The sequence below is a fragment of the Devosia sp. CAU 1758 genome, assembly GCF_054482695.1.
Genome location: NZ_JBTLRJ010000004.1, coordinates 109,132 through 163,802 on the forward strand (window position 1 = coordinate 109,132; position 54,671 = coordinate 163,802).

Consider the following 54,671-nt stretch of genomic DNA (forward strand, 5'->3'; position numbering starts at 1 on the left):
GGGCCACGTCCATTCCGGTTATCGCCTCGGGCGGGCTGGCCTCGATGGACGATATCGAGCGCATGACCCAGCCCGACTACCAGGTGCTCGAAGGCGCTATTTCCGGCCGGGCGCTCTATGACGGGCGCATTGATTCACGTGAAGCACTGGCGCGGTTGAGGGCGGCATGAGCGTAAGTACGCCAGCCCGATTTCCAGCGCGTCTCTATGGCTGGCTGCTGGCCGTGATTCTGTTCTTCACCCTTGCGCCGGTGCTCTCGGTGATAGCGTCGATCGCCATTGCCGAAGCCAATAATTGCACGCTCAACGAGGCGACGACCCACATCTGCATGGTGCTGGGCATGGATCTGGGTGGGCTATTGGCTTTCATGTTCATCATGGGCTGGTTCGCGTTGGCGACCTTGCCGCTGGGTGGCGGGGCGCTGATCGTCTGGCTCGTCATCCTTATCATTCATCGCATCGCCTGGGCACGGATGCAGAAGGCAGCGACATCATGAGTTTGAAAACCCGCATCGCCCCCTGTCTCGACGTCGCCGGCCCGCGCTGCCCGCAGCGCAGCGAGGACGCGCAAAGAATGAAAGGACGCCGCCGGTGAGCCTCAAGACCCGCATCATTCCCTGTCTCGACGTTGCCGGCGGCCGCGTCGTGAAGGGCGTCAATTTCGTCGATCTGATCGATGCAGGAGATCCGGTCGAAGCGGCCATGGCCTATGATGCCGCGGGCGCGGACGAATTGACCTTTCTCGACATCACGGCAAGCCACGAGGGCCGCGACACGATCTTTGACGTGGTGGCGCGCACGGCCGAGCACTGCTTCATGCCGGTGACAGTCGGCGGTGGAGTGCGCAGCATCGAGGATATCCGCAAGCTCCTGCTGGCCGGAGCCGACAAGGTGGCCATCAATTCCGCTGCGGTGAACGATCCGGATTTCATCGCCCGCGCCGCCGACAAGTTCGGCAATCAGTGTATCGTCGTGTCGGTCGATGCCAAGCAGCGGCTTGATGCCTGCGTGGGCGGTGACAATCGTAGCGAATGGGAAATCTACACCCATGGCGGGCGCAAACCGACCGGAATCGATGCCGTGGAATTTGCCGCGCGCATGGTTGAATTGGGCGCCGGCGAATTGCTGGTGACCTCGATGGACCGGGACGGCACCAAGTCCGGCTTCGACCTGACATTGACCCGCACCATCGCCGATTCGGTTGAAGTGCCGGTCATCGCCTCAGGCGGCGTGGGCAATCTGCAGCATCTGGTCGATGGCGTCACCGATGGCCATGCCAGCGCCGTGCTGGCGGCCTCCATCTTCCACTTCGGTACATTTACGATCCCCGAGGCCAAGCGCTACATGGTCGAGCACGGCATCGCCATGCGGATGGCGTGAGCCAAAGGTTGCGGGTGACGGGGTGCGCCCTTTCGTGGTTAAAGGCCACAAAACTGTCATCCCGGCGCCGGCCGGGATCCATCCTGAGATCTCAAGTTGGGCCCCGGCCTTCGCCGGGGTGACGTTCAGTGGGTGGAGAACTATCCAACATGACCCTTGAAGAACTCGAAGCGCGCATTGCGCAGCGCGCCGCCGCCTCGCCTGAGGAAAGCTACACCGCCAAGCTGATTGCCCGGGGTGTCAACAAGGCCGCCCAGAAGCTGGGCGAGGAAGCCACCGAGGCAGTGATCGCCGCCGTCACCGGCGACCGGGCCGAACTGGTCAAGGAAGGTGCGGACGTGCTGTATCACCTGCTGGTGGTGCTCAAGGCTGCCGGGGTGCCGCTGGGCGATGTCATGGCCGAGCTCGACACGCGCACTGCCCAGTCGGGCCTGGCCGAGAAGGCCGCCCGAAAGGACGGCGAATAATGGCCCGGCGTCCACCGCTTCTCGATCCCTATCGCAGTTTTACCAAGCAGCAGTGGAGCGACCTGCGCAACGGCCAGCCGATGACGCTGGATGCCGAGGATATCAATCGGCTGCGCTCGCTTACCGATCCGATCTCGCTGGCCGAGGCCGAAGAGGTCTATCTGCCGCTCTCGCGTCTCCTCTCTTATTATGTCGAGGCTATCCAGAGTCTCCATCGCGTCTCCTCGCGCTTCCTCAATACCCCGGACGACAAGGTGCCCTTCATCATCGGCGTGGCGGGTTCGGTGGCGGTGGGCAAGTCGACCACGTCGCGCATTCTGCGCGCCCTGCTCAGCCGCTGGCCCTCGAGCCCCAAGGTTGATCTCGTCACCACCGACGGGTTCCTCCATCCCAACAGGGTGCTCGAAGAGCGCGGGCTGATGCAGCGCAAGGGTTTCCCCGAAAGCTATGACCGCACCCGCTTCGTCAATTTTCTAGGCGACATCAAGTCGGGTAAGGGCAAGGTCGCGGTGCCCGTCTATTCGCACCTGGTCTATGACGTGGTGCCGGGCGAGGAGGTCATCATCGACCGCCCCGATATCCTGATCGTGGAGGGGCTCAACATCCTCCAGCCGGGCGAGCTGCCCCGCACCGGCACACCGATCCTGTTTGCCTCGGACTTCATCGATTTCTCGATCTATATTGACGCCGATGTCGAGGACCTGCGCGATTGGTATCTCACCCGCTTCTTCCGCCTGCGCGAAACCGCCTTCCGCGATCCCACCTCCTTCTTCCGCCGCTTTTCGGAAATGAGCGAGGAGGAGGCCGGCGCCTTCGGACGGACCGTGTGGGAGACCATCAACCTGCCCAACCTGCTCGAAAACGTCCTCCCCACCCGCGGCCGGGCCGACCTGATACTAAAAAAAGGCCAGGACCATCGCGTGGAAGAGGTGCGGCTGAAGCGCTTGTAGGATGGTCAGTAGGTCCCTTGCTGTGGCTGACTGAGGATGATCATGTTTCCATCCGGGTCGCGCAGCTTGGCGGTCTTGAAGAAGTCCCCCATGGCCTTGGCGACGGGCTTCAGCCCATGCAATTCGAGCCGGGCCAGTTCATCGGCCAGGTCATCGACGATCAGCATGACCACGCTGGCGCCGGCGCGATCCTCGTCGGTCATCACATGCACCCAGCCGCCGCCGGGCAGTTTCCATTCGGCCACATCCACCATGGTGCGCGCATCGGCCGTGCGGCCGAACAGATATTCGTACCAGACAAGGGATTTGCCGAGGTCTTCCACGGCGATGCCGGCCAGCACATTGGTCAGGGTCATGCAGGGGTCCGTCTCTGTCTTGCTTTTCCGCCTGGCGCCGGATGCTCTCCAAAACCGAAGCAGGTTTCGGTTCGGCGCTCCTAGGCCGAATCGTAGCACAGCCAATCGGTTCCCGGCAGCGGTGTTGGCGAGGCGCGCGGGCGCTGCTATAGCCGGGGCATTGTGAGGAGAAGCGGCATGGAAAGATTGCGCATCATCATTGCCGGCGCCGGTGGGCGCATGGGCGCCGCCAATATTGCTGCGGTGGCCGCGCATGACGGCGTTCAACTGGTCGGGGCGCTGGGCCGGACCGGCTCGACGGCCGTCGGCAAGGATGCCGGAACGCTGGCTGGTCTCGAAGCGCTCGGTATTATTGTCAGCGACGACGCCTCCACCCTGCTTGATGCCGCCGACGCGATCGTGGATTTCACATCCCCTGCGGCCAGCGTCGCCCTGGCGCGGCAGGCAGCCGAAAAGGGTCTCGTCCATATCATCGGCACAACAGGGTGTTCCGAGGCCGATGACGCCGCCATTGCCCAGGCGGGTGCGGCGGGCGCGCGCGTGGTCAAGTCGGGCAATTTCTCCCCCGGGATGGTGGCGCTGACCGTACTGGTGGAAAAGGCAGCGAGGGCGCTGGCCGACTATGATGTCGAAGTACTTGAGATGCATCACAATCTCAAGGTCGATGCCCCATCGGGCACGGCGCTGATGCTGGGGGATGCAGCAGCGCGCGGCCGCAATATCGCGCTCAAGGATCATTCGGTGCGGGTGCGCGACGGCCATACCGGGCCGCGCGAGACCGGTACTATCGGCTTCGCGACGCTGCGCGGCGGCAATGTCATCGGCGATCACTCGGTAATCCTGGCCGGTCCGTCGGAACGCATCGAGCTGACCCACAGGGCGCAGGACCGTACCATCTATGCCAATGGAGCGGTCAGGGCGGCGCTTTGGGCAACCCGGCAGGCACCGGGGCTTTATTCCATGGCCGACGTGCTCGGCCTCAACGACTGACCTTTCGCCTCGAGCGGGTGTACCAACACAACAGATACAAGGGACCAAAAACATGAGCGGAACGCTGATCCTGGTGCGTCATGGCCAGAGCGAATGGAACCTCAAGAACCTCTTTACCGGCTGGCGCAATCCGAACCTGACCGAGCAGGGCATCGAGGAAGCCCGCGCCACCGGCAAAGCCTTGAAGGCCGCCGGCATCGTGCCGGACCTATACTACACATCGGCGTTGCGCCGGGCCCAGCACACTCTGGACCTGATGCTGGAGGAGATGGGGATCGAGAACGTCACCATCACCCGCAATGTCGCTCTCAACGAGCGCGATTACGGTGACCTGGCTGGTCTCAACAAGGATGATGCGCGTGAAAAATGGGGCGAGGAACAGGTCCATATCTGGCGCCGTTCGTTCGATGTGCCCCCGCCGGGCGGGGAAAGCCTCAAGGACACGGCAGCGCGCACCCTGCCCTACTATGAAGCTGAAATCCTGCCCCAGCTCAAGACCGCAAAGACCGTGCTGGTCGCCGCCCATGGCAATTCGCTGCGGGCCCTGGTGATGGCCATCGAGGGCCTGACCCCTGACGAAATCCTCGCCCGCGAAATCGGCACGGGTGAACCCACGACTTACAAGATCGGCCCGGATGGGAAGCTGGTGGAGCGGCTGACACTGTAAGACGGGCGGGCGAGCGGGGCGCTCTCTGCCCGCGCCAGGGATTCACGTGAAACTCAACCCTGTGTCTCACCGCTCTCGCCTCGGGCACTACCCTCCCGCGGCTCGATATAGAGCTTCTGCGTCAGCGTGCGCGCCACTGCGAAAAATGGTGTGGCCAGGGCTACCCCCATGGGTCCGAACAACGCGCCCATCACCGCCATGACAAGCAATGACCAGGCAGGGGGCAGTTTGATGATGCCCTGCTGCAGCAGCGGCGTGATGACATAACCTTCGAGGTTCTGGATCACCAGAAGGCCAAGTGCACCGATCCACAGGGCCGTCATGTCCTGGCCTGCCAGGACCAGAAGGATCGGTACCGCCGAGACAATCGGTCCCAGATAGGGAATGAAGTTGAGGCTTGCCGCCAGCAGGGAGAGCACGAGCGCATTTGATGAACCCAGAAGTGTCAAAAGCGTAAAGACCAGCACCCCGATCAGTACCATGACGGCCAATTGAGTTATCAGCCAACCGCGCAGGGTGTCGCCCGCCGCGTCGAGCGCGGCCTTGAGTCGGGAACGCCCGCCAGCCGGGATGAGACGCAAAAACCCATCGCGATAGCCATGAGGATCGATGGCGAAGAACAAGCCCAGGAAAGCGATGATCACGATATTGCCCAGTACGCCGAGCGTGATGCCAAAAAGCGAACTGGCCTGACTGAAAAGGCCTGTGGGGTCCGGCAGCAACGAGCGCATCAAGGACGTCCCCTGTTGGGTGCTGACAGTGTTGTCCAGCTCGTCGCCCCATTCGTCGTAGAGCTCACCTGCCTGTCCCATGACCATGGTCCACAGCTCGTCAATGCCCTGCCACAAACTGGCTCCACCCAGTGAGAGGCTCGCAGCAATTGCTCCCGCAATCACGAGAGCGACTGCAACGACAAGCAGCGGACGGGGAATCGGCAGCAGGCTATCGAGGGGACGAACGATGGCGTCAAGCACGGCTGCAAGCAGCAGCCCGGCAAATGCCAGAAGCAGGATAGCCGATAGTTGCCAGGCAAGCAGGAGTGTCAGAACGACGGCGATGCCGATTAGCAGGGACTTGGTGCTGTTGCTCATGCGAACTCCCCGGTGATGAACAACAGAAGCAAAGCCTGGGGCGGCCTGAAGTTCCCCCTGCATGACATGGAGCCATGCGAGAGCGAGGCGAGCTAGCGCGTAACGGAGATGACCCCGGCTTCCCAGCCCAGGATCGCCCGCTTGCGGGGCACACCCCAATGGTAGCCGGTGAGCGCGCCCGAGGTGCCGACGACGCGATGACAGGGGACGACGAAGCTGATCGGGTTCTTGCCCACGGCGGCGCCGACGGCGCGCGAGGCGCTGGGGCGGCCGATCCTTTTGGCAACGCTGGCATAGGTCGTGGCCCTGCCGCAGGGGATGGCCAGCAGCGTCTCCCATACCTTCACTTCGAAATCGGTGCCGATCAGCACCACCCGCACCGGATGGTCGGCTGACCAGCGCCCGGGGGTGAAGACCTGCGACACCAGCGGCGCGACCCTTGTGTCATCGCGGGAAAAGCGGGCATTGGGCCAGCGATTGGCGAGATCGGCAAAGGCGTCCCCGATGCTGGTTTGAGCATCGGCAAAGCCAAGCCCGGAAATGCCGTATTCGGTAGCCGTGACCACGGCGAGGCCAAAGGGTGAGGGCGCCACGCCCCAGACCATGTCGATGCCTGCGCCGCCGGCACGGAATACGCCGGGCGGCATGGCCTCATAGGTGACGAACAGGTCGTGCAGCCGCGAAGTGGATGAGAGGCCGACCTCATAGGTGGTATCGAGCACACTTGCCTGCTCGCGCAACAGGCTCTTGGCGTGGTCGAGCGCCACTGCCTGGGCAAAGCTCTTGGGGCTGAGGCCACACCAGCGGCGGAAGAGGTCGGTCAACTGCCGCTCGCTGAGCCCGAGGGCGCGCGAAAAACGGCCGAGGTCAGTAGCGTCGGGACTGTTTTCGCTGAGATATCGGATGGCGGCGCGGATGGTGTCATAGTCGCTGTCCGGCGCAAGCGTCATGTGCTGGTTCATGTCCGGGTCTTTCATGGTGTGATCCGGCATGGTTCTAGCGCTGGTCGCATGGGGGAGCGACCCGGATTTGACATTGAGGCGCCTCAGGCGCTGCGGCGCGCTTTCCGCAGAGCTGCGCCAAAGGCCTTGGCAAAGCTCGACTTGTTGGCATTGGAAAGGAACTCGCCCAGCTCCAGTTCTCGCCCGCCCTGGCGCAGGAACACCCCGGTGGTGCGCTCGAAACTATCCCGCACCAGCCGCAACCGTACCTGCTTGGGATCGAGCCGCAGCAGTGATTTTTCGACGCCTGGCGCGCTGGTGGCAATTTCGAGCTGGTCGGCCCAGAGGGTCACCTGCTGGCTCACCCGCCGCCGCCGTGCCTGGCGAAGCCCCATGATCGTCAGGCCCATGGCTGCCAACCCAAAGGCCACGAGGCCGGGCAGGACAAATTCAGGAATGGCGATGAGGAAGGGCGCACCGACAATGGCGGCGAGGACAAGGCCGATCCAGCCGCCGACCATGCGGAAGGATCGCTCTGGCCGCAGGGTTGCCGCAAATAACGGGCTGGTGGTGGTGACTTGCATCGCTCGTCCTCTTGCCTGAAATACTGGCAGAGATTCGGGGTCGAGAGAATGCCGAGAGCCAAAAAAGTGAACATGCTTGGCAAGGCGGATGCCGAGGCGATCTTTGCCCGGTTTCACCAGATCGAGCCCGAGCCCAAGGGCGAGCTCGACTATAGCAATGCCTTCACCCTGCTCGTGGCTGTAGTGCTCTCGGCCCAGGCCACCGATGTGGGCGTCAACAAGGCCACCAAACGCCTGTTCGAGCTGGCCCCCTCGCCTGCCGCCATGGTGGCCCTGGGGGTGGAGCAGATCACCGAATTAATCAGGACCATCGGGCTTTATCGCGGCAAGGCGAAAAATGTCCTTGCGCTTTCCCAGATGCTCATCGACCGCCATGGGGGCGAAGTGCCCGCGGATCGCGAGGCGCTTGAAGCACTGCCCGGCGTCGGGCGCAAAACCGCCAATGTGGTGCTGAACATCTTCTTCAAGCAACCGACGATCGCCGTGGACACGCACCTCTTCCGCGTCGGCAATCGCACGGGCCTCGCGCCCGGCAAGACCCCGCTCGAAGTAGAGAAGGCGCTGACCAGACAGGTGCCGGAGCGCTTCATGCTCCATGCCCATCACTGGCTGATTCTGCATGGCCGCTATATCTGCAAGGCCCGCCTGCCCGAATGCTGGCGCTGCCCGATTGCCCAATGGTGCCTGTTCGAGCCGAAGTCACCTTTGCCGGTGCGGCGGCAGGCATAAAGAGCCACCAACTGATGCGGGTGTTGATCGTCCCACCTCCCCAGAGGAAGGAGTGAAGAAGCGTTACCCTCCATATCCCCGCGCCATGGCGGCGGCGAAGATGGGGATGAGCAGCAATATACCAGCCTGGAGGTGAAGGAAGCGGCGGTTCGTGGCGATCTCGCTGGCGGGTGGCGCATAATCGGCCTGCCCTTCGCCCGCCTTGGCCCAGCGACGAAAGGCCATGGTCGGTGGAATGGTGAGAAGGCCCATCACCAGGAATGCCGCCATCTTGCCCCAGAAGGCGTGATTGCCGAGGTAATATTCATAACCAGTGGCGCCAAATACGACCCGGAGAATACCGACGACGATGACCAGTCCCGCGACCCCACCATAGGCTGCGTCAAGCTTTGCAAGCTGAGTGACCAGCTTGCCGGAGAGGCCTGGCCGCAGCAACGAGAATTTGGCAGCAAATAAGGCGACAAAGGTGAAGACGGCCAGATGATGGGCCGAGGCCAGAACCAGATCCCAATCCATTATGGGTGCTCCATGTTGACACTGCCTACATAATTGGGTCATAAATAAGCAATGTCAACATCGTCGAACAGCCCCTATCATCACGGCAATCTGCGCCAGGCGCTGCTGGAGGCAGGGCTGATCATCCTTGAAAAGCAGGGGGAGGCAGGCCTGGGCCTGCGCGATCTGGCGCGCGCCGTGGGTGTCTCCCCGGCGGCGCCCTATCGGCATTTCGACAGTCGCGCGGCGCTGCTCGAGGCGCTCGCCGTCACCGGGTTCCAGCGCTTTGCAGCCCGCATGGAGGCGGTCGCGGCGAGCGACCCCGATAACGCCATGGCCGCCATGGGCAAAACCTATGTGGTCTTTGCGCTGCAGAACGCGAACCTGTTCCGCTTGATGTTCTCGCCCCAGCTCAAGAAGGAGGCGCGCCCCGGCCTGTCCATGGCAGCAGACGCCGCCTTCGACACGCTGCGCCACGCGATAGGTGGCGATGTCGAATCCGGGCGGATCAGAGCGCTGGCGGCATGGGCAAAGGTGCATGGCCTGGCTGTATTGCTGCTCGACGGGCAGATCGCCATCCGCGCTGGCGAGGATACCGAAGCATTGATCGGCGAGATCATTTCGAGCCTGTGATTGCCCGGCCGGCCGCATAGGCAAAAGAAATTGCCCCTTCGGCCATCATGCTCTAAACCGACTCACGGCCTTTTAAGCAACGCCGGAACCTCCCGAACATGACCCAGACCCGCTTCGACGTGCTCACCATCGGCAACGCGATCGTCGACATCATCGCCCCGGTGGAAGCCGGCTTCATCGAACGCGAGGGCATGACCGAAGGCATCATGCATCTGATCGACACCGATCGGGCAGAAGATCTCTATGGGAAAATGCCGGTGGGCCGGCAGCAGATCTCGGGCGGCTCGGCGGCCAATACCGCCGCCGGCGTCGCTTCGCTGGGCGGTCGTGCCGCCTTTGTGGGCAAGGTGGCCGACGATCCGCTGGGCGATGTGTTCGAGACCGATCTCACGGCCATTGGGGTCCATTACAACACCTCGCGCCTCAAGAACGGCGCGCTGACGGCGCGCTCGATGATCTTCCTGTCCGAAGATGGCGAGCGCACCATGAACACCTATCTCGGCGCCTGCCACGAACTGACCGAGCGCGACATCCACCCCGACGAGATCGGCGGCTCGGCCATAACCTACATGGAAGGGTTCCTGTGGGACCCGGTGGAGGCCAAGAAGGCCTTCGTGCTGGCCGCGCACTATGCCCACAAGCATGAGCGCGCCGCCGCCTTCACCCTCAGCGATCCGTTCTGCGTCGACCGCTACCGCGCCGAATTCCTTGATCTCATCCGCTCAAAGACCATCGACTATGTGTTCGCCAATGTGCATGAGCTCAAGTCCCTCTACCAGACCGAGGACCTGGGCGAAGCCGTCCGCGAAATCGCCAAGGACACCGAAGTGGCCGCCATCACCATGGGCGCCGATGGCGCCATGGCCGTGTTCAACGGCGAAGTGGTCTCGGTCCCGGCCTTCCCGGTCGAGAAGGTCGTCGATGCCACCGGCGCCGGCGACCTCTTTGCCTCGGGGTTCCTGCTCGGCCTCGCCCGCGGCCAGAATATCGAATCTGCACTAAAGACCGGGTGCCTGGCGGCATCCGAGGTGATCAGCCATATCGGCGCGCGTCCGCAGCTCGATCTGGAAGAGCTGACGCAGAAGCATGGACTGGCCGTCTAGCGGTCCGCCGACTTATCCTCCTCACGGAACCTCATGAGATCATTCCCGCGACAAACGGGAGTGATCAATGGCTCATGGCGACGACAAACGGCAACTGGTAGGTGTCGCGCGCCGCCGCGCCTTTGAAAACTATCTGCGCTACGGGCAATGGCCCGGATGGCCTGCGGAGACTGGGCCGGAAAAGAAGGCCTTCGGGCCGGTCGCGAAGCTGCGGGCAAAGCCAACTCGCTTCTATGTGTGGCGATCTCTTGGCGATGACCGCGCCCGCGCTGCGCATGCCCTGCGCCATGGGCAGATTTTCGCCTGGGACGATCCACCATCCGGCGGACACCCCGGCAGCGAGCCCAATTGCCGTTGTTGGGCCGAGCCCTATTTCGGCGACCCGGGTGTTCCCGACACCCTTCAGCCGCTGGAACACACGTATCAGCCGGCTGCGACCAGCGCGGATCTCTGGTCAAGCGTTGAAAGCCTCACGCGGCCCGATGGCAGTGTTGCGGAGAGTATCGTCACCCTGCGCGATGGAACAAAAGTCCACTCGCGCTTTTGGCGAACCCTTGTGGCTCGTATCGTCACGCTGGCCAGCGGTGCCACGGTGCGGATCGATTCAGAGGGTGGCACGCAAACCGTTCGCGTCGGCGATGAAGCGATGCCGGTCCTTCGCTCGGCCTGGACGTCGAGAGGGCCGATCTTCTCCAGCCTGTCCCGTGCCGGTTTCCGCTTCAGTCCTGATCTTTTTCCCGAGTTAGGCGAGACCGACGAGCTACGTCCCGACACCCTTCTCGATCCGCTGCCGGCCCTCTTGTCCCCGAACCCGATAGCTGACGGGGCGCCAGGACTGGATCTTCTCGGTCTTGCCCTGTTCGCTCTTTATGCAGCGCAACGGGCAGCACCTGCCAGTCAGGGCATGGGGGAAGGCGACAAGCCGGTCCTGACGATCCGAACATGGACCGTATCAGCGGCGACCGGCGTCGTACCCATCCGGGCGGATGCGTTGACGGCCGAGCAAGTTAGGCAACAATGCAAACAGTTCCCAAATGTTTTGCGCTGGATCAACGAGACTGACGTGGAGTTATCGAGTGTCGACACAACGGCGCTGCCTGCCAGGGTTTTCGGAAGCTTGTTTCATCATGCGGCGAAGGAAAAATTTGAGGCAGAAAAGCGAGTCCTTCCTGGATTGTATGAGGGGCTGAGTGCAGAGATTTCGTTCGACAAATCCGGCACAGTGGTACCCTACGGGTCGCGTGGTTCCACGCGACTGGATTTTGTGGAAGAAGTTCCGCCCAAAGCTCCTGAGATTGTCTGCGACTATGAGGTCAAGACCGGCAATGCTGAACTAGCAGGGAACCAACTCCTTCGACAGGCGCAACGTCTATCCCGTCGATACCCGGGTGCCCTAATAGTGATGATGGAGATTAAATCCAATGAGCACCCTCGTTGAGGTCAAGCGCTGGGCGCGACCGTTTCTGGGGCGTCATCCTGAACTCTCAATGATTGGCCGGAACATCGTGCTGTCCCCCATCGAGCATTTTGTTCGAGGCATCTTCGTTGACCGGACGAGCATGCGCAGAGTAACTCGAGTTTACTGCTATGTGGACCCGCTGTTGGAGATGCATGCTGTGCCTGCATTCTCGTGGGAATGGGTTCTGGATCTACCCTTCATTGACTCGCCAGAGTTCCTGGGAGCTTTCGACGAAGCTCTTGAGGACTGTCTCCAAATGGGTCTGAAGACCATCAACTCCTTGGAGGAGTTTCTCGAAAAAACCAGCAGGCATAGCCAGCGCCGTTTCGGGCCGCTGCCGCTACCACGCTACCACGGACGATACGGGCGCGCGCTGGCGGCTCTAGGCCGATTGGATGAAGCTGAGCCGCTGCTGGCGCGGGACCTTGCCAACGACCCCATCGCGCAGCGGGCAGCAAATCCACATTTGCCGGAGCGCCTGTTCGACATCGCGCCCGACGCTCAGGAGCGCCACAGCTATCACACCAGTCTTCTCGCCCTTGTCCGCGCTCGAGATCGCCAGGGGATAGGTGCGCTCCTGCGCGCGTGTGAAAAGCAGCAGGCCGGGCGCTGGAAGGTCGAGCACCTTTGGCAGCCGACGCCGTTTCCGGTCGAGATAGCCTAAGCCACGCTCACCCTTTTCCCCGCCATTTCGGCCAAAATCGCCGCTGCCGCTGCTGCCGGGTCGGGCGCGGCGATGATCGGGCGGGCGACGACCAGGTGCGAGGCGCCGGCGGCGAGGGCATCGCTCGGGGTCATGGCGCGCTTCTGGTCGCCGAGGGCAGCGCCGGCGGGGCGAATGCCGGGGGTGACCACGGCCATCTGGCGCCCGACAATGGTGCGGACCATTTCGGCCTCGCGGGCCGAGGCGACCACGCCGCCAATGCCGGCTTCCTTCGCCTGCTGGGCGCGCAGGGCCACCAGCCCCGCCGCGTCGCGGGCATAGCCGGCGTCTTTGACGTCATTGTCGTCCATCGAGGTGAGCACCGTGACGCCGAGCACGCAGAGGCCCGAGCCTTCGGCGGCCTTCTGGGCAGCGCGCATGGCCTTGGGATAGGCATGGACAGTCAGCATGGTGGCGCCGGTTTCGGCAATGGCGGCAACGCCCTTTTCGACCGTGTTGTCGATGTCGAGCAGCTTGAGATCGAAGAACACCTTCTTGCCGGCCGCCAGCAGCGCCTTGCCCAGCGCGTAGCCATCGGCGCCGTAAAAGCACTGATAGCCGATCTTGTAGAAGTCGACGCTGTCTCCCAGCATCGCCACAATCTCCTCGGCGCGCGCGCGCGAAGAAACGTCGAGGCCCACGATCAACTGGCCAGCCATGAGTTTTGCTCCTTATGCTGATTTGTTCTCCGCTCCCATGAATCGCGCAGGAGAGCAAGCAGAAATGCCGATGCTATGCTGGCATAATGGTGTTGCGCGCTGATGGTATGACGGCATATCAAGCCGCATTTCCAGGGCTATTGGGGTCGGGCATGCAACAGAAGTCTTTGTCGGCCATGGTGGCCTGGATGCGGCTCGATCAGGCGATCAAGGCCTTGGAAGCCGATCTGAAGCGCCGTCACGCCATCACCGCGCTGCAACTGGCGGTGCTGCACATCATCTCCGAGCGCCCCCAAATCCCCCTTGCCGCTCTGCGCAAGGCGCTGGTGGCCCATCCCGCCACCTTGGGCCAGGCCATAGACGATCTGCGGCGCAAGGGGCACTGCCGGGTCGTGACCGACCCCGATGACCGACGGGCGCGCAATGTCGCCATCAGCGAGACGGGGCGCGCCCTGGTGGCGGAAACGCCTCTAGCCGGCCCCATGCGCCTGCGTCATGTCGAGGGTGAGAACGAACGGCTCGACGGACTGACGGCGGCCTTTGGCGACGCGGTGAACCTGTTCGGGCTCGGAGACTGGACCGGGCGGTAAAGCCTATTCGGCCCAGCCGGGAGGAATGTCCTCCATTGGTGTCCAGTCGGTAAGCAATTGCCTCGTGGTGAAATCGAAGACAAAGCCATTGCCGCCGCCGCTGACACCAATGCGGCTCTGATCCTCGGCGCGGGAAATGCGCCGGTTGCCGATGCGGCATTTGAGCAGCGTGCCAATGGCACCATGGCCGCAAAAGATCACCGGCACCTCTTCGGGAACCGTAGCCAGGGCGGTACGCACCGTGGAGACGATGCGGGCCTGCGCATCGATGGCGCGCTCCCACCCGTCCACGCTCTGCTGCGGCTGGGCGAAGAACCGGTCCGCATGCGCCTCGAACAAGGAGGGCGGCAGGAAGCCGGTCGAGGAACGATCATTCTCGCCCATGTCATGGTCGGAAAGTATCAGTGTGCCTGCGGCGACAGCAACCAGTTCGGCCAGTTCCAGCGCCTTGGTCTCGCGGCTCGAAAATACCATGGCTCCCACCGGCACGACGCCACGCGCGGCAAAGGCCTCGGCCCGCGCCTTGCCCTCCCCCGACAATCCCCAGAGCGGTACGGGCACGGCCGCGTCCATGCGAACCTGGGGATGGGTGAGGTAGAGCGCGCGCAATCCTAGCCTCGGCTGAAATGGGTCAGTTCATGCACCATCTGCTCGACCTTGCGGATGATGGCGGGCTCGGTCGGATCGCCCTGCTCGTCGAACGCTGCCTCGGCCGGACCGATGCCGAGCAGGGTCGGCACGATCAGCGTGCCCACCTTGGTCAGACTATCCCTGAGATGGCTTAAGGACCATATGGTGCCATACTTTCCTGAAGAGACCCCGCCAATGCCGAAGACGGCGTGCCGAAAGGGACTGGGCTTCTGGCGGCTGAGCCAGGTCACCGTGTTGACCAGGAGCGGCGGTACGCCGCCATTATATTCGGGACTGGCGATGAAGACGATGTCATGGCTGCGCCAAAGCGCAGCCAGCCGCCCCGCCGCCTCGGGGACATGGTCGGGTTCCAGGTCCTCGTTGAAGATCGGCATGTCGAAGTCGCCAAGGTCGATTTCGGTGACTGCCACGCCGGCTTGGGCGAGTTGGCGCCCCATATGCTGCTGCAGGATGCGGTTGTATGACCCCTTGCGGATGGACCCCGAAAGGGTGAGTGCCGTCTTCATGCTGTCTCCCGAAACAATTTTGTCGAACCTGCTATGCCCCGCTCGTCGGTGCAATACAATTGGCAGGAACGGGCCGTGACACTAGGCTGGTTCCGAGAACACAGGAGACCCTCAATGGCCAATATGATCTTCGTCAATCTGCCGGTGCGCGACCTTCCGGCTTCCATGGCCTATTTCAAGGCGCTCGGCTTCGATCACAATCCACAGTTCACCGACGAGACGGCGTCCTGCATCGTCATCAGCGACGCGATCTTCGTCATGCTGCTGACCCATGACAAATTCCGGGAATTTTCCGGCACGCCCATTCCCGACGCCAAATCCGAGATCGGTGCGCTCTATGCCCTCTCGCGCGACAGCCGCGAGGCCGTCGACGCCATCGCCAATGCGGCGCTCAAGGCCGGCGGCAAGGAACAGCGCGATCCCCAGGACTATGGGTTCATGTATGGCCGCGCCATCGCCGACCTCGATGGTCATGTCTGGGAATATACCTGGATGGACATGAGCCAGATGCCAACCGAGTAGGACCTCGCCTCCATAATGCATCGGGGCTAGTCTGCGGTCCCGATGCCACGCCGCATGGAGAAAAGCTGCCATGACCACGAAAATGATCATCACCCACCTTTCGCACGATATCGCAGCGAAAAAGAGCTTCGTGTCCTTTGCCTGGGCCGACGATCCGAGTAAGCACCTGGGCCTTGAAGTGCCCTATGGCACGCCACTGGAGGATATCGAAGTGGCGGCGGAAAATGCGGTGGCGGAGTTGATCACCGAGTTGCAGACGGCAGAGCGGGTGCTGCCGGGGGAGTGAAGGGGCCTGAGTGAGCTCAGAATCCGTGTCACTCGACCATGGGTCTCGTGGCCTTAAGGCAGCTACCCGCCACTCAGGCATAGCCTTCGTGGGCTTGATCGCAAAAATCGCCCCACCGGGGCGGTTTTTCTTCGCGATCAAGCCTCGAACATTTTCTTGAGCTTGTCGAAGAAGCCACCCGAATTGGGGCTGGTCTCATCGGTTTCGAGCCTGGCGAATTCCTCGAGCAGTTCGCGCTGCTTGCGGCTCAGGTTCTGCGGCGTTTCGATATCGAGCTGCACATAGAGATCGCCGACATCCTTCGAACGCAGAACCGGCATGCCCTTGCCTTTCAAGCGCACGCGCTGGCCCGGCTGGGTGCCAACGGGAACCTTCACCTTGGCCCGCGCCTGGTCGAGCGTTGGCACTTCGAACTCGCCGCCCAGGGCGGCCGTGGTCATGGAAATGGGCACGCGGGCATAGAGATCGGCGCCGTCGCGCTGGAACAATTGGTGCGGCTTGATCGAGACGAAGATGTAGAGATCACCCGGCGGGCCGCCGCGCAGGCCCGCTTCGCCCTCATTGGCGAGGCGAATGCGCGTGCCGTCCTCAATACCCTTGGGAACATCGACCGAGAGGGTGCGGTTCTGCTGGCGCCGGCCTTGGCCACCACAATCGGTGCAGGGCTGATCCATCATCTGCCCCCGGCCCTGGCATACCGGACAGGTGCGCTCGATGGTAAAGAAGCCCTGTGCCGCGCGCACCTTGCCATGGCCATTGCACTGCCGGCAGGTATGGGTGCCGGTGCCCGGCTTGGCGCCCGAGCCCTCGCAGGTGTCGCAGGCGGCCAGTGTCGGAACGTCGATCTCGACGGTGCGACCGTCAAAGCTTTCTTCGAGGCTGATCTCAAGATTGTAGCGCAGGTCCGAGCCGCGCATCCGGGCAGCTCCGCCGCCGCGACGGCCGTTGCCGGCACCACCCATGAAGTCGCCGAAGATGTCCTCGAAGATATCGGACATGGAGGAAGCAAATTCCGGACCGAAGCCCGGACCGGTGCGGGGCCCGCCGTTTTCGAAGGCGGCATGGCCGAACCGGTCATAGGCCGCACGCTTCTGCGGGTCCTTGAGCGTGTCATAGGCCTCGTTGATTTCCTTGAACCGGTGCTCAGCCTCGGCATTGCCCGGATTGCGATCGGGGTGAAACTGCATGGCGAGCTTGCGATAGGCGCCCTTGAGGGCCGCGTCGTCGGCACCCTTCTGGCAGCCGAGCACCTCGTAGAAGTCGCGTTTGGCCAAGATAAACTCTCTTTATCGGTCGCGCCGGTCCGGTCGTCGCGGTGAAAATCGAACAAAAGCCGGCTGGGCCGGCGACTTTGTCCCGCATATGGGCAGGCCGCCGCGTCTTAGCAAGGGGCGGGTAGTGGATCAACCATGCCCGCTGATTCACGTGAAACCCAGAGGATGCTGCAAAAACAGAAAGGCCCGGCGTCGCCACCGGGCCTTCAATTCAGTCAGTCCGCTTACGCCGACTTCTTGTCGTCGTCGCCGTCCTTGACCTCTTCGAAATCGGCGTCGACCACGTCGTCGTCGCCATCATCGTCGGTGCCATTGGCCTTAGCTTCGGCTTCGGCCTGGCTGGCCTTGTACATGGCCTCGCCCAGCTTCATCGAGGCTTCCGCCAGGGTCGCGGTCTTTTCCTTGATGGCTTCGGCATCGTCGCCATCCAGCACGCCCCTGAGATCGGCAATCGCGGTCTCGATGGCAGCCTTGTCCTCGGCCGAGACCTTGTCGCCATAATCGGCCAGCGACTTCTCGGTCGAGTGCAGCAGCGATTCGCCCTGATTGCGGGCCTCCACGGCCTCGCGCTTCTTCTTGTCGACCTCGGCATTGGCCTCGGCGTCCTTGACCATCTTCTCGATGTCGGCATCCGAAAGACCACCGGAGGCCTGGATGCGGATTTGCTGCTCCTTGCCGGTGCCCTTGTCCTTGGCCGAGACGTTGACGATGCCATTGGCGTCGATATCGAAAGTCACCTCGATCTGCGGCACGCCGCGCGGCGCGGGGGGAATGCCGGCCAGGTCGAAATTGCCCAGCAGCTTGTTGTCCGCTGCCATCTCACGCTCGCCCTGGAAGACGCGGATGGTCACCGCGTTCTGGTTGTCTTCGGCGGTCGAGAAGGTCTGGCTCTTCTTGGTCGGGATGGTGGTGTTGCGATCGATCAGGCGGGTGAAGACGCCACCCAGGGTTTCGATACCCAGCGAGAGCGGGGTCACGTCGAGCAGCAGCACGTCCTTGACGTCGCCCTGCAGCACGCCGCCCTGAATGGCAGCACCAAGCGCCACCACTTCGTCCGGGTTGACGCCCTTATGGGGCTCCTTGCCGAACAGCTGCTTGACCGCTTCCTGCACCTTGGGCATCCGGCTCATGCCGCCGACCAGCACGACTTCGTCGATCTGCGACGCCGAAACGCCAGCATCCTTCATGGCCTGCTTGCATGGCTCGATGGTGCGGGTGATGAGGTCATCGACCAGCGATTCGAGCTTGGAGCGCGAAAGCTTGAGCGTCAGGTGTTTGGGACCGGACGCATCGGCGGTGATGAAGGGCAGGTTGATTTCGGTCTGGGTCGAGCTCGAAAGCTCGATCTTGGCCTTTTCGGCGGCTTCCTTGAGGCGCTGCAATGCCAGCTTGTCGCCGCGCAGGTCGATGCCCTGTTCCTTCTTGAATTCGTCGGCTAGGTAGTCGACCAGGCGCATGTCGAAGTCTTCGCCGCCCAGGAAGGTGTCGCCATTGGTCGACTTCACCTCGAAGACGCCGTCGCCGATTTCGAGAATGGAGACGTCGAAGGTGCCGCCGCCAAGGTCATAGACCGCGATGGTGCCCGAGTTCTTCTTGTCCAGGCCATAGGCAAGCGCTGCCGCAGTCGGCTCGTTGATGATGCGCAGCACTTCAAGGCCGGCAATCTTGCCTGCGTCCTTGGTAGCCTGGCGCTGGCTGTCGTTGAAATAGGCCGGAACCGTGATCACGGCCTGGGTAACGGTTTCACCCAGATAGCTCTCGGCGGTTTCCTTCATCTTCTGCAGGATCATGGCCGAGACCTGCGAAGGCGAATATTTCTCGCCCGAGGCTTCCACCCAGGCGTCGCCATTGTCGGCCTTGGTGATTTTGAAGGGCACCAGGTCCTTGTCCTTGGCCACGACCTTGTCGTCATAGCGACGACCGATCAGGCGCTTGACCGCGAAAAGCGTGCCTTCGGGATTGGTCACCGCCTGGCGCTTGGCCGGCTGACCCACAAGACGCTCACCATCCTTGGAAAAGGCGACCATGGACGGCGTGGTGCGCGCGCCCTCTGCATTCTCGATAACCTTGGGATTGCTGCCGTCCATCACGGCCACGCAGCTATTGGTGGTACCCAGGTCAATGCCGATAACTTTAGCCATTTACTCTGCCTCTCTCTTAGCGAACCCGCCGCAAGGCCCTCTCGAAGAAAGCAGCCTTTTGGCCCGAAAGGGGCCGGGGTCCCTCGTAGGTTATAAAATCGCCCCTTGCGGGGCCTCGGGGCGTATATAGGGGGGTGTCACACGCGCTTCAAGCGCGCGTATCGTCAGATTTTCGGTGTGGCCGGTAATGTTGGCCACCCGGCTTGCCGGGCGGCCGGGCGCATCAGTCGTTGATGGTATAGCTGTTGAGCTGGCAGATATCGATCTGCGGCTCGATCAGCTCAGCTTCGTTTTCCATCACGAACTTGAAGTCATAGAGACACTGGTCCGAACCGTCGCCAATGGTGGCGGTCGCCTGATAGCCCGCTTCGAGAATGCCGGTCTCGCCCAGAAGGTCCTCGCCCCAGCTGTTTTCATTGCTCGGCGTGGTATAAAAATAGTGCAGTGCGTAGGAACTGTTGTTGATGACCGTGAACTCAACGGTCTGTGCCGCGACAGGCACAATGCCGGCCACGAGCGCCAGGGTGGCAAGACCACCCAGCAGGAACGTCTTCATGATTGTAACCCTCATGCCGGGTGCAGGACGCGCCCGGACCGCCATTATCTGCCACTTGCCGATGCCGCCGCCAAGCTGTCTCGTTTCGCCGATCTGCAATAATCGATAGAAGCAAGCCATGACCACGCCCGGCACCGTGCTGCTGCACGACAATCTCGATCCGCACGGCCAGTGCCTGCTCTTTTTTCGGCCTCGCGAAATTCTGGTCGCATATAGCGCGGAGGAGGCGCGCTCGGCCCTGAAACGCCTGGCCGCGGCTGGCCGGGAAGGTCTCTGGGCCGCCGGCTACCTATCCTATGAGCTGGGCCTTCTGTTCGAGGAGCGGCTGGTCCCGTTGCTGCCCGCCCACAGCGCGACGCCGCTGCTCTGGATCGGGCTCTATGAGACGCCACAGCGATCCACCGGGGCCGAGATCGATGAGATGCTGGAAAAAGCCGATCCCGGCCGCGCCGAGGCGCTCACGCCTGAATGGGGCCCGGAGGCCTACGCCCGCGCCTTCGAGCGGGTGGAAGGTTTCATCGGGGCGGGCGATACCTATCAAGTCAACCTCACCATGAAGGCCCGTTTCCGCCTCGAGGGCGATCCGCTGGGCCTCTACCGGATCCTGGCCCGGAGCCAGAAGGTAGCCTATGGCGCCTATATCGATGCCGGGGATCATGTGGTGCTTTCGCGATCTCCCGAACTCTTCGTGTCCTGCAGCGCAGGCCGATTGCAGGCGCGGCCCATGAAGGGGACACTGAAGCGCGGACGGACACGCGCCGAGGACGAAGCGGGCCGAGCTGCCTTGGCCAGCGACGAAAAGAACCGCGCGGAAAACCTGATGATCGTTGATCTGCTGCGAAATGATCTGGGGCGCATCGCCAGGACCGGTACGGTCGCGGTGACAGACCTTTTCAGCGTGGAGACCTATCCGAGCCTCCACACCATGACCTCGGGCATCACGGCAGAGATGCGTTCCGATCTCGGCATTGTGGAGGTCCTGGAAAACCTCTTCCCCTGCGGCTCGATCACCGGGGCGCCCAAAATGCGGGCCATGGAGATCATCCATGCGGTCGAAGCGGGGCCGCGCGGGCTCTATACCGGCTCCATCGGCTATATCGCGCCGAATGGCGATTTTGCCTTCAACGTCGCCATTCGCACCGCCGTGATCGACGCCGCTGGAAATGGCGAGATCGGCATTGGTGGCGGCATCGTCGCCGATTCAACGGCGAAAGATGAATATGAGGAGGCGCTGCTGAAACTGAAATTCCTCTCCGATCCGGCCCCGGTGGTGACCCTGATCGAAACCTTCAAATGGACGCCTGAAGACGGCTATGCGCTGCTCGACCGGCATCTCGACCGCCTCCATGATTCGGCGGCCTATTTCGGCCTGCCGATGACGCTGGAGGAGGTCGATGCCTATCTCAGGGACCAGGCAGCGAACTGGACCGGGCCGATGCGGGCCCGCCTCACCCTCTCCGACGCTGGTCTCGACCTGACATCCGTGCCCTTGCCCCCCAGCCCGAAAATTTTCCGCTTCACCATTGCCGATGAGGCTCTGGATTCAACTAGCGTCTGGCTGGCGCACAAGACCACGAATCGCGCCTTTTATGACACGCCGCGCCAGCGTGCCCATGACGAACGCGGCCATGATGAAGTGGTGTTCCGCAATGAGCGGAGCGAACTGACCGAGGGCAGCTTCACCAATCTTTTCGTCGAGATTGACGGGAGATTACTGACGCCGCCTTTATCCTCGGGCCTGCTGCCCGGCACGCTGCGGGCCGAGCTGATCGCCCAGGGCAAGGCAGAAGAGCAGGTGCTGACCCTTGCCCATCTCCATGCCGCCGAGGCAATCTGGCTGGGCAATTCCGTGCGCGGCCTCATCCGCGCCCATTGGGCAGACCGGGAGCAAGACACGCCATGACAATTTCCATTCAACCCGAAGACGTGCTGGTCGTGGTCGATGTGCAATATGATTTCCTGCCCGGCGGTAGCTTGGCCGTCGCCGGCGGGGATGAAATCGTGCCGCTGATCAATCGGCTGGCGAAAAAGTTCAAGAATGTCGTGCTGACCCAGGACTGGCATCCGGCTGATCACATTTCTTTTGCCAGCCAGCATGCGGGCAAGGCGCCCTTCGAGACCATCACGCTCCACTATGGCATGCAGGTGCTCTGGCCCGATCACTGTGTCTGGGGCACGCACGGCGCTGAACTGAGCAAGGATCTCGACATCCCCCACGCCCAGCTCATCATCCGCAAGGGCTATAATAGGGCCATCGATAGCTATTCGGGCTTCCAGGAGGCCGACCGCGAAACCACCACCGGGCTGGCCGGCTATCTCAACGAGCGGGACGTCGGGCGACTGTTTGTGGTGGGGCTGGCCACAGATTTCTGCGTCGCCTGGACGGCGCTGGACGGGGTGGCCGGGGGATTTGACGTCACGGTCATCGAGGACGCGACGCGGGCCATCGATGCCAATGGATCGCTGGCCAAGGCCTGGGCAGATATGGGTGAGGCGGGAGTTCAGCGGGAAATGAGCCGGGAGAATTTGGAATTGTAGGCCCCCACCCCCAATAAGAATCCCCGCTTGCGCGGGGATTCACGTGAAACGCAGGCGGCGGCGGTATGCCGCAAAATCATGCGCTCTTGTCGACACCCTCGGCATCGTCACCTTCCGGAGCCACCGGCGCAGCAGCTGCGCCGCCCTTGGCGACACCGACCATGGCCGGGCGCAGCACGCGGTCGCCGATGGCAAAGCCGGTCTGCACGACCTGCACCACCGTACCTTCCGGCACATCGGGATTGGGCACCTCGAACATGGCCTGGTGCTTGTGCGGATCAAATTTCTGGCCTTCGGCCTCGATGGGCTTCACGCCATGCTTGGCCAGGAGGCGCTGCATTTCGCGATCGGCCAATTCGATGCCGTCGATGAGGCTTTTGAGCGACCCATCGGCCGTTTCTCGCACCTCGGCTGGAATCACCATCAGCGCGCGGCTCAGTGCGTCGGTAGCCGTCAGCATGTCGCGGGCAAAGCCGGCAATGGCATAGGAGCGCGTGTCGGCCACATCGCGCTCGGTGCGCTTGCGCAGGTTTTCCATCTCGGCATGCGTGCGCAGAACCCGATCCTTGAGCTCGGCATTTTCCGCCATCAGCGCTTCGACGGGATCAACCTCTGGCATCTCGGTCGCCGGGATTTCCGTTTCCGGCGTTTCGCCCTGGGCGGCGTTTTCGTCGCTCATCTGCTTGTCTTCCGTATGGGATAAAAGTCTGTTGCCCGCCATATCGGCCAAGCCGAGGGCGAATTCAACCCTTACCGCGCTTCCGCGCCATCATCGAAGAAATGACATTGGCGGTGTAATCCACCACCGGCACGATGCGCGCATAATTGAGCCGTGTTGGTCCGATGACGCCCAAGACGCCAACGATGCGATCATTGGCGTCTTTGTAAGGTGAAAGGATCACCGAGGAGCCGGAGAGCGAAAACAGCTTGTTCTCCGAGCCAATGAAGATGCGGACGCCCTGCCCTCGCTCGGCGTCACCCAACAGATCCAGCAGTCCTTCCTTGCTTTCCAGCTCGTCGAACAGCTGGCGCATGCGCATCAATTCGTCGCTCGCCATGGTATCGTTGATAAGATTGGCGCGGCCGCGCACGATCACCGTCGGCGCATCATTGCCCCCCGGTTCGGCCAGGGTCGCAATGCCGGCATCGACCAGCTTCCGGGTCAGTTCATCCAGTTCGGCCCGCTGCTCGGCGCGGCGCTCATTGAGCACTCGGCGCGCTTCCGAAAGGGTTCGGCCGACCACGTAATGAGCCAGGTAATTGCCGGCCTGTTGCAGTGCGCTGGCGGTATAGCCGGGTGGCAGGTCGAGGATGCGGTTTTCCACTTGACCATCCTCGCCGACCATGATGGCCATGGCCCGGGCGCTGTCGAGCCGCACGAACTCGATATGCTTGAGCACCATGTCTGCCTTGGTGGCAATCACCACCCCGGCGCCCTGGCTGAGGCCTGAAAGCAGCGAAGACGCTTCTGTAAGGACATCCTCGACCTGGGCATGACCGGCCGTGCCTTCGATATGGCGGGCAATCTGGCTGCGCTCACTTTCATTGACCGTGCCGATCTCGAGCATGGAATCGACGAAGAACCTGAGGCCCTGCTGGGTGGGCGCGCGACCGGCCGATGTATGCGGCGCCGCGATCAGCCCCAGATCCTCCAGATCTGCCATGACATTGCGCACCGAGGCGGGCGAGAGCTCCACCTGCAGGAGGCGCGAGAGGTCGCGCGAGCCCACCGGCACGCCGGTATCGAGATAGCGCTCCACCAGCCGCCGGAAAATATCCTGGCTGCGGGCGTTGAGGACGGAGAGAAAGTCTTCGGCCGGTCTGGTCATGATGGTTTGAATAAACTCGTCGGCTTTAACCCTGCCCATTCATTTAGGCCCTTGTTCCCCATCCGCCAAGCGCCCGGCGCTTGTGAGCCGGGGCGATGAGGGTTAAGAGGCGGTTAACGGCAATAGATACTGGATTCATGATGCGGCCATCCGGCAGACAAGCCTCCGACATGCGGGCGGTGACCCTTGAGCGCAACGTCGCCATGAAGGCCGAAGGCTCGTGCCTCGTCGCCTTCGGCAACACCAAGGTGCTCTGCACGGCCTCGGTCGAAACCAGCGTGCCCGGCTGGCTGCGCGGCAAGGGCAAGGGTTGGGTCACCGCCGAATATGGCATGCTGCCCCGCGCCACCGGTTCGCGCACCCGCCGCGAGGCTACGGCCGGCAAGCAATCCGGACGCACCCAGGAAATCCAGCGCCTCATCGGCCGCTCGCTGCGCGCCGTTGTCGACATGGAGGCCTTAGGCGAAGTCCAGATCACGCTCGATTGTGATGTGCTCGAAGCCGATGGTGGCACCCGTACCGCCTCTATCACCGGCGCCTATGTGGCACTGGTCGATGCGATCAAATGGATGGAAGCGCGCCACCTCACCAAGGGCAAGGCGCTGATCGATTCGGTGGCGGCCATTTCCTGCGGCATCTATCGTGGTACGCCGGTGCTCGATCTCGATTATCTCGAAGACGTGGAAGCCGAGACTGACGCCAATTTCGTCATGACCGGTTCGGGCAAATTCGTTGAAATCCAGGGCACCGCCGAGGGCGCGCCGTTCAGCCGCGAGGAACTCGACAGCCTGATGTCGCTGGCCGAACAGGGCATTGGCGAGTTGAGCGTGATGCAGAAGGTGGCATTGAGCGCATGATGATGTTTCGTCGCAAGGCCCCCTCTCCCGCCGGCGACCTTTCCCCCCAGGGAGAGGTGAAGGGGGCATTCGACGTCGCGCAAAGAAACCTATCCCCTTGTGGGGAAGGTCGGCCTGAAAGGCCGGGTGAGGAGGCCTTTAGTGAGGCCAGCTGCGCCATCTGGAACGATATCTCCCGAGCCCTTGATGGAGGCCGGAAGTGAGCATTCCCCGCCTCCATGCCGGTGACCGTCTCTGCATTGCCACGCACAATGCCGGCAAACTCAAGGAATTCCGCGAGCTGTTCGAGCCCTTCGGGCTGGAGCTGGTCTCGGCCGGGGAACTGGGCCTGCCCGAGCCCGAAGAAACCGGCACGACCTTTGCCGAAAACGCCCGCACCAAGGCCCATGCCGCCGCCAGGGGCGCCAATATACTGGCGCTGAGCGATGATTCGGGCCTTTGCGTCGACGCGCTCGGCGGCGATCCGGGGGTCTATACCGCCGACTGGGCCGGCGTGCCGCGCGATTTCAACCGCGCCATGAAGCGGGTCGAGGATGCCTTACAGGCGGCCAATGCCACCTCGCCCTCCCTGCGCCGCGCTTCGTTCAATGCCACGCTGTGCCTCGCCCATCCCGACGGCCGCGACATGCTCTATGTCGGCCGCTGCGATGGCACGCTGGTCTGGCCGCCGCGCGGCGATATTGGCCACGGTTATGATCCGATGTTCATGCCCGACGGCCACGACATCACCTTTGGCGAAATGGCCGCCGAAACCAAGCACTCATGGTCGCCCGGCCAGAAGGGGCTATCGCACCGTGCCCGCGCCTTTGCGCTCTTTGTGGAGAACCAGGTTGAGCAAGGCTAACGCCAACGACCTCTTCGGTGTCTATATCCACTGGCCGTTCTGCGCGGCCAAATGCCCCTATTGCGACTTCAATTCCCATGTCCATCGGGGCCACTTCGATGAGGATGCCTTTGTCGAGGGATACCGGAAGGAAATCGCGCACATGGCGGCGTTGTCGCCGGGGCGGCTGGTGCAGTCCATCTTCTTTGGTGGCGGCACGCCCTCGCTGATGTCGCCAAAGGCCGTTGGCGCGATTCTCGATGCGGTGTCGGGCGAATGGCAGATCGACGGTAATGCCGAGATCACGCTCGAGGCCAATCCCACCAGTGTCGAAGTCGAGCGCTTCCGCGGCTTCCGCTCCGCCGGCATCAATCGTGTTTCGCTCGGCGTGCAATCCCTGCGCCCCGGGCCGCTGGCTGAACTCGGCCGCCGCCACACGGTGGAAGAGGCCGTTGCTGCTGTTCGCATCGCCCAGTCGATCTTCGATCGCTCGAGCTTCGATCTTATCTATGCTCGTCCCAAACAGACGCTGGAGGACTGGGAAGACGAGCTCAAGGAGGCCATCTGGCTGGCGCGCGGGCATCTGAGCCTTTACCAGCTCACCATCGAGCAGGGGACACGATACTTCGACCTCTTCAACGCCGGCAAGCTGCAGATGCCCAATGAAGACCTGGCCGCTGATTTCTATGAGCTTACACAGGACCTGACCAAAGAAGCCGGCATGCCGGCCTATGAAATTTCCAACCATGCCGTGCCCGGCCAGGAAAGCCGGCACAACATGCTCTATTGGCGCTATGGCGAATATGCCGGCATCGGCCCGGGTGCCCATGGCAGGCTTCTCGTCAACCACCAGCGCCACGCCACTGCGACCGAGAAAATGCCCTTCGACTGGCTGAGCCGGGTCGAGACCAATGGCCATGGCATGGTCACTGACGATGTGCTGACCTGGGAAGAACAGGGCGACGAATTCCTCGTCATGGGCCTGCGGCTGAAGGAAGGCATCTCGCCCTCCCGCTTCATGTCCATCTCCGGCCGCGGCATTTCCGAACAGCAGATTGCGGCCTTGAAGGGTTATGGCTTTGTCGAGACCCTGCCCAATGGCAATATCCGCGTGACCGAAAAGGGCTTTCCCGTGCTTGACGCCGTGGTGGCGGACCTGGCGGCCTAAAGCTTCGCCCCGTCCAGCGTCGTGAGGACACCCCCTGCCCCGATCTGCCGGATGACCAGCGCATAATCGCTTTTGCCGTTGGCGTTGAGCCGGAACAGCCCATCGCGACCGGCAAAGCCGGCCGGATTGGTCAGCAGGGCCGCGTCATAGGGCGGTGTGGCCAGCGAGAGCGTGTTCACATTGGCCAGAATCGTGGCCGTATAGGCAATGGTCGCCATTTGCGGCGGGACGCCACCGAAGCGGTTGGCATAATCGGCGCGGATGGCGTTGAGCCCGGCCTCGTCCACTGCCGGAAAAATGGCGCCGATCAGCGCCGGATTGGCGAGGAGCCCCGGATCATTGGCCCAGTCCGCCGATCCCACGAGCTGCACCTCACCCATATTGATGCCCGATTGCATGAGAAGACCGGCAAAGGTCGCCGCGCTCGCCCGATCGGGCAGGAACAGCGCGTCGATCATGCCGGTCTCGGTCATCGGCTTGGCCTGGTTGACGATGCCCTGCGCCTCGCTCAGGTCGGAAAAGGTATAGACCGCGCCGGGATTGAAACCGGCGGCGATGGCCTGCTGGCGGAAGGCCGTGGCCAGGGCCTCTCCATAGGGCGTCGCTGGAAAGATGCCTGCTGGCCCGCGCCGTCCCTGCTCGCGCAGAAAGATCACGGCGCGCTTCATTTCGGTTTCGGGCAGCACGTTGAGAACATGGACGCCCGGTCCGGCCACCGCACCATTATTGGCAAAGCCGATCAGCGGAATGCCACTGGCCCGGGCCAATGCCCCGGCCGCCGTGACCTGGTCGGCCTTGACCGGACCCAGGATCAGCTTGGCCCCTTCGTCGATGGCTGCGCTGGCCGCACTGGTGGCTCCGGCGGCGCTGTCGCCGGTATCGCGCAGCGAGATGGTGATATTCTCCCCGATATTGGGATTGGCCTCGATGAACGCGATCGCCAGCCGGCTCGCATTGGCCAGCGCAATGCCCAGTTGCGCCAGCGCCGGATCACCCGAAAGCGGCAGCAGCAATGCCACATTGACCGGGCCCCGTCCGAAGCGTTGGGCCGGCATGGTCGAGACCGGGGCCAGTGGGCCGCCGGCATTGTCCTGACCCCAGGGCAGTGAAAATGAACGGGAACCCCATTGCATCGAACCGGGCGAGCAGGCGGCCAAAAGCGATGCCAGCCCGGCGATTGCCGAGCGGCGTGTCCAGCCTGCCCCATTGTCCCCAAAAGCCACGCGATGCCGTCCGAAACGCTCACAATGTGTTAACAAGGTCGCGCCATATGGTTAACCAAAGTTTGAGAACGGACCAAGAGAGCCCGATGGCCGACGAGACCCGAGACTATTTCATCGCCGGCACCCGCTTCGAGGCGCCACCTCTGGCGCCTGGCCTCTACGTCGTCGCCACGCCCATCGGTAATCTGCGCGACATTACCCTGAGGGCGCTCGAAACCCTGGCCGCCGCCGATGCGGTGCTGTGTGAAGACACCCGCACCTCGGCCAAGCTGCTCGATCACTACGGCATCAGGGGCCGCCGCATCGCGCTGCACGAGCACAATGAGCGTGACAAGGCCGCCGACATTGCCAACCGCATTGCCGCCGGCGGCGCCTTTGCGCTGATTTCCGATGCGGGCACGCCGCTGCTCTCCGATCCCGGTTTTCCCCTGATCCGGACTCTGGCCGAGGAGAACCTGCCGGTCTTTCCCATTCCCGGCGCCTCGGCGCTGCTCTCGGCCCTTGTCGTGGCCGGCTTGCCAACAGATGCCTTCACCTTTCACGGCTTCCTGCCCCCCAAGGCTGGCGCCCGCGCCAATGCGCTGGAGAGGCTCAAGGATTCACGTGAAACCATGGTGTTCTACGAATCACCACGGCGGCTGGCGGGCAGCCTCGCTTCGATGGCGGCGGTTTTTGGCGACCGGCAGGCCGTGGTGGCGCTGGAACTGACCAAGCGGTTCGAGCGCAGTTTTCGCGGTTCGCTGTCGGGACTGACAAGGCAATTCGCCGCCGAGCAGACAAAGGGCGAAGCGGTGATCGTGGTTGCGGGCGCTGCCGAACCCGGCGCCCCGGCACAAGAGGACTGGCAGGCGGCCCTGTCGCAGGCCATGGAGAACCAGCCGCTGCGCGCTGCCGTCGACGAGATTACCGCACGCTACGGTCTCAAGCGCAAGGAAGTCTATGATGCCGCGCTCGCCCTCAAAAACGCCGAGTAAGCGTCGCGTTGCCGCCTATCGGCAGGGACACCGGGGCGAAGCCCTGGCGGCGCTGTGGCTGCAAATGAAGTTCTATCGCATCCGCGAGCGCCGCTTCAAAACTCCCATGGGGGAAATCGACCTCGTCGCCGAAAGGGGCGACACGATAGTGTTCGTCGAGGTCAAACAGCGTGCCCGCGATGCTGATGCGGCGCTGACCTATGCCGCGGTCAATCGAAGCCGGATCATCCGGGCGGCCCAGCTCTGGCTGGCCGGAAACCCTGACGCTATAGGCAAGGACTTTCGTTTTGACGTGATTTTCCTTGCACCGGGCCGCTGGCCGCGCCATCTGATCAATGCCTTTTCCGCCAGTTGAGAGATGTCATGACGCTCAAAGTCGCCATCCAGATGGACCATGTCGCCAGTATCAACCCGCACGGCGATTCGACCTTTGCCATGATGCTCGAGGCACAGGCGCGCGGGCACGAACTGCTCCATTATACCCCTGACACGTTGTCCATGCGCGACAACAAGGTGAGTGCCCTCTGCCAGCCGATAAAGGTGGCCGACGCCGAAAAGGGACAGCATTTCAGTTTGGGTGAGGCGGCGCGGGTGGAACTCTCCACCCAGGACGTGGTGCTGATGCGCCAGGACCCGCCCTTCGACATGAACTACATCACGCTCACGCATCTGCTCGAGCGTATTCACCCCAAAACACTTGTGGTCAACCCACCTGCGGCGGTGCGCAACGCGCCCGAGAAAATCCTCGTCACCGAATTCCCCGAGCTGATGCCGCCGACCCTGGTGACGCGCGACCGGGCCGAGATACAAGCCTTCCGCAAGGAACACGGCAATATCATCGTCAAGCCGCTTTACGGCAATGGCGGGGCCGGGGTGTTCTTCATCCAGGAGGGCGACCACAACCTCGCAAGCCTGCTCGAACTGTTCGAGCAGAACTATCGCGAACCCTTCATGATCCAGCAATACCTGCCCGATGTGCGCAAGGGCGACAAGCGCATCATCATCATCGATGGCGAGCCGGTCATGGGTTTGAACCGCATTCCCGCCGATGGCGAAGCCCGCTCCAACATGCATGTGGGTGGCCGCCCCGAACTCTCCGCGCTCACCGAGCGCGAGAAGAAAATCTGCGCTGCCATTGGACCAGCGCTGAAAGAGCGCGACATGATCTTTGTCGGCATCGACGTCATCGGCGGCTATCTCACTGAGATCAACGTCACCTCCCCCACCGGCATTCGCGAGATCAAGCGCTTCGGCGGCCCCGACATTGCGGTGCTGATCTGGGACGCCATCGAGAAGCGGCGAGGATAGTAGCCGCGGACTTGGCGCGCGGTCACAAATGCCCTAGTCCTTGCTCCTGGGCCGGGGCGCTATCATGAACACTTTTCTTGTCGCATTCGTCACGCTGTTCGCCACGGTGGGCGTGGCCGACATTGCCTTCATCTTTGCCGCCCTGACCAAGGACAATACGCCATCCGAGCGGCGCACCTTTGCCACGCGCGGCGTGCTGGTGGCCGTGGGCATCCTTCTGTTCTTCGCCGTGCTCGGCAATGCCATCCTCGACCTCTTCGGCATCACCATTCCGGCCCTGCGCACGGCGGGCGGCATTCTCCTGCTGCTCATCGCCATCGACATGGTGTTTGCGCGTCATTCAGGCGGCACCGGCACTACCGATGAGGAAGAGGTGGAAGCCCGCCAGAGCCACGACATTTCGGTGTTTCCGCTTGCTATGCCCTTGATGGCCGGCCCCGGTGCCATCAGCGCGGTGATCCTGCTCACAACGGGTGCACAGTCGGACTTGGAATTCTGGCTGGTGCTGGCCGCCATCGTGGTCATCCTGGCGCTGTGCTGGCTGACGCTGTTGATTGCCATTCCGATTCAGCGGTTGCTGGGTCTCACCGGTCTCTCGGTGGTCTCGCGTATTGTGGGCATCCTGCTGGCGGCGCTCGCCGTGCAGTTCATCTTCGATGGCATCAGGGCCAGCGGCCTGCTCGGCGGCTGAGGGCCGTTTCGCGGAATTTGTCGAAAATTTTCAGCGTTAAGCAAGTCTTAATGCTGCCGTTGAATCGTGCTCCGGACAGGCGCAGAGATGACGCAGCAACCCTTAGGGGAGTTTCCCTATGCGTCTGGCCGCTGCACTGCTTCTGCTGATTTTTGCAATCATGGCCACCAGCGCGGCCGGAACCGGCGCCGCCCGTTCTGAAATGCTGGCGCTCGTTGCCGTAGGCATGGCGCCTTACTGAGCCGCTGCGGCCTCTTCAGGCGTTTCCTCATCGGCTGTGACACCGACCCCGAAAGCGTCGACCCGGCCCATTGGCGCCTGCACCAACTGATCGAGCGGGAAGGCGGCCGGCGCCTCTGGCACGCCATTGGCCAGCACCAGGCCGCTGGCGCGGTCTGGGGCGCGGCTGAGGGGCATGACCGCACCGGCCACTTCCAGCAAGCGGATTTGGCCCAGACCCTGATGCGGCGGTCGCAGCATGGTAGCGGCATCAGTTCCTTGCAAGGGGTCGACCACCGCAACGCTTACCCGCCCGCCGCGATAGAAATTGCGGATCGACTGGCTGATGTAGAAGGCAAGTTTGTCTGACCCGGCCGCTGAATAATGGATGCCGTCATCCTTGCGCATCAACGCATTCTGGCCGTTCACATCCGGCCCATAGGCGGTGTACTTTCCCTCGGCATCGGCAAAGCGATCATAGATATCGACAAATTCGGCGCCTCCGGAAAAGGCCGCCAGACGATGCAGCGCGGTAATCTGGGTCATCGCGGCCGAATACTGGCTGCGCGACATGGGCGGCAGGCCCATCCACACCACCGGCTTGCGGGCGGCGCGCAATTGCCCAAGGAACGTGTTGAGCCGCGCCTGATAGGCGGTGCTCCAGCCCTCCGACAGGGCCTCATATGTCTGGCCACCGGCACTAATCTCCTGCCGGTCATTGATGCCGATAGTAATCACGGCAATATCGAATGTGTCGGCCGCAATCTGCTCGGCAATAGCCGCATTCCAGTCAAAGAAATCGTCCCGGACAAAGCCCGAGGAACTAACACCCTGCCCGATCACCACGAGATTGGGATCCTCGGCATAGAAGCGCTCCAGCGCCTTGGTCAGGTCGATGGCCATGGAATCGCCGAACACGGCGAGACGAGTTGCATCTGGCGCCTTGTCCACCGTGGGAGCCGCGGGCGGCGGGGGCGCTGCTGCCGGTTTGGCTTGCGGACGCGGCTGGGTCTGCTGCACCTGTGGCGCCGGGGCAGGCTCGTCACCGAACAGCAGGTCGAACAAGGTCCGGCGGCGCGGTTGTTCAGCTTGGGCCAGCTCCATCCGGTCCGCGGACACTGACTGCGCCAGGACCGGAGCAGCCGGACCGAGGAACACCAGTCCGGCCAGAAAAACAAAGAGAAACCGCGTCATTGTCGTATCCGAAAACCGTTCGCCGCCTTTTAGCATTCTCGCAAAGGCTAGACCACGCCGCTCGCCTCAGCGTTACCGCGCGGTTGCAGCCAGCGCCTCGGCCGAACCCCTGGTGATGAACCCATCCGCCACCTGCCCATTGCCGGCCTGGAAGCGGGCGTAGGCTGCCTGGGTGATCGGGCCGAGCCGGCCGTCCACCGCGCCGTCGTAATAGCCAAGGCGCTTGAGCGTTTCCTGGATGGCCACGCGCTGCGCCAGGTCGGGTAATGGGGTATCGCGCGGCCAAGGCGTCACAAAGGGGCCGCCACCTTTGAGCCGGTCGGTCAGGTGGGCCACAGCCATGGCGTAGCTGTCGGAGAAATTATAACCCTTGAACACCAGGTAATTGGCCGTCATCAGGAATTTCGGTCCATCCTTGCCGGTCGGGACATAGAGGAAGACCGGTGTGTCGAGATCGGCAAACTGCCGCCCGGCGACGCGGACAATGCCGCCCTCGGCAAAGAAGCGAATGGGTCGCAACTGCTCGCGGGTCGCCAGCAGATAGTCAAAGCCCGCCGGCACATCCACCTCGAAGCCCCAATCCAGCCCTGGTTGATAGCCGAGACGTCGCAGATAGACCGCGCTGGTGGCCAGGGCATCTGCCAGCGAGCCATGCAGATCCACCCGCCCGTCGCCATCCCCATCCGTGCCATTGGTCAGGACATTGGAGGGGTTCACCTGCAAATGCCCGATAGCCCCGGCCCAGGAGCCAATGGGGGAAATCCCGCCATTGAGAGCTGTGAGCTTGAGTGCGGCGACGAAATCGGCCTTGTCTTCGACAAAGCGGCTGCGGCGCTGCCAGGCGACCGTGGCGAGGGAGCGCAGAATCGGCCGGATCAGGCTCTCATTGCCCAGTACCGCGCCATAATCGGTCTCCATGCCCCAGATCGCGCCCAGCACATGGGGATCGACTCCATAGCGCGCGGCGATTCCGGCAAAGAGTTCTGCATGGCGCGCCATGGCGGACTTGCCGCGCTCGATGCGACCGGCATTGATGCGGGTCTCGAGATAGTCCCAGAGAGGCGTAGTGAACTCGGGCTGGGTTTCTACCAGGTTTGGCACGCGAGGGTCAGGGGTCAGGTCCGATGTTATGGCGTCATAGAAAGCCCCATTGACGCCGGATGTGGTGGCCTCGCTGCGGAACTGCGTGAGGAAAGCCGAGAAGTCTTCAGCCGGCTGCGCAAGGCAGGACTGGGCCAGTGCCAGCCAGATCACTGCTATCCAGCGCGGGGACATGGCCTTGCCTATCGGTTGCGGGTCAGCAGGTGCCGCTCCCAGGCATAGGCGGTCTCGACGATTTCGTTGAGATCGTCATGCTGGGGCACCCAGCCGAGCAATTGCCGGGCCTTTTCGCCTGTGGCGGTGATCGATGCGGGATCGCCGGCCCGGCGCGGGCCTTCATCAGCCCGCAGGTTTACGCCCGAGACCTTGCGCACCGTCTCGACCACGTCGCGCACCGAATAACCCTGTCCATAGGCACAATTGAGCGTCGTGCTCGCCCCGCCGCCGCGCAGGTGTTTGAGCAGAAGCGCATGAGCCGCAATGAGATCCGTGACATGGATATAATCGCGTATGCAGGTGCCATCCGGCGTTTCGTAATCGGTGCCGAAGATGTCCATCTTCTCGCGCTTGCCCAGCGCCACCTGGCAAGCCACCTTGATCAGATGCGTTGCCTCGGGCGTCGACTGGCCCGAGCGCTTGCCCGGATCGGCCCCAGCGACATTGAAGTACCTGAGGACACCAAAGGTGATGGGATGGGCCGCGGCCACGTCGGCCAGCATCCATTCGGTCATCAGCTTGCTTCGCCCATAGGGCGACATCGGATTGAGCGGCGTATCCTCGACCACAGGCTCCAGCCCTGTCATGCCATAGACGGCGGCGGTGGACGAGAAAATGAAGTGCTTCACCCCGCCCCTGACCGCCGCCTCGATGAGATTGCGAGAGGTGGCGGTATTGTTGGCGTAATATTTGAGCGGGTTGCTCACCGATTCCGGCACCACGATCGAACCGGCAAAATGCACGATCTCGTTCACCCCATACTGGGCGATCACGGCCAGCACGCGGTCTATGTCTCCGGCGTTACCGGTTTCGAGCCTGGCGCGCCCATCAATGGCCCAGTCAAAGCCGGTCACCAGATTGTCCAGCACCACCACCTCTTCGCCGGCATCGGCCAGGTTGAGCACCATATGGCTGCCGATATAGCCGGCGCCGCCGGTTACGAGGACTGTCATTCTCTGTCTCTCCGCATCGGAAATGCTATTTGCAGGCAACGATATATGGCAAATGTTGATTTAGCTTTATGTCTGATCAGCGTCCACTAGGGAGATCTTTTTCGTGTCCAAACGCGTCCGCACTGCCGTCTTTCCCGTCGCCGGGCTTGGCACCCGTTTTCTGCCGGCCACCAAGTCCATGCCCAAGGAAATGCTGACCGTGGTGGACCGCCCGCTGATCCAATATGCGGTGGATGAAGCGCGCGAGGCCGGCATCGACCATTTCGTCTTCGTCACCGGCCGCAACAAGGGTGTCATCGAGGATCATTTCGATCGCCAGTTCGAGCTGGAGGCGACGCTGGAGGCCCGCGGCAAGACCGAAGCTCTCGACGAACTCCGCAAGGATCTCCCCTCGGCCGGCCGCACCAGCTTCACCCGCCAGCAGGAACCGCTGGGCCTGGGCCACGCGGTCTGGTGCGCCCGCGACATCGTTGGGGACCAGCCCTTTGCGCTGCTGCTGCCCGACATGATCTTCCGCGCCAAGCCTGGCGTGCTCAAGCAGATGATGGACGCCTATGAGGAGCGCTCGGGCAATATCATCGGGGTGGAGGAATGCGCCTGGGAGGATGTGTCTTCCTATGGCGTGGTGGTGCGCGGCGATGGCCCGGACCAGGGCTTTGCGATCAATGGCATGGTGGAAAAGCCCAAACGCGAGGACGCGCCGTCGAATCTCTTCATCTCAGGCCGCTACATCCTGCAACCCGAGATCTTTGCGCTGCTGGCCGAGCAGACGCGCGGCGCGGGTGGCGAAATCCAGCTGACCGACGCCATGCAGACATTGATGGGCCAGCAGCGCTTCACCGGCGTCAAATATGAAGGCAAGGTCTATGACTGCGGCTCCAAGCTGGGCTTCCTGACTGCCAATGTGGTGTTCGCCCTCGACCGCCCCGACATCCGCCCCGGCTTCATCGAGGAATTGCGCAAGCTCGACCTGGAAGACCAGCTCTAGCGCCTCAGCGTCACGCCCAGGCTGACTGTATGGCTTTGGAAAGTGCCCGTCGCGCTGTTGTCGCGGTGGGCATAACCGTAATCGGCTGAAAGGGAGGTGCGGGAATTGATCTTGTAGTCGACTCCGGCGCCCAGACCATGGCGACGTTCGCTCTCGCCACTGCCTTCCAGCCAGGACTGGGTCCAGTCGGCCGAGGCGCGCAGCCGGAGCCAGGAATTGACGGTATAATCGGCATTAGCGGCGGCGATATGGGCCACCCGCGCGGTGCCGTTCGCATCGGTGCCGGTGGGCGTCACGCTCGTCGTCAGAGATGCCCCGAGGTTGAGAGTGGGGTCCGGCGTGAAGGTCAGGCGCGCATCATAGAGCCTCGTGGTTATATCTGTGAGGCTGGCATCATCGAAGTCGTGCTGCCCGAGCCCGATCGAGGCGCTGGCCGAGAGCACACCATTCCAGTTGCCGGCAATGCCGGTGCGCAGCGTGCGGCTGGTGGCGTCGGTCCTGACCCCACCCGCCCCGACCTGGTCGAACCAGTCACGCCCGAGCGAAGCTTCCCCGAACACCTCGAAGATGGGTGTCGCCTGGAGGCCCAGGCGTAGCGTGACATCGCCCTCCCAGACATTCTGGTCTGCATTGTCGGTCAGGCCGGTATCGGTGCGCTCTGTCGGGCCGTTCATGGTGCGCTCGAGCGCACCTTTCAGCCCCAGATTGAACTGTCCGAAACGCCGGTCCACCGCGCCGCCCAGCGCGCCGGTCAGGACTTGCGGCGGGGTGCTGACCTGCGGATCAAGCCCCGGCGTCGTCGGCAGGTCCTGAGTGAGGCCCAGTCGGGCCGTGCCGAAAAGGGTTGTATCGCGATCCAGCAGGGTCTTCGCCTCAAGGTCCAGCCCCAGAGCCGTGGCGCCGATACTGCCATCGCCGGCACGCGCAAGTTCGGCGCTGCCGCTCAGCACCAGATCGGTCCGCACGCCCTGGTGGGTGACGGTGAACTGGGGATTGAGCGTAGTGACAAAATTGTTGCCGTCACTGGCGCTGGTATAGCTGCCCTTGAGACCGATCGACCAGTCCAGCTCGACCGGTGGATGGGCCGGTTCGCCGGTTGGGGTAGAATTGCTCTGACTGGGAGCGGCAGGATAAATGCCCGGGGTCAGCCGTTCGCTGTCCAGCTTTATCTCGTCCGGTCCCAGCGGCTGCGCCACGGCATCGCCGGCTAGCGCCGCGCTTGCCAGCATCACGCTCAACACTATTAGATCTCGCCGGGCCACGTCCCGCTCCGCATATCATGCCGGCAGGCGCCCGAGAGCCGGCTGGACCCCAAAGGGATCGAGCCGCCATCCTTTCAGTTTATGGTTAACGAATGCTTGCGGGATCGTGGCTATACTGCCTCGACTCGCAACACCGCGCCTTCGGCGCCGACAATGCGCACACGTTCCCCGGCGGGCAGGTCCGGCCCGGCAATGCGCCAGACACTATCGCCTAGCGCCAGGCGCCCGAAGCCGCCAGAAATCGGCTGGTCCAGCACCGCCTGCTGCCCAATGAACTGCTCGGCCCGGCGGTTGAGCATGGGTCGGTCGCTCTGGGCGGCGCGATTTCGGTTCAGCCGCACCCAGATGAGGATGCTGACCAGCGACAGCATCCCGAAGACCAGCCATTGCACGGGCCAGTCGAGCGGCTGGAACAGGGTCAAAAGGCCGGTCAGGATGCCTGCAATGCCCATCCACAACAGGAACCCGCCCGGCAACACCAGTTCCAGCGCCAGCAGTACAAGACCGGCGATGATCCAGCTCCAGGGGGCATTTTCACCCAGAAATGCGATGATCTGCATGGTGCCCCCCGATCACCTGCTTGCCGGCGGCGTGGTATTGGGCGGGCGGCTGCCGGGACGATGCTGCCCGGCCGGCTTCTCGCCGCCAAAGGTTTCGCGCGCGATCTCGGCAATGCCACCAATGGCGCCGATGACGCTGGAGGCATCGAGCGGTAGCATCAGCAGCTTCTGGTTGGGCGAAGTGGCGATGCCCTCAAGCGCCTTGATGTAATTATTAGCGACGAAATAGTTGATCGCCTGCACATTGCCCGAGGCTATCGCGTCCGACACCATCTGCGTGGCCTTGGCTTCCGCCTCGGCGGAGCGCTCGCGCGCCTCGGCGTCGCGGAAGGCGGCTTCCTTGCGGCCCTCGGCTTCGAGCACCTGCGCCTGCTTGGCGCCCTCGGCCTGGAGGATTGCCGACTGTCGACGGCCTTCGGCTTCAAGAATGGCGGCGCGTTTCTCGCGCTCGGCCTTCATCTGCCGGCCCATGGAGTCGACGAGATCCTTGGGCGGGTCGATGTCCTTGATCTCGATGCGGGTGATCTTGACGCCCCAGGGCGAGACCGCCGTGTCGACCACCTTGAGCAGCCGGTGGTTAATCTCGTCGCGGTTGGACAGTAATTCATCGAGGTCCATCGAGCCCATGACCGTGCGGATATTGGTCATAGTAAGGTTGAGGATGGCATTTTCGAGGTTGGACACCTCATAGGCCGCCGCCGCTGCATCCAGTATCTGGTAGAAGGTAACGCCATTGGCGGTGATCGACGCATTGTCACGCGTGATCACCTCCTGGTGCGGCACATCGAGCACCTGCTCCATCACATTGATCCGCTTGCCGATACTATCGATGAACGGCACGATCAGATTGAGGCCGGGCTTGAGTGTGCGTGTATATTTGCCGAAGCGCTCGATGGTGAAGTTATAGCCCTGCGGCACTGTTTTGGCGCCGGCAAACAGCACTAGCACCAGCAGAACGCCCAGTCCGATAAGCGCGGCGCTGAGCCCGTCCAGCCCACCCAAGATATCCATGACCCACTCCATCCAATCCCATCTCGCGCCGCAACTTTATGCGGCGCCCCGGGGCTTGGGTAGGCTTAAAGTAGAACGCTACTTGGCGGGCAGGCAGCGGCCGCTGGCCTGCAGGCTCGCAATCGCGCGCGGATCGCAGCCCGTGTGGAGGAACATCAGCCAGTCCTCGGTCGAACCATAGAACACATTGCGGTCGACCTCGCCGCGCACGCCCGGCACGACGCCGGTCTGGGTATATTGCCAGAAGGTCCAGGGCCGGTTGTTGTAACGCTCATGCGGCTCTGCGGCGGTTGAGCGCAGCCAGAAGGCATTGGGAAAATATTCCCCGTCCAGCACATCACGGTGGAAATTCATGTCGGTATAGATGATCGGCAATTTACCGCTATGGCGCTCCATCACGTCGAGCATCAGCCGGATCTTTTCCAGTGCATCTTGCTTGCTCGGCTTTACCTTGCAGCTCGAATGGTTGTTCCATTCCAGATCCAGAACCGGCGGCAGGGCGCTCGGGTCATAGGGCACGTTCTGGGTGAACCAGGCCGCCTGTTCCGACGCCAGCGAGCACCAGGTCATGAAGTGATAGGCGCCGCGCGGCATGCCGGCATCGCGCGCACGGTCCCAATTGGTGCGGAAATTGGGGTCGATATAGTCCTTGCCCTCGGTCGCTTTCATGAACACGAAATGCGTTCCGGCCGAGCGTGCCCGGCCAAAATCGACATTTTCCTGGTACCGCGCCACGTCGATCCCCTGGATCGGCATGCCCCGCGCCCGGTCAACTTTGGCATGCGGGCGGTTGTCGCCGGGAATGGCATTGTAGAGCCCACCCATGCTGCCGCAGGCGGCCAGCGCCACCACGACCAGACTCAGGATAGTGCCGCGAAGGACGGCCGAGGCAGAGCGAGAAAAGGACGGGACCATTGGGCAAGACACTCGGTACGCAAGACTAAACCTGATCTTTGATTCAACATGCCTCGGTTAATGGAGCTTTAGGGTAACCATTGTGGCAGCGGGCATGGTTAACAAACCGCAATCTGTTCGCTTTACGTTCTTGCCGGGTTTCTCACTCTCTGCTAGCGTCCGATCGCCGGTTGGGGGCAGGTCAGATGGTATCGCGCGTTACCACAGTGGCGTTTCAGGGCATCGAAGCGGTGCCGGTCGACGTGCAGGCGCAAATTGCGCCTGGCTTTCCGGGCCTGGTCCTGGTGGGCCTGCCTGACAAGGCGGTGCGTGAAAGCGGCGAGCGGGTGCGCGCGGCCCTCACCGCATCAGGCCTCGGCCTGCCGCCCAAGCGTATCACCATCAACCTGGCGCCCGCCGATCTCCCCAAGGAGGGCAGTCATTATGACCTGCCCATCGCTCTGGCGCTGATGGGCGCGCTCGGTGCCATTCCCCAGGATGCGCTTGACGGGTTCATGGCGCTGGGCGAGCTGGGGCTCGATGGGCGCCTGGCCCATGTCGGCGGCATATTGCCTGCGGCCATGGCGGCCAGTGCCAAAGGGCTGGGCATTATTTGCCCCGCCCCCTCAGGCCCCGAAGCGGCCTGGGCCGGCGAAGATATCGATATCATCGCGGCAGATAGCCTCATTGCTCTGGCGAATCATCTCACCGGCCATCAATTACAGGGGCGGCCGGAGCCGGGGCGGCAATTGGCGGCGCCGGGCGCCCTGCCCGATCTCATTGATGTGCGCGGCCAAGCCGTAGCACGCCGGGCACTGGAGGTGGCGGCGGCCGGCGGGCACAATCTGCTCATGATCGGACCGCCAGGCGCCGGCAAATCCATGCTGGCGGCGCGGCTGCCCTCGATATTGCCGCCGCTTTCTGCGCGCGAACTGCTCGATGTCTCGATGATTCAGTCCATTGCCGGGGAACTGGCCGGCGGCACTCTCTCCGATCGCCGGCCCTTCCGGGCTCCGCACCATTCGGCCTCCATGGCGGCCCTGGTGGGCGGCGGGCTCAAGGTGCGGCCGGGCGAGGCGAGCCTGGCGCATAATGGCGTACTGTTTCTCGACGAACTGCCCGAATTTGCGCCCAATGTGCTCGACAGCCTGCGCCAGCCGCTCGAAAGCGGTGAAACGGTGATCGCCCGCGCCAATGCCCGCGTTTCATATCCTTCCCGGTTCCAGCTGGTCGCGGCGATGAACCCCTGCAAATGCGGCATGGCGGGCACGCCGGGCCATAGCTGCAAGCGCGGGGCGGCCTGTGCCAGCGATTATCAGGGGCGGGTTTCCGGACCCTTCCTTGATCGCATCGACATCCGTGTCGACGTGCCTTCCGTTTCGGCTGCCGACATGATCACGCCGGGCGCACCGGCCGAATCCTCGGCCGATGTGGCCCAGCGGGTGGCCGCGGCGCGCGAACGGCAGAGGCAGCGCTATGCAGCGGCGGGTCATCCCCAGGTGCTCACCAATGCTGCCGCGCCCTCGGCGCTGATTGAAAAACTGGTCGAGCCGGACCGGGAAAGCCAGTCCCTGCTGTTGCAGGCGGCCGAGCGCTTCAACCTTTCTGCGCGGGCCTATCACCGGGTGCTCAAGGTGGCCCGCACCCTTGCCGATCTCTCCGGCGCCGATAAGGTGGCCCGGCCCCATATCGCCGAAGCGCTGAGCTACAGGCTCAATTTCGGTGCTGCCTGATCGGACGAGACCCATGAGCCATCGTATCTCTGCCGGGGTCCTGGCCCTGCTTGATGAACGGATATTGCTGGTGCGCCATTTGCGGCCCGGCATTCACGATTTCTGGGCCGGTCCCGGTGGCGGCGTGGAAGGCGTTGAGGAACTGTCGGCGGCCGCCGAACGCGAGGCCTTTGAGGAAACCGGACTTCGTGTCAGGGCCGGCGCCATGGCCTATATCGACGAACTGGTCGATGAAAGCGGCCGCCTGGTGAAATTCTGGTTCCTGGCCGAATATGTCTCGGGCGAAATCGACGTCAGCGCCAATCCGGCGGAGGGCGAAGCCATTTCCGAAGCCGGCTGGTTTGCCCGGGACGCCCTGCCAGAGGGCCATGTCTTTCCCGAAGTGCTGCGTGACCGCTTCTGGGACGAACTGGCGACGGGCTTTCCCGCGCCGATCAAATTGCCGCTCAGGCAATCGATCTTCTGAGGCCTGTGCACAAGCCTGTGGATAAGCGTTTCACGTGAATCACGTTTTCAACTTACCCGCCGGTAGCCGCCCGGCACGCCATTGGGCGAGAGCACGATCTGCCAGAGATTGACCTGCCTGGCGCGGAACAGAGCGGCAAAGACCGACAGGTAATAGCGCCACATGCGACGGAAGCGCTCGTCATAGCGGCTCGAAAGTTCCGGCCATGCCGCGTCGAAATTTTCGAGCCAGGCCATCAATGTGAAGTCGTAGTCGGCGCCGAAATTGTGCCAGTCTTCCATGACGAAGAACCCCTCCACAGCCTCGCCGATCTGGGCGATGGAGGGCAGCATGCCGTTGGGAAAAATGTATTTTTCCGACCATGGATCGCCATGGGTCACGGAATTGTTGCCGCCGATGCTGTGCAGCAGGAAGAGACCATCCGGCTTGAGCAGAGACCGGGCCTTCTCGAAATAGGCGCGGTAGTTCTTGTAGCCAACATGCTCAAACATGCCGATGGAGACAACGCGGTCGAACTGACCTTCGAGCGCCATATAGTCCATCAGCCTGGTTTCGACCGGCAGACCCTTGTTGCGTTCATTGGCCAGAGCGGCCTGCTCCCTGCTGACGGTGATGCCCAGCCCGGAAATGCCGTAGCGCTCTGCCGCGAATTGCAGGAAGCCGCCCCAGCCCGATCCGATATCAAGCACGCACATGCCGGGCTCCAGCCCTATCTTGCGGCAGATGAGGTCGAGCTTGGCCTCCTGCGCCGCGTCGAGATCGTCGGCCTCGGTCCAATAGGCACAGGAATAGACCATGCGCCGGTCCAGCATGGCGGCGTAGAGATCATTGCCAATGTCATAGTGTTTCTCTGCCACCTCGCGCAGTCGCAAGCGTTGCAGATTGAGCAGGCGCCCCTTGAGCGTGCTGGCAATCAGTGGCAGGTCGCGCGGAAACGCGTCCTGCACCTTGGCGGAGACTAGCTTGAACAGCACGGCATCAAGCGGTTCGGCATCCCACCAGCCATCCATATAGCTTTCGCCCAGCCCCAGAGTGCCGTCTCGCAACAGGCGCGCATAGAGGCGCTCATCATGAATGGTCACATCGGCATCGGCCGGCGCTCCGACAGAAATGCCGGCCCGGGCGAGCTGATCCAGGACAAAACGTCTGGCGGATGACGACATGGCATGAGCAAAGCGCGATGGATCCTGAGAAAAACACTAGACCTATCGTACTTTGCCGATCAAGGGGCAGGTTTGGGCGGCCGGTTTCGGCCGCCCTTGGCAGTTAGTGGAACTGCGCGGTTTCGGTGGACTCGGCCATGGCCGTGGTGGCGCTCTGCCCTTCGCTGACCGTCATCGACACGGCGTCGAAATAGCTGGTGCCGACTTCGCGCTGGTGGCGAACGGCGGAAAAACCATGAGCCTCGGCGGCAAATTCGGCCTGTTGCAGCTTTGAATAGCCGGCCATGCCATTTTCCTTGTAGCTGCGCGCCAATTCGAAGGTGGTGAGGCTGAGGTTATGGAAACCGGCCAGGGTGATGAACTGGTACTTGTAGCCCATGGCGCCCAGCTCGCGCTGGAACTTGGCCATGGCGGCCTCTTCCATATGCTTGGCCCAGTTGAAGCTGGGCGAGCAATTATAGGCCAGCATCTGCTCGGGATATTCGGCGCGGATCGCCTCTGCGAACTTGCGCGCTTCGTTGAGGTCCGGGGTCGAGGTTTCGCACCAGATCAGGTCCGCATAGGGCGCATAGGAAAGGCCTCGCGCGATGGCGCAGTCGATGCCGCCCTTGAGCCGGTAAAATCCTTCGGCAGTGCGCTCGCCGGTGACGAAGGGCTTGTCATAATCGTCGATGTCCGAAGTGATGAGCCGCGCGGCCTCAGCATCGGTGCGGGCCATGATCAGCGTCGGCACGCCCATGACATCGGCGGCGAGCCGCGCCGCATTGAGCGTGCGCACGAACTGGCTGGTCGGCACCAGCACCTTGCCGCCCAGATGTCCGCATTTCTTTTCCGAAGCCAGTTGGTCCTCGAAATGTACGGCGGCAGCGCCGGCCTCGATCATTGCCTTCATCAGCTCGAACACATTGAGCGCGCCGCCAAAGCCGGCCTCGGCATCGGCAATGATGGGCACGAAGAAGTCGAGATCCGTCGTTGGCGTGCCGTCGGCCTTCTCCATGGTCTGGATCTGGTCGGCGCGCTGCAGCGCCTTGTTGATCCGCTTGACCACCGATGGGACGCTGTCGACCGGGTAGAGCGACTGGTCGGGATACATATTGCCCGAAGAATTGGCGTCAGCCGCCACCTGCCAGCCGGAAAGATAGATGGCTTTCAATCCGGCCTTGACCTGCTGCACGGCCTGATTGCCGGTAAACGTGCCAAGGGTGGGCACGAAGGCTTCGCTGTGCAGCAGCTGCCAGAGTTTCTTCGCGCCGCTTTCGGCCAGCGAATGCTGGATCGGCAGCGAACCGGCGAGGCGCCGCACGTCGGCGGGGGTATAGGTGCGCGCCACGGTCTTCCAGCGGTCCGGAGCATAGTCCGGGGCGGGGAATCGTTCAGGGTGATTGGGCTTGTCGAGCATGTCTGGTCTCCTCAAAATTTTGATATGGCTTTGCCGGTCCCGCCGCATGGCGAGTGGCAATGATTCACGTGAAGCAAAGGGGTGCTGGTCCGGCGTCCTTCTCCCGCAAGGGCAGAAGGAAGGCCTTGGGACTAGATGGCCACTTTCCGGCTGAAGGTCGCGGCGATCATGCCGGCGCCGGAGAACAGCTCCTGTGCGTCCTCGCCCCCCACCAGGGTGAACTGATGGCGGCCGATGCGACCGGCAATGGCAAATCCCTGGGCGGCGAGGCCACGGGCCTTGAACTGCGCCATGGCCTCATTGGCCGTGGGGGCGATGATGGTGATGTATTCGTCGCGCTGCTCATTGGTGGGGTACATCGGACTTTCTCCTCGCTAATGTCTGTAAATATTTGACAACTGCCCCCAATGTGCAAGAAATAACCGCAGAACCGCTAGTAAACCTGTAAATCAGCGGTCAATTCCGGATGGCAGATTTGTAAAGTCTGTAAAGTTTCGGTGGGAGGTATTATGGTCGATGCAGCAGAAAGCCAGATCGGGGGCCGCATCAAGCGGCTGCGGCGCCAGCGCCATCTCAACCAGGCGGACCTGGCCCAGTCACTGGGCATCTCGGCCAGCTATCTCAACCTGATCGAACACAATCGCCGCAAGGTGACGGTGCCGCTGCTGTTCTCCATTGCCGGCTATTTCGGGGTCGAGCCGGGCGAGCTGGTCGATAGCGACGAGGGTCGGCTGGTGGGCGACCTGATGGAAGCCTTTGGCGATGACATCTTCGCCGATAGTGACGTGACCAATCTGGAGATCCGCGATCTTGCCCAGGCCAACCCGGCGGCGGCGCGTGCCGTGCTCAAGCTTTATGACCGCTATCGGCTGGTGGCCTCGGGCGCGCCCGCACCGAAAACCGAGGGTGAGACCGAGCCCTTTCATATGGCCACCGACGCGATTTCCGATTTCCTCCAGGCCAGTTCCAACCACTTCCCGGCGCTGGAGGATGCGGCCGGACGGGTGCGCGCCGATATCGACAATTCCGGCGACAGCTTCGATGCTGCCATCCGCACCTACCTCTTCAACGTCTTCGGGCTCGAAGTGCGCCTCGCCTCCCTGCCCCATGGCATTGCCCGCCAGCTCGATGCGGCGCGGCGGCATCTGCTGGTGTCGGACCTGCTGCCGGCCGAAAGCGCCAATTTCCTGCTCGCCCAGCAGATCGGACAGATGGCAGCGGATGCGGAAATGGCCGCGATCATCGAGGAATCAGACCTGCCAGAGGGCGACGCGCCGGCGCTGGCGCGCAATGTGCTTTCGGCCTATTTCGCCGCCGCGCTGATCATGCCCTATGCGCCTTTCCTCAAGGCCTGCCGCGACTATCGCTATGATATCGAGCGGCTCGGCCGGCGCTTTGGCGCCAGTTTCGAGCAGGTCTGCCACCGCATGACCACGCTGCAAAGGAAGGGCGCCTCGGGCATTCCGCTGCATCTGGTGCGCACCGATATTGCCGGCAATATCTCCAAGCGCTTCTCGCTGTCCGGCATCCATATTCCGCGCCATTCCGGCGCCTGCCCGCGCTGGAACATCTATGCCGCGTTCCTGGCACCCGAGCGCATCAATGTGCAGGTCAGCCAGATGCCGGACGGGCAGAAATTCTTCTGCATCGCCCGCACCATCACCAAGGGCGATTATCGCTACAATGCGCCCCGGCGCTATCTTTCGGTGGGGCTGGGCTGCGCCATCCATCACGCCAAAGAACTGATCTATTCGGACGGCATCGACCTGTCGAGCGACCAGCAGGTGGTGCCCATTGGCGTGGGCTGCCGCATCTGCCCGCGCCTGGAATGCGGGCAAAGGGCCCATCCCCCCGCCGATCACCGCTTCCGCATCGACGACAATATGCGGCCCGAAAGCCTTTATGCGCGAATGGGTTAGCTAGCCTTCGCTCTCGTGATTGCGGCGGTCGCGCTCCCAACTGGCGCGCCATTCCTTTTCCAGCGTGGCGCGGCGCTTGCCATAGCGCTCCTCGGTAATGGTGAGGCAGACAATGCGGTCGGTGCGGAAATTGCGAAAGTCCTGGCGCAACAGGCACCAGGCGGCAATGGTCTGCTTGCCCTCGTAAAAGGCCAGGCCCACCGGCCAGATGGTGCGGCTGGTGGCGCGGCCCTGCTCGTCCTCATAATCCACGGTGACCGCCTTTTCCTGGCGCATGGCGAGGCGAATATCCCCCAGCACCGGGATCGGCTTGCGCTTGCCCCAGAGGGCCACCGGCCAGAGCGCAGTGTCGCTGATGCGGTCACGCAGATCCTCGGGCGAGGCTGTGGCGATCTTGGCCAGGGCATTGCGGGCAGCAGCGCTCAAGCCATCGTCGGGCTGCGTCTCCACCCAGCGGGCGCCCAGTACCAGCGCCTCAAGCTCCTCGGGGCTGAACATCAGCGGCGGCAGGAAAAAACCGGGCTTCAGCATATAGCCAACCCCAGCCTCGCCATCGATGGGGGCGCCCAGCCCGATAAGGGTCTGGATGTCACGATAGAGCGTGCGCACCGACACGTTCTGCTCTTCGGCCAGGGCGGCGGCCGTGATCGGGCGACGATGCCGCCGGAGCGCGTCCATGATCGAAAACAGCCGCTCGGTCTTGTCCAATTCCATCCCTCCATCGCGGCCTCCTGCCAGCGTCACCGGCAGGAGAGTGAGCGTTCGGGCTGACAGACCGCGTCAGCAGGTCACTTCGGCGAACCGGGTTCAGCCGATCTCGATCTCGCACCAATGGCTATAGGGCCGTTCGGGCGAATAAATGACATTGGGGAAATGCGGATTGTGCACGGCATCGGCAAAGCTCTGGTCTTCGAGGCAGAAGCCGGCATGCTTGCCATAGGTTTTGCCGCCAAGCCCGGGCACCTGCACATCGGTCCAGACGCCATTATAAACCTGCACGCCGGGTCGGTCGCTCCAGAGCTTGAGCGTCAGATCCTTGTCGGGCGAGACCACGGTTGCGAAAGGATCGGACAATTTGCGGCCAGTATCGAGCACCATGCCAATGTCATAGTCCATCGGCGCACCATCGGCATCGCGCATGATCCGCGGCTGGCGCAGGTCATAGATGGTGCCCTTTGAGGGCAGGATGGCCCCGGTGGGCGCCAGATCCGCGCCGAGTTCGGTATAGGCGCTGGAATTGACCTGGAGGGAATGGTCGAGGACGGTTTCACTGGTGCCGAGGTTGAAATATTGATGCTGCACCAGGCTGATCGGGGTCGCCCGGTCGGTCGTGGCGGTCAGCTCGAGCCGCAGCCGGTTTCCCGAAAGGGTATAGGTCGCGGCAAAATTGACATTGCCGGGATAACCCATGGCGCCATCAGGCGAAAAATGGCTGAACCGCACGGCATTATTGGCATTGTCCACCTGCCCCTGCCAGACCTGCCGGCCAAGCCCTTCTTCGCCGCCATGCAATTGCAGGTCGCCGGCATTGGGCGGCAAATTATAGGTGACGCCATCGAGATCGAAACTGGCGCCCTTGATGCGATTGGCGACGCGCCCGGCCAGCGAACCGAAATGCGGGCTATGGGTGGGATAGGCGTCGAACTCCTCAAACCCCAATACCACCGAGCGCTCGCCCCCGGCCACCGGCACGCGCCAGTCGCGCACCACGACCCCATAGCCGATAATGTCGACGCTGACGCCGGTGTCGCTGGTGAGGCGGAACTGGTCCACCCGCTGGCCGCGATATTCGCCGAAATTTGAAACTGCGATTGCCATTGTCGGATCCCTCGTCCCATGCTCCGGGCGGGAGCTGTAGCGCTATTCGGCCTCGGGCTGCAACGCTGCACTTGACCTTTGGTCCCGCGCCAACAATCGTGCTGCGGCGCAATACGAGTGCTGGTGGGGTGAAGGATTGAGCGAAGAAGCGGTGAAGCGCCGGGCCACGGTTCATGATGTGGCGCGCGCGGCGGGGGTGTCCCTGGCAACGGTCGACCGGGTGCTCAATGGTCGCCCCGGCGTGCGGGCGGCAACGGCCGAGAAGGTCGAACAGGCCATCGCCCAGCTCGGTTTTGCGCGCGACCTCAATGCCTCGCTGATGGCGCGGGCACGCGACCTCAATGTGGTCTTCTTCATTCCCGATGGCTCCAACGAATTCATGGATAGCCTGGCCGAGGCGGTGCATCGCCGCTCGCCGCTGGCGCTGGCCGACCGCATCCATCTCGACATGCGCCGTGTGCGGGCCCTTGACGCGGCGGCGTTGGCCGCCGGGCTCAACCAGCTCGACGCGCGCATCTGCGACTGCGCCGTCATCGTTTCCAGCGACGAGCCGGAAATCCTGGGCGCCATTGATGCCGCGCATCGCCGGGGCATTGCCGTGATGACGCTGGTCTCCGACCTGCCGGGCTCGGCGCGGCGCAATTTCATCGGCATCGACAATGTCGCGGCCGGGCGTACGGCTGCGTCGCTGCTCGGCCGCTTCCTGCCCCAGGGCGGCAAGGTGGCGGTGGTGGCCGGTTCGCTGCATCTGCGCGACCATGCCGAGCGGCTGGAAGGCTTTCGCGCGGCGCTGGCCGCTGAATTTGTCGGCCTCGACATTATCGGCCCGCTCGAGGGGCATGACGAGCGTACCGAGACGGCCGAGATCATCACCCGCCTGCTGGCGGATCATCCGGACCTGGCGGGGCTCTACAATCTGGGCGCCGGTAATGCCGGACTGGTGGCCGCGCTCGAACAATCGGGGCGGGCTGGCAGAATGCGGGTCATCGCCCATGAACTGACGGCCCCCACGCGGGCGGGGCTGAGGAGCGGCGCCATTGATGTGGTACTCGACCAGAACCCGGACGGGGAAATCCGCGAGGCCATCGCCGCCGCAAGGGCCCTGGCGCTGGATGGCGGGCGGCTAGCCGCGACCGATCCCATCGAAATCGGGATTTTCCTGCGCGATAATCTGAGGTGAGGGTCGAATTTGCGACGCGCGCAGGTGCAGCACCTCCCCCTTGACGGGGGAGGATGGGTGGGGGTGCCAACGCGCTGGGTGCAGAGTTTGTGAACACCCCCTCCGAGCTTCGCTATGGCCCCGCGGGCCAAGCTCCGCTTGCCTCCCCCGTCAAGGGGGAGGTGTCGCACCGAGTTTGAGCGACGCCGTTTACCGACCGGAACACGCCAGGAACTTGCTCCACTGGAGCGATTTGCCCTTCGGGATGATCCTGCCACTCAGGGCTTAGCCTTCGTGGCCTTCTCACCTAAAATCTTCCCACTGGGGAGATTTTGCCTGCGGCACGGTTCGAAGCATTGAAATTGGGATTTTCCTGCGCGACAATCTGCGCTAAGAAGCGCGCCAATCATCAAATCGGCGCAGCCCTGAATGGGCGGGAGGACGTTACGATGTTTAGGTTCGGATTTCATGAGGTACGTGCCTCATGACCTTTCTGGGTATTGATATCGGCACGTCCGGGGTCAAGGCGCTGCTGATTGACGAGAGCGGCAAAGCCCTCGGCGATGCCTCGGCCCCCGCTGTCGAGCCGGTGCGTCCCCATCCGGGCTGGTCCGAGCAGAACCCGACAGACTGGTGGACGGCAACCCTGGGCGCCGTGGACAAGCTCAAACTCAGCCATGGCAAGGAACTGGCGGCGGTCACCGGCATTGGCCTCTCCGGCCACATGCATGGTGCGACCCTGCTGGGCGAGAACGATGACGTCCTGCGCCCGGCCATTCTCTGGAATGACGGGCGCTCTTCTGCCGAATGCCGGGAGATGGAAACCCGGCTCCCCGCCCTGCGCCAGCTGGCCGGCAATATTGCCATGCCCGGCTTCACCGCGCCCAAGATCGCCTGGGTGCGCAAGCATGAGCCGGATATCTATGCCCGCATCCGCAAGGTGCTGCTGCCCAAGGCCTATGTGCGGCTGCTGTTGACCGGCGAGCATGTCGAGGACATGTCCGATGCGGCCGGCACGCTCTGGCTCGATGTGGCCCGGCGCGACTGGTCCGACCAATTGCTCGGGGTGACCGGGCTGACGCGCGAACACATGCCGCGACTGGTTGAGGGCTCTGCTGTCTCGGCGCAACTCAAGCCCGACCTCATGGCCCGCTGGGGCATGTCTGGCACTGTCGTGGTGGCCGGCGGCGCCGGCGACAATGCGGCGGCGGCCTGCGGCATCGGCGCCATTCGCCCCGGCGAAGGCTTTGTGTCCCTGGGCACGTCAGGCGTGCTCTTCGTCTCCAATGAACGCTTCAGCCCCAATACCGAAGGGGCCGTGCATGCCTTCTGCCACGCCATTCCCGACACCTGGCACCAGATGGGTGTCATCCTTTCGGCCACCGATTCGCTCAACTGGCTCAGCCGCATCTCTGGCAAGAAGCAGGCGGAACTCTCGGGCGAGGCCGAGGCCCAGTTCAGGGGGCCGGGCGAGACCCTCTTCCTGCCCTATCTCTCGGGCGAACGCACCCCGCACAACAATGCCAATGCCCGCGGGTCCTTTGTGGGGCTCAGCCAGTCCACTGATACCGCCCAGATGGCCCAGGCGGTGATGGAGGGCGTGACCTTCGCCATGCGCGACTGCCAGCGCGTATTGGCCGATGCCGGCACCGGCATCAAGCGCCTGCTGGCCGTGGGCGGGGGCAGCAAGTCTGCCCTCTGGCTCAAACTGCTGGCCACCAATCTCGACATGGAAATTGCCCTCCCCGAGGATGGCGATTTCGGCGGCGCCCTTGGCGCGGCCCGGCTGGGGCTCTGTGCCGCCTCCGGCGCCAATCCGCAGGACGTCATGTCCATGCCGCCGATCAAGACCACTATCGCGCCCGACCACAAGCTGGCGGCCGCCTATTCCGATCAATATGCACGCTACCGCGCGCTCTACCCTGCCATCGAGGAGGCACGTTCGTGACCGATTTTTTCAAAGGTCTTTCGCAGGTCAAGTTTGAGGGCCAGGACAGCAAGAATCCGCTGGCCTATCGCCACTACAACAAGGACGAAGTGATCGCCGGCAAGCGGATGGAAGATCATATCCGCCCCGCCATCGCCTATTGGCACACCTTCGCCCAGGAAGGCGGCGATCCGTTCGGCGGCCGTACCTTTGATCGACCCTGGTTCGACAAGGGCATCGAGGGCGCCAAGCTCAAGACCGAGGTGGCGTTCGAGTTCTTCAACCTCATCGACGTGCCCTTCTTTGCCTTCCACGATGTGGACGTGGCGCCGGAAGGCGCGACGCTAGAGGAGAGCAACAAGAACCTGCGCGTCATCGGCGATCTCATTGCCGAAAACATGCAGAAGAGCGGCAAGAAGCTGCTCTGGGGCACGGCCAATCTCTTCTCCAATCGCCGCTACATGGCCGGTGCCGCCACCAATCCCGATCCGGAAGTCTTCGCCTATGCCGCCGGCCAGGTGAAGGCCGTGTTGGAACTGACCAATGAACTGGGTGGCGAAAACTATGTGCTCTGGGGTGGCCGCGAAGGCTATGAAACCCTGCTCAACACCAAGATCGGCCAGGAACAGGACCAGATGGCCCGCTTCCTCCACCTGGTCATCGAGCATGCCGAAAAGATCGGCTTCAAGGGCCAGATCCTGATCGAGCCCAAGCCGCAGGAACCGAGCAAGCACCAATACGACTTCGACGTCGCCACCGTCTATGGCTTCTTGCAGAAATACGGCCTCGAAAAGAAGGTGAAGTGCAATATCGAGGTTGGCCATGCCTTCCTCGCCGGGCACTCCTTCGAGCATGAACTGGCCGTGGCCTCCTCGCTGGGCATGCTCGGCTCGGTCGACGCCAATCGCAACGACCTGCAGTCGGGCTGGGACACCGACCACTTCCCCAACAATGCCGGAGAAATGGCTCTGGCCTTCTACTATATCCTCAAGCAGGGCGGTCTGGGCCAGGGCGGCTTCAACTTCGATGCCAAGGTGCGCCGCCAGTCGCTTGATCCCGCGGATCTGCTGCATGGCCATATCCTGGGTCTCGATACCCTCGCGCGTGGGCTCAAGGGCGCCGTGGCGTTGATCGAGGACGGCGAATTCGACAAGCTGCTCGACGAGCGCTATGCCGGCTGGACCCAGCAGGGGGCCGCAGCCATGCTCAAGGGTGGACGCACCCTGGCCGAAATCTCTGACTGGGTACTAGCCGAAAACATCAACCCCCAGCCCAAATCCGGCCGCCAGGAATATCTCGAAAACCTGGTCAACCGGTTCGTCTAGTGATCAGAGCAATCGTAGCGGGCGACCGCGAGCTGTGGGCGGAACTGTGGAAGGCCTATCTGGCCTTCTACGAGACCGAACTCACCGACGAGGTCCATGCTTCGACCTGGTCTCGTCTGCTTGATCCCGCTGAACCCACCTGGGGCGCCCTGGCGCTCCGGGATGGGGTGCCAGTCGGGCTGGTGCACTGGATCTATCACCGCAGCAACTGGTCTATTGCCGATACCTGCTATTTGCAGGATCTCTTCGTTGAACCCGAAGGCCGCGGCCTGGGCTTTGGCAGCGCGCTGATCGACCATGTCGCCGCCGACGCCGCGGCGAAGGGCAGTTCCCGCGTCTATTGGCTCACCCACGAGTCCAATGCTGCGGCGCGTGCCCTTTATGACCGAGTTGCGCAGCGCTCGGGCTTCATTCAATACCGGCGGAACCTGCCGGCTTCCTAGGACAGAGTCATGCCCCAACTGACCAATCCCATTCTTCCCGGCTTCAATCCGGACCCGTCCATCCTCCGCGTCGGCGACGACTACTACATCGCCACCTCCACTTTCGAGTGGTTCCCCGGCGTGCAGATCCACCATTCGAAAGACCTCGCGAACTGGGAGCTGATCACGCGCCCGCTGACCCGCAAGAGCCAGCTCGACATGCGTGGCGATCCGGATTCCTGTGGTGTCTGGGCGCCCTGCCTCACCCATGACGGGGAAAAATTCTGGCTGGTCTATACCGACGTCAAGCGCAAGGACGGCTCGTTCAAGGACGCGCACAATTACATCGTCTGGGCCGACAAGATCGAAGGTCCCTGGTCCGACCCGATCTACACCAATTCCTCGGGCTTCGACCCCAGCCTGTTCCACGATGATGATGGCCGCAAGTGGTTCGTCAACATGATCTGGGACCACCGCACGCGGCCGCTGAAATTTGCAGGTATTGCGCTGCAAGAATTCGACCCCAAGGCCGGCAAGCTCGTCGGGCCGATCAAGAATATCTACAAGGGCACCGATCTCAAGCTGGTCGAAGGCCCTCACATCTACAAGCGCAACGGTTGGTACTACCTGCTGACCGCCGAGGGCGGCACAGCCTATGACCATGCCTGCACCTTTGCGCGCTCGCGCAGTCTCGATGGTCCCTACGAAACCCATCCCGACAAGCATATCCTCACCAGCAAGGACGCGCCGCTGGCTGCGCTGCAACGCTCGGGCCATGGCGACATTGTCGAGACGCCCGATGGCAAGACCTATCTGGTGCACCTGACCGGCCGCCCCACCACCCAGGAGCGCCGCTGCGTACTGGGTCGCGAAACCGCCATCCAGGAAGCCTATTGGGGCGAGGACGACTGGCTCTATGTCAAGAACGGCCCGGTACCCTCGCTCCATGTCGAGGTGCCCGGCACCCGCGACGAGGCGAAATACTGGGCCGAGCAGCGCTATACGTTCGAGAACGGCCTGCCGATCGACTTCCAGTGGCTGCGCACGCCCGAGACGGAACGCATTTTCTCGACCGAGGGCGGCAAGCTGACGCTGTTCGGGCGCGAAAGCATCGGCTCGTGGTTCGAGCAGGCGCTGGTCGCCCGCCGGCAGCAGCATTTCTCCTATGATGCCGAAACCGTGGTGGACTTCAAAGCCACCGACGAGCGCACCATGGCGGGGCTGACCGCCTATTACAGCCGCTACAATTTCTTCTATCTCGCCGTCACCGCCCATTCGGACGGGCAGCGCGAATTGCTGCTGATGAGCTCGGAAATATCCTGGCCCGATGGCAATCTGAGCTTCCCAGCCGAGCCGGTGCAGATTCCCAACAATGGCAAGGTCAAGCTGGCGCTGACCATTCGGGGCAGGAAGCTGCAATTCTTCTATGCGCTGGAAGGCCAGGACCTGCAGCCCATCGGGCCGGTACTGGATGCCTCGATCCTCTCGGACGAATGCGGTGGCCACCAGGCCCATGGCAGCTTCACCGGCGCCTTTGTCGGCGTGGCGGCCAGCGACCTTAATGGCACGGCCAGCCCGGCCGCCTTTGACTACTTTACCTACCGGCCGGTGAGGGATCCCTCTGATCGCTATGAAGTCGATGCGCTAAGCTAGGCACGCATACTTCAATGACAAGGCGCGCAAGAGGACGATCTGCCCCGCGCGCGCCTTGCCATTTCGGAGTGAACCAGCAAGTTTGGCCCCCGCGAGTCAAAGGGAGCCAAACATGAAGCTAGAATCCATCGCCCTGCACCACGGAT

61 protein-coding genes (2 of these 61 only partly in view) are annotated in these 54,671 nt (G+C 62.9%); 35 read left to right on the forward strand and 26 right to left on the reverse strand.

The window, feature by feature from the left end; translation table 11 throughout:
* The 5 genes from hisA to coaA form a co-directional block, all read left to right on the forward strand.
* Positions 1–170 carry the 3' portion of a 1-(5-phosphoribosyl)-5-[(5-phosphoribosylamino)methylideneamino]imidazole-4-carboxamide isomerase gene (gene hisA / locus ACXYMS_RS13965; RefSeq protein WP_458907224.1) on the forward strand. Its footprint begins 559 nt before the window's first position, so the window shows 170 of its 729 coding nt (coding positions 560–729); its start codon lies beyond the left edge, outside the window; its stop codon occupies positions 168–170.
* A complete protein-coding gene (locus ACXYMS_RS13970; protein ID WP_458907226.1) occupies positions 167–496 on the forward strand; it encodes a hypothetical protein in 330 nt (109 codons plus the stop codon). The genes hisA and ACXYMS_RS13970 overlap by 4 nt, the downstream gene beginning before the upstream one ends.
* 94 nt (positions 497–590) lie before the next feature.
* The gene (hisF, locus tag ACXYMS_RS13975) at positions 591–1,379 is read left to right on the forward strand and encodes an imidazole glycerol phosphate synthase subunit HisF (protein ID WP_458907228.1); all 789 of its coding nucleotides are present in this window, start codon (positions 591–593) and stop codon (positions 1,377–1,379) included.
* A gap of 149 nt (positions 1,380–1,528) precedes the next feature.
* The gene (locus ACXYMS_RS13980; RefSeq protein ID WP_458907230.1) at positions 1,529–1,846 is read left to right on the forward strand and encodes a phosphoribosyl-ATP diphosphatase; all 318 of its coding nucleotides are present in this window, start codon (positions 1,529–1,531) and stop codon (positions 1,844–1,846) included.
* Positions 1,846–2,796 (forward strand): type I pantothenate kinase, encoded by a 951-nt coding sequence (gene coaA / locus ACXYMS_RS13985; RefSeq protein ID WP_458907231.1) that lies wholly within the window; start codon positions 1,846–1,848, stop codon positions 2,794–2,796. Before ACXYMS_RS13980 ends, coaA begins: the two co-directional genes overlap by 1 nt.
* A gap of 5 nt (positions 2,797–2,801) precedes the next feature.
* Here coaA and ACXYMS_RS13990 read toward each other — a convergent pair whose 3' ends face one another.
* Positions 2,802–3,152, reverse strand: a complete 351-nt coding sequence (locus ACXYMS_RS13990; protein ID WP_458907233.1) for a VOC family protein — start codon at positions 3,150–3,152, stop codon at positions 2,802–2,804.
* A gap of 177 nt (positions 3,153–3,329) precedes the next feature.
* On the opposite strand from ACXYMS_RS13990, the gene dapB reads away from it, so the two are divergent.
* The gene (gene dapB / locus ACXYMS_RS13995; RefSeq protein ID WP_458907235.1) at positions 3,330–4,142 is read left to right on the forward strand and encodes a 4-hydroxy-tetrahydrodipicolinate reductase; all 813 of its coding nucleotides are present in this window, start codon (positions 3,330–3,332) and stop codon (positions 4,140–4,142) included.
* Between the two features lie 52 nt (positions 4,143–4,194).
* Entirely contained in the window at positions 4,195–4,809 is a 615-nt protein-coding gene (locus ACXYMS_RS14000; RefSeq protein ID WP_458907237.1) for a 2,3-bisphosphoglycerate-dependent phosphoglycerate mutase, read from the forward strand.
* A gap of 53 nt (positions 4,810–4,862) precedes the next feature.
* On the opposite strand, the gene ACXYMS_RS14005 is transcribed toward ACXYMS_RS14000, so the two are convergent.
* From ACXYMS_RS14005 to ACXYMS_RS14015, 3 genes are all read right to left on the reverse strand, one after another.
* Complete coding sequence (locus tag ACXYMS_RS14005) at positions 4,863–5,900, reverse strand: AI-2E family transporter (protein ID WP_458907239.1); 1,038 nt, start codon at positions 5,898–5,900, stop codon at positions 4,863–4,865.
* Positions 5,901–5,992: 92 nt separating this feature from the next.
* Positions 5,993–6,877, reverse strand: a complete 885-nt coding sequence (locus tag ACXYMS_RS14010) for a methylated-DNA--[protein]-cysteine S-methyltransferase (protein ID WP_458907240.1) — start codon at positions 6,875–6,877, stop codon at positions 5,993–5,995.
* A gap of 68 nt (positions 6,878–6,945) precedes the next feature.
* The gene (locus ACXYMS_RS14015) at positions 6,946–7,425 is read right to left on the reverse strand and encodes a DUF2244 domain-containing protein (RefSeq protein WP_458907242.1); all 480 of its coding nucleotides are present in this window, start codon (positions 7,423–7,425) and stop codon (positions 6,946–6,948) included.
* A gap of 48 nt (positions 7,426–7,473) precedes the next feature.
* Between ACXYMS_RS14015 and nth the strand changes: the two genes are divergently transcribed.
* Positions 7,474–8,154 (forward strand): endonuclease III, encoded by a 681-nt coding sequence (gene nth, locus ACXYMS_RS14020; RefSeq protein WP_458907243.1) that lies wholly within the window; start codon positions 7,474–7,476, stop codon positions 8,152–8,154.
* Between the two features lie 63 nt (positions 8,155–8,217).
* Here nth and ACXYMS_RS14025 read toward each other — a convergent pair whose 3' ends face one another.
* Positions 8,218–8,670 (reverse strand): DUF2214 family protein, encoded by a 453-nt coding sequence (locus tag ACXYMS_RS14025; protein WP_458907245.1) that lies wholly within the window; start codon positions 8,668–8,670, stop codon positions 8,218–8,220.
* 51 nt (positions 8,671–8,721) lie between these two features.
* On the opposite strand from ACXYMS_RS14025, the gene ACXYMS_RS14030 reads away from it, so the two are divergent.
* The 4 genes from ACXYMS_RS14030 (at position 8,722) to ACXYMS_RS14045 (ending at position 12,508) form a co-directional block, all read left to right on the forward strand.
* Positions 8,722–9,282 (forward strand): TetR/AcrR family transcriptional regulator, encoded by a 561-nt coding sequence (locus ACXYMS_RS14030; RefSeq protein WP_458907247.1) that lies wholly within the window; start codon positions 8,722–8,724, stop codon positions 9,280–9,282.
* A 98-nt stretch (positions 9,283–9,380) separates the two neighbouring features.
* On the forward strand, positions 9,381–10,385 hold the full coding sequence (locus tag ACXYMS_RS14035) for an adenosine kinase (protein ID WP_458907249.1): 1,005 nt from the start codon (positions 9,381–9,383) through the stop codon (positions 10,383–10,385).
* 67 nt (positions 10,386–10,452) lie between these two features.
* Entirely contained in the window at positions 10,453–11,823 is a 1,371-nt protein-coding gene (locus ACXYMS_RS14040) for a phage minor head protein (protein WP_458907251.1), read from the forward strand.
* Positions 11,807–12,508 (forward strand): hypothetical protein, encoded by a 702-nt coding sequence (locus ACXYMS_RS14045; RefSeq protein WP_458907253.1) that lies wholly within the window; start codon positions 11,807–11,809, stop codon positions 12,506–12,508. The genes ACXYMS_RS14040 and ACXYMS_RS14045 overlap by 17 nt, the downstream gene beginning before the upstream one ends.
* Here ACXYMS_RS14045 and pyrF read toward each other — a convergent pair.
* Positions 12,505–13,206, reverse strand: coding sequence for an orotidine-5'-phosphate decarboxylase (gene pyrF, locus ACXYMS_RS14050; RefSeq protein ID WP_458907255.1), 702 nt, complete (start codon positions 13,204–13,206; stop codon positions 12,505–12,507). The genes ACXYMS_RS14045 and pyrF overlap by 4 nt on opposite strands.
* A 152-nt stretch (positions 13,207–13,358) precedes the next feature.
* On the opposite strand from pyrF, the gene ACXYMS_RS14055 reads away from it, so the two are divergent.
* A complete protein-coding gene (locus tag ACXYMS_RS14055; protein WP_458907257.1) occupies positions 13,359–13,796 on the forward strand; it encodes a MarR family winged helix-turn-helix transcriptional regulator in 438 nt (145 codons plus the stop codon).
* Positions 13,797–13,799: 3 nt separating this feature from the next.
* Here ACXYMS_RS14055 and ACXYMS_RS14060 read toward each other — a convergent pair whose 3' ends face one another.
* Together ACXYMS_RS14060 and ACXYMS_RS14065 are read right to left on the reverse strand one after the other, a co-directional pair.
* Positions 13,800–14,405 (reverse strand): histidine phosphatase family protein, encoded by a 606-nt coding sequence (locus tag ACXYMS_RS14060; protein WP_458907259.1) that lies wholly within the window; start codon positions 14,403–14,405, stop codon positions 13,800–13,802.
* 2 nt (positions 14,406–14,407) lie between these two features.
* Positions 14,408–14,953: an NADPH-dependent FMN reductase gene (locus ACXYMS_RS14065; protein WP_458907261.1), complete on the reverse strand. Its 546-nt coding sequence runs from the start codon at positions 14,951–14,953 to the stop codon at positions 14,408–14,410.
* Positions 14,954–15,067: 114 nt separating this feature from the next.
* Here ACXYMS_RS14065 and ACXYMS_RS14070 point away from each other — a divergent pair, with 114 nt between their 5' ends.
* On the forward strand, positions 15,068–15,475 hold the full coding sequence (locus ACXYMS_RS14070; RefSeq protein ID WP_458907263.1) for a VOC family protein: 408 nt from the start codon (positions 15,068–15,070) through the stop codon (positions 15,473–15,475).
* Between the two features lie 70 nt (positions 15,476–15,545).
* Positions 15,546–15,761, forward strand: a complete 216-nt coding sequence (locus ACXYMS_RS14075; protein WP_458907264.1) for a hypothetical protein — start codon at positions 15,546–15,548, stop codon at positions 15,759–15,761.
* 137 nt (positions 15,762–15,898) lie between these two features.
* On the opposite strand, the gene dnaJ is transcribed toward ACXYMS_RS14075, so the two are convergent.
* From dnaJ to ACXYMS_RS14090, 3 genes are all read right to left on the reverse strand, one after another.
* Positions 15,899–17,035: a molecular chaperone DnaJ gene (gene dnaJ / locus ACXYMS_RS14080; protein ID WP_458907265.1), complete on the reverse strand. Its 1,137-nt coding sequence runs from the start codon at positions 17,033–17,035 to the stop codon at positions 15,899–15,901.
* Positions 17,036–17,259: 224 nt separating this feature from the next.
* Positions 17,260–19,176: a molecular chaperone DnaK gene (gene dnaK / locus ACXYMS_RS14085; protein WP_458907267.1), complete on the reverse strand. Its 1,917-nt coding sequence runs from the start codon at positions 19,174–19,176 to the stop codon at positions 17,260–17,262.
* A 223-nt stretch (positions 19,177–19,399) separates the two neighbouring features.
* Complete coding sequence (locus ACXYMS_RS14090) at positions 19,400–19,732, reverse strand: hypothetical protein (protein WP_458907269.1); 333 nt, start codon at positions 19,730–19,732, stop codon at positions 19,400–19,402.
* A 118-nt stretch (positions 19,733–19,850) separates the two neighbouring features.
* On the opposite strand from ACXYMS_RS14090, the gene ACXYMS_RS14095 reads away from it, so the two are divergent.
* Positions 19,851–21,635, forward strand: a complete 1,785-nt coding sequence (locus tag ACXYMS_RS14095) for an aminodeoxychorismate synthase component I (RefSeq protein ID WP_458907271.1) — start codon at positions 19,851–19,853, stop codon at positions 21,633–21,635.
* Complete coding sequence (gene pncA, locus ACXYMS_RS14100; protein WP_458907273.1) at positions 21,632–22,270, forward strand: bifunctional nicotinamidase/pyrazinamidase; 639 nt, start codon at positions 21,632–21,634, stop codon at positions 22,268–22,270. The genes ACXYMS_RS14095 and pncA overlap by 4 nt, the downstream gene beginning before the upstream one ends.
* 76 nt (positions 22,271–22,346) lie before the next feature.
* On the opposite strand, the gene grpE is transcribed toward pncA, so the two are convergent.
* On the reverse strand, positions 22,347–22,991 hold the full coding sequence (grpE, locus tag ACXYMS_RS14105; RefSeq protein WP_458907275.1) for a nucleotide exchange factor GrpE: 645 nt from the start codon (positions 22,989–22,991) through the stop codon (positions 22,347–22,349).
* A gap of 22 nt (positions 22,992–23,013) precedes the next feature.
* Complete coding sequence (gene hrcA, locus ACXYMS_RS14110) at positions 23,014–24,099, reverse strand: heat-inducible transcriptional repressor HrcA (protein ID WP_458907277.1); 1,086 nt, start codon at positions 24,097–24,099, stop codon at positions 23,014–23,016.
* A 140-nt stretch (positions 24,100–24,239) separates the two neighbouring features.
* On the opposite strand from hrcA, the gene rph reads away from it, so the two are divergent.
* The 3 genes from rph to hemW all read left to right on the forward strand — a co-directional run bounded on the left by rph (position 24,240) and on the right by hemW (position 26,947).
* Complete coding sequence (rph, locus tag ACXYMS_RS14115) at positions 24,240–24,956, forward strand: ribonuclease PH (RefSeq protein ID WP_458907801.1); 717 nt, start codon at positions 24,240–24,242, stop codon at positions 24,954–24,956.
* 199 nt (positions 24,957–25,155) lie between these two features.
* Positions 25,156–25,800, forward strand: coding sequence for a non-canonical purine NTP pyrophosphatase (locus ACXYMS_RS14120; protein WP_458907279.1), 645 nt, complete (start codon positions 25,156–25,158; stop codon positions 25,798–25,800).
* Positions 25,787–26,947 carry a radical SAM family heme chaperone HemW gene (gene hemW / locus ACXYMS_RS14125; RefSeq protein ID WP_458907281.1) on the forward strand — a complete coding sequence of 387 codons (1,161 nt, stop codon included), beginning with the start codon at positions 25,787–25,789 and terminating at the stop codon, positions 26,945–26,947. The genes ACXYMS_RS14120 and hemW overlap by 14 nt, the downstream gene beginning before the upstream one ends.
* Here the strand turns inward: hemW and ACXYMS_RS14130 are convergent.
* Entirely contained in the window at positions 26,944–28,170 is a 1,227-nt protein-coding gene (locus ACXYMS_RS14130; protein ID WP_458907283.1) for a penicillin-binding protein activator, read from the reverse strand. The two genes, hemW and ACXYMS_RS14130, sit on opposite strands and share 4 nt — an antisense overlap.
* Before the next feature lie 86 nt (positions 28,171–28,256).
* Here ACXYMS_RS14130 and rsmI point away from each other — a divergent pair, with 86 nt between their 5' ends.
* The 5 genes from rsmI to ACXYMS_RS14155 all read left to right on the forward strand — a co-directional run bounded on the left by rsmI (position 28,257) and on the right by ACXYMS_RS14155 (position 31,384).
* Positions 28,257–29,144 (forward strand): 16S rRNA (cytidine(1402)-2'-O)-methyltransferase, encoded by an 888-nt coding sequence (gene rsmI / locus ACXYMS_RS14135; RefSeq protein ID WP_458907285.1) that lies wholly within the window; start codon positions 28,257–28,259, stop codon positions 29,142–29,144.
* Positions 29,113–29,499: a YraN family protein gene (locus ACXYMS_RS14140; RefSeq protein WP_458907287.1), complete on the forward strand. Its 387-nt coding sequence runs from the start codon at positions 29,113–29,115 to the stop codon at positions 29,497–29,499. Before rsmI ends, ACXYMS_RS14140 begins: the two co-directional genes overlap by 32 nt.
* A gap of 8 nt (positions 29,500–29,507) precedes the next feature.
* Entirely contained in the window at positions 29,508–30,452 is a 945-nt protein-coding gene (gene gshB / locus ACXYMS_RS14145) for a glutathione synthase (RefSeq protein WP_458907288.1), read from the forward strand.
* 64 nt (positions 30,453–30,516) lie between these two features.
* Complete coding sequence (locus ACXYMS_RS14150; RefSeq protein WP_458907289.1) at positions 30,517–31,143, forward strand: MarC family protein; 627 nt, start codon at positions 30,517–30,519, stop codon at positions 31,141–31,143.
* 118 nt (positions 31,144–31,261) lie between these two features.
* Complete coding sequence (locus ACXYMS_RS14155) at positions 31,262–31,384, forward strand: hypothetical protein (protein WP_458907291.1); 123 nt, start codon at positions 31,262–31,264, stop codon at positions 31,382–31,384.
* Here ACXYMS_RS14155 and ACXYMS_RS14160 read toward each other — a convergent pair.
* The 3 genes from ACXYMS_RS14160 to galE form a co-directional block, all read right to left on the reverse strand.
* Positions 31,378–32,556: an SGNH/GDSL hydrolase family protein gene (locus ACXYMS_RS14160; protein WP_458907293.1), complete on the reverse strand. Its 1,179-nt coding sequence runs from the start codon at positions 32,554–32,556 to the stop codon at positions 31,378–31,380. The genes ACXYMS_RS14155 and ACXYMS_RS14160 overlap by 7 nt on opposite strands.
* A gap of 72 nt (positions 32,557–32,628) precedes the next feature.
* A complete protein-coding gene (locus ACXYMS_RS14165) occupies positions 32,629–33,831 on the reverse strand; it encodes a lytic murein transglycosylase (protein ID WP_458907294.1) in 1,203 nt (400 codons plus the stop codon).
* 8 nt (positions 33,832–33,839) lie between these two features.
* Complete coding sequence (gene galE / locus ACXYMS_RS14170) at positions 33,840–34,826, reverse strand: UDP-glucose 4-epimerase GalE (RefSeq protein ID WP_458907296.1); 987 nt, start codon at positions 34,824–34,826, stop codon at positions 33,840–33,842.
* Between the two features lie 103 nt (positions 34,827–34,929).
* Here galE and galU point away from each other — a divergent pair, with 103 nt between their 5' ends.
* A complete protein-coding gene (gene galU, locus ACXYMS_RS14175; protein ID WP_458907298.1) occupies positions 34,930–35,814 on the forward strand; it encodes a UTP--glucose-1-phosphate uridylyltransferase GalU in 885 nt (294 codons plus the stop codon).
* Here galU and ACXYMS_RS14180 read toward each other — a convergent pair.
* From ACXYMS_RS14180 to ACXYMS_RS14195, 4 genes are all read right to left on the reverse strand, one after another.
* Entirely contained in the window at positions 35,811–37,076 is a 1,266-nt protein-coding gene (locus ACXYMS_RS14180) for a porin (RefSeq protein WP_458907300.1), read from the reverse strand. The two genes, galU and ACXYMS_RS14180, sit on opposite strands and share 4 nt — an antisense overlap.
* A gap of 110 nt (positions 37,077–37,186) precedes the next feature.
* Complete coding sequence (locus tag ACXYMS_RS14185; RefSeq protein WP_458907302.1) at positions 37,187–37,636, reverse strand: NfeD family protein; 450 nt, start codon at positions 37,634–37,636, stop codon at positions 37,187–37,189.
* A gap of 12 nt (positions 37,637–37,648) precedes the next feature.
* Complete coding sequence (locus ACXYMS_RS14190; protein WP_458907304.1) at positions 37,649–38,647, reverse strand: SPFH domain-containing protein; 999 nt, start codon at positions 38,645–38,647, stop codon at positions 37,649–37,651.
* A 78-nt stretch (positions 38,648–38,725) separates the two neighbouring features.
* A complete protein-coding gene (locus tag ACXYMS_RS14195) occupies positions 38,726–39,562 on the reverse strand; it encodes a glycoside hydrolase family 25 protein (protein WP_458907306.1) in 837 nt (278 codons plus the stop codon).
* A 185-nt stretch (positions 39,563–39,747) separates the two neighbouring features.
* Here ACXYMS_RS14195 and ACXYMS_RS14200 point away from each other — a divergent pair, with 185 nt between their 5' ends.
* Positions 39,748–41,274, forward strand: a complete 1,527-nt coding sequence (locus tag ACXYMS_RS14200; RefSeq protein WP_458907308.1) for a YifB family Mg chelatase-like AAA ATPase — start codon at positions 39,748–39,750, stop codon at positions 41,272–41,274.
* A gap of 13 nt (positions 41,275–41,287) precedes the next feature.
* A complete protein-coding gene (locus ACXYMS_RS14205) occupies positions 41,288–41,740 on the forward strand; it encodes an NUDIX domain-containing protein (RefSeq protein WP_458907309.1) in 453 nt (150 codons plus the stop codon).
* Between the two features lie 47 nt (positions 41,741–41,787).
* Here ACXYMS_RS14205 and cfa read toward each other — a convergent pair whose 3' ends face one another.
* The 3 genes from cfa to ACXYMS_RS14220 form a co-directional block, all read right to left on the reverse strand.
* Positions 41,788–42,903 (reverse strand): cyclopropane fatty acyl phospholipid synthase, encoded by a 1,116-nt coding sequence (gene cfa, locus ACXYMS_RS14210; protein WP_458907311.1) that lies wholly within the window; start codon positions 42,901–42,903, stop codon positions 41,788–41,790.
* A 103-nt stretch (positions 42,904–43,006) separates the two neighbouring features.
* Entirely contained in the window at positions 43,007–44,302 is a 1,296-nt protein-coding gene (gene aceA, locus ACXYMS_RS14215) for an isocitrate lyase (protein WP_458907313.1), read from the reverse strand.
* Between the two features lie 131 nt (positions 44,303–44,433).
* Entirely contained in the window at positions 44,434–44,661 is a 228-nt protein-coding gene (locus tag ACXYMS_RS14220; RefSeq protein WP_458907315.1) for a hypothetical protein, read from the reverse strand.
* Between the two features lie 150 nt (positions 44,662–44,811).
* On the opposite strand from ACXYMS_RS14220, the gene ACXYMS_RS14225 reads away from it, so the two are divergent.
* The gene (locus ACXYMS_RS14225; protein ID WP_458907316.1) at positions 44,812–46,221 is read left to right on the forward strand and encodes a helix-turn-helix domain-containing protein; all 1,410 of its coding nucleotides are present in this window, start codon (positions 44,812–44,814) and stop codon (positions 46,219–46,221) included.
* Here the strand turns inward: ACXYMS_RS14225 and ACXYMS_RS14230 are convergent, their stop codons facing one another.
* Together ACXYMS_RS14230 and ACXYMS_RS14235 are read right to left on the reverse strand one after the other, a co-directional pair.
* Positions 46,222–46,929 (reverse strand): helix-turn-helix transcriptional regulator, encoded by a 708-nt coding sequence (locus ACXYMS_RS14230; protein WP_458907318.1) that lies wholly within the window; start codon positions 46,927–46,929, stop codon positions 46,222–46,224.
* A gap of 99 nt (positions 46,930–47,028) precedes the next feature.
* Entirely contained in the window at positions 47,029–48,039 is a 1,011-nt protein-coding gene (locus tag ACXYMS_RS14235; RefSeq protein WP_458907320.1) for an aldose epimerase family protein, read from the reverse strand.
* A 136-nt stretch (positions 48,040–48,175) separates the two neighbouring features.
* Between ACXYMS_RS14235 and ACXYMS_RS14240 the strand changes: the two genes are divergently transcribed.
* The 6 genes from ACXYMS_RS14240 to ACXYMS_RS14265 all read left to right on the forward strand — a co-directional run.
* Complete coding sequence (locus tag ACXYMS_RS14240; protein ID WP_458907322.1) at positions 48,176–49,219, forward strand: LacI family DNA-binding transcriptional regulator; 1,044 nt, start codon at positions 48,176–48,178, stop codon at positions 49,217–49,219.
* Positions 49,220–49,682: 463 nt separating this feature from the next.
* Positions 49,683–51,146, forward strand: a complete 1,464-nt coding sequence (xylB, locus tag ACXYMS_RS14245; protein WP_458907324.1) for a xylulokinase — start codon at positions 49,683–49,685, stop codon at positions 51,144–51,146.
* Positions 51,143–52,450: a xylose isomerase gene (gene xylA, locus ACXYMS_RS14250; protein ID WP_458907326.1), complete on the forward strand. Its 1,308-nt coding sequence runs from the start codon at positions 51,143–51,145 to the stop codon at positions 52,448–52,450. Before xylB ends, xylA begins: the two co-directional genes overlap by 4 nt.
* Positions 52,450–52,893 (forward strand): GNAT family N-acetyltransferase, encoded by a 444-nt coding sequence (locus tag ACXYMS_RS14255; protein WP_458907328.1) that lies wholly within the window; start codon positions 52,450–52,452, stop codon positions 52,891–52,893. Before xylA ends, ACXYMS_RS14255 begins: the two co-directional genes overlap by 1 nt.
* Positions 52,894–52,902: 9 nt before the next feature.
* Positions 52,903–54,525 (forward strand): glycoside hydrolase family 43 protein, encoded by a 1,623-nt coding sequence (locus ACXYMS_RS14260; protein ID WP_458907330.1) that lies wholly within the window; start codon positions 52,903–52,905, stop codon positions 54,523–54,525.
* 112 nt (positions 54,526–54,637) lie between these two features.
* Positions 54,638–54,671, forward strand: partial view of an O-acetylhomoserine aminocarboxypropyltransferase/cysteine synthase family protein gene (locus ACXYMS_RS14265; RefSeq protein WP_458907332.1) — the beginning only. 1,238 nt of this gene lie beyond the right edge of the window; the window shows 34 of its 1,272 coding nt (coding positions 1–34); the start codon lies at positions 54,638–54,640; its stop codon lies off the right edge, out of view.

What these genes read in the sequence shown, in the direction of transcription:
- ACXYMS_RS14160 (WP_458907293.1), bottom strand. Translation starts at nt 32,556, where the DNA reads ATGACGCGGTTTCTCTTTGTTTTTCTGGCCGGACTGGTGTTCCTCGGT.
- pncA (WP_458907273.1), top strand. Translation starts at nt 21,632, where the DNA reads ATGACAATTTCCATTCAACCCGAAGACGTGCTGGTCGTGGTCGATGTG.
- ACXYMS_RS14045 (WP_458907253.1), top strand. Translation starts at nt 11,807, where the DNA reads ATGAGCACCCTCGTTGAGGTCAAGCGCTGGGCGCGACCGTTTCTGGGG.
- galE (WP_458907296.1), bottom strand. Translation starts at nt 34,826, where the DNA reads ATGACAGTCCTCGTAACCGGCGGCGCCGGCTATATCGGCAGCCATATG.
- ACXYMS_RS14190 (WP_458907304.1), bottom strand. Translation starts at nt 38,647, where the DNA reads ATGGATATCTTGGGTGGGCTGGACGGGCTCAGCGCCGCGCTTATCGGA.
- gshB (WP_458907288.1), top strand. Translation starts at nt 29,508, where the DNA reads ATGACGCTCAAAGTCGCCATCCAGATGGACCATGTCGCCAGTATCAAC.
- xylB (WP_458907324.1), top strand. Translation starts at nt 49,683, where the DNA reads ATGACCTTTCTGGGTATTGATATCGGCACGTCCGGGGTCAAGGCGCTG.
- ACXYMS_RS14065 (WP_458907261.1), bottom strand. Translation starts at nt 14,953, where the DNA reads ATGAAGACGGCACTCACCCTTTCGGGGTCCATCCGCAAGGGGTCATAC.
- aceA (WP_458907313.1), bottom strand. Translation starts at nt 44,302, where the DNA reads ATGCTCGACAAGCCCAATCACCCTGAACGATTCCCCGCCCCGGACTAT.
- ACXYMS_RS14235 (WP_458907320.1), bottom strand. Translation starts at nt 48,039, where the DNA reads ATGGCAATCGCAGTTTCAAATTTCGGCGAATATCGCGGCCAGCGGGTG.
- ACXYMS_RS14140 (WP_458907287.1), top strand. Translation starts at nt 29,113, where the DNA reads ATGCCGCGCTCGCCCTCAAAAACGCCGAGTAAGCGTCGCGTTGCCGCC.
- ACXYMS_RS14200 (WP_458907308.1), top strand. Translation starts at nt 39,748, where the DNA reads ATGGTATCGCGCGTTACCACAGTGGCGTTTCAGGGCATCGAAGCGGTG.
- dnaK (WP_458907267.1), bottom strand. Translation starts at nt 19,176, where the DNA reads ATGGCTAAAGTTATCGGCATTGACCTGGGTACCACCAATAGCTGCGTG.
- ACXYMS_RS14185 (WP_458907302.1), bottom strand. Translation starts at nt 37,636, where the DNA reads ATGCAGATCATCGCATTTCTGGGTGAAAATGCCCCCTGGAGCTGGATC.
- cfa (WP_458907311.1), bottom strand. Translation starts at nt 42,903, where the DNA reads ATGTCGTCATCCGCCAGACGTTTTGTCCTGGATCAGCTCGCCCGGGCC.
- ACXYMS_RS14195 (WP_458907306.1), bottom strand. Translation starts at nt 39,562, where the DNA reads ATGGTCCCGTCCTTTTCTCGCTCTGCCTCGGCCGTCCTTCGCGGCACT.
- hrcA (WP_458907277.1), bottom strand. Translation starts at nt 24,099, where the DNA reads ATGACCAGACCGGCCGAAGACTTTCTCTCCGTCCTCAACGCCCGCAGC.
- ACXYMS_RS13970 (WP_458907226.1), top strand. Translation starts at nt 167, where the DNA reads ATGAGCGTAAGTACGCCAGCCCGATTTCCAGCGCGTCTCTATGGCTGG.
- ACXYMS_RS14005 (WP_458907239.1), bottom strand. Translation starts at nt 5,900, where the DNA reads ATGAGCAACAGCACCAAGTCCCTGCTAATCGGCATCGCCGTCGTTCTG.
- ACXYMS_RS14220 (WP_458907315.1), bottom strand. Translation starts at nt 44,661, where the DNA reads ATGTACCCCACCAATGAGCAGCGCGACGAATACATCACCATCATCGCC.
- ACXYMS_RS14055 (WP_458907257.1), top strand. Translation starts at nt 13,359, where the DNA reads ATGCAACAGAAGTCTTTGTCGGCCATGGTGGCCTGGATGCGGCTCGAT.
- ACXYMS_RS14000 (WP_458907237.1), top strand. Translation starts at nt 4,195, where the DNA reads ATGAGCGGAACGCTGATCCTGGTGCGTCATGGCCAGAGCGAATGGAAC.
- rsmI (WP_458907285.1), top strand. Translation starts at nt 28,257, where the DNA reads ATGGCCGACGAGACCCGAGACTATTTCATCGCCGGCACCCGCTTCGAG.
- ACXYMS_RS14205 (WP_458907309.1), top strand. Translation starts at nt 41,288, where the DNA reads ATGAGCCATCGTATCTCTGCCGGGGTCCTGGCCCTGCTTGATGAACGG.
- rph (WP_458907801.1), top strand. Translation starts at nt 24,240, where the DNA reads ATGCGGCCATCCGGCAGACAAGCCTCCGACATGCGGGCGGTGACCCTT.
- ACXYMS_RS13980 (WP_458907230.1), top strand. Translation starts at nt 1,529, where the DNA reads ATGACCCTTGAAGAACTCGAAGCGCGCATTGCGCAGCGCGCCGCCGCC.
- grpE (WP_458907275.1), bottom strand. Translation starts at nt 22,991, where the DNA reads ATGGCGGGCAACAGACTTTTATCCCATACGGAAGACAAGCAGATGAGC.
- ACXYMS_RS14010 (WP_458907240.1), bottom strand. Translation starts at nt 6,877, where the DNA reads ATGAAAGACCCGGACATGAACCAGCACATGACGCTTGCGCCGGACAGC.
- ACXYMS_RS14075 (WP_458907264.1), top strand. Translation starts at nt 15,546, where the DNA reads ATGACCACGAAAATGATCATCACCCACCTTTCGCACGATATCGCAGCG.
- ACXYMS_RS14030 (WP_458907247.1), top strand. Translation starts at nt 8,722, where the DNA reads ATGTCAACATCGTCGAACAGCCCCTATCATCACGGCAATCTGCGCCAG.
- ACXYMS_RS14150 (WP_458907289.1), top strand. Translation starts at nt 30,517, where the DNA reads ATGAACACTTTTCTTGTCGCATTCGTCACGCTGTTCGCCACGGTGGGC.
- ACXYMS_RS13990 (WP_458907233.1), bottom strand. Translation starts at nt 3,152, where the DNA reads ATGACCCTGACCAATGTGCTGGCCGGCATCGCCGTGGAAGACCTCGGC.
- coaA (WP_458907231.1), top strand. Translation starts at nt 1,846, where the DNA reads ATGGCCCGGCGTCCACCGCTTCTCGATCCCTATCGCAGTTTTACCAAG.
- ACXYMS_RS14025 (WP_458907245.1), bottom strand. Translation starts at nt 8,670, where the DNA reads ATGGATTGGGATCTGGTTCTGGCCTCGGCCCATCATCTGGCCGTCTTC.
- ACXYMS_RS14155 (WP_458907291.1), top strand. Translation starts at nt 31,262, where the DNA reads ATGCGTCTGGCCGCTGCACTGCTTCTGCTGATTTTTGCAATCATGGCC.
- ACXYMS_RS14260 (WP_458907330.1), top strand. Translation starts at nt 52,903, where the DNA reads ATGCCCCAACTGACCAATCCCATTCTTCCCGGCTTCAATCCGGACCCG.
- ACXYMS_RS14040 (WP_458907251.1), top strand. Translation starts at nt 10,453, where the DNA reads ATGGCTCATGGCGACGACAAACGGCAACTGGTAGGTGTCGCGCGCCGC.
- ACXYMS_RS14070 (WP_458907263.1), top strand. Translation starts at nt 15,068, where the DNA reads ATGGCCAATATGATCTTCGTCAATCTGCCGGTGCGCGACCTTCCGGCT.
- ACXYMS_RS14035 (WP_458907249.1), top strand. Translation starts at nt 9,381, where the DNA reads ATGACCCAGACCCGCTTCGACGTGCTCACCATCGGCAACGCGATCGTC.
- dapB (WP_458907235.1), top strand. Translation starts at nt 3,330, where the DNA reads ATGGAAAGATTGCGCATCATCATTGCCGGCGCCGGTGGGCGCATGGGC.
- nth (WP_458907243.1), top strand. Translation starts at nt 7,474, where the DNA reads ATGCCGAGAGCCAAAAAAGTGAACATGCTTGGCAAGGCGGATGCCGAG.
- ACXYMS_RS14095 (WP_458907271.1), top strand. Translation starts at nt 19,851, where the DNA reads ATGACCACGCCCGGCACCGTGCTGCTGCACGACAATCTCGATCCGCAC.
- ACXYMS_RS14090 (WP_458907269.1), bottom strand. Translation starts at nt 19,732, where the DNA reads ATGAAGACGTTCCTGCTGGGTGGTCTTGCCACCCTGGCGCTCGTGGCC.
- ACXYMS_RS14225 (WP_458907316.1), top strand. Translation starts at nt 44,812, where the DNA reads ATGGTCGATGCAGCAGAAAGCCAGATCGGGGGCCGCATCAAGCGGCTG.
- pyrF (WP_458907255.1), bottom strand. Translation starts at nt 13,206, where the DNA reads ATGGCTGGCCAGTTGATCGTGGGCCTCGACGTTTCTTCGCGCGCGCGC.
- ACXYMS_RS14015 (WP_458907242.1), bottom strand. Translation starts at nt 7,425, where the DNA reads ATGCAAGTCACCACCACCAGCCCGTTATTTGCGGCAACCCTGCGGCCA.
- ACXYMS_RS14165 (WP_458907294.1), bottom strand. Translation starts at nt 33,831, where the DNA reads ATGTCCCCGCGCTGGATAGCAGTGATCTGGCTGGCACTGGCCCAGTCC.